This is a genomic window from Ruegeria sp. BB5 (assembly GCF_056539405.1).
On sequence record NZ_JBQFUX010000014.1, the window covers coordinates 1 to 45,867 of the forward strand.

General features: G+C 56.0%; 28 protein-coding genes, 1 pseudogene and 1 riboswitch. Of the genes and pseudogenes, 16 read left to right on the forward strand and 13 right to left on the reverse strand.

Translation table 11 applies throughout. The features are described from left to right. The 4 genes from ACR0DL_RS20635 to ACR0DL_RS20650 all read left to right on the forward strand — a co-directional run. On the forward strand, positions 1-187 hold a 187-nt coding region (locus ACR0DL_RS20635), incomplete at its 5' end, for a response regulator transcription factor (RefSeq protein ID WP_480691064.1). A gap of 123 nt (positions 188-310) precedes the next feature. Then, entirely contained in the window at positions 311-826 is a 516-nt protein-coding gene (gene thpR, locus ACR0DL_RS20640; RefSeq protein WP_480691066.1) for an RNA 2',3'-cyclic phosphodiesterase, read from the forward strand. 258 nt (positions 827-1,084) lie between these two features. Beyond that, positions 1,085-14,404, forward strand: a complete 13,320-nt coding sequence (locus ACR0DL_RS20645) for a hypothetical protein (RefSeq protein WP_480691068.1) — start codon at positions 1,085-1,087, stop codon at positions 14,402-14,404. An 18-nt stretch (positions 14,405-14,422) separates the two neighbouring features. Beyond that, a complete protein-coding gene (locus ACR0DL_RS20650; protein ID WP_170352065.1) occupies positions 14,423-14,902 on the forward strand; it encodes an invasion associated locus B family protein in 480 nt (159 codons plus the stop codon). Positions 14,903-14,963: 61 nt separating this feature from the next. On the opposite strand, the gene thiC is transcribed toward ACR0DL_RS20650, so the two are convergent. The 5 genes and pseudogenes from thiC to ACR0DL_RS20675 form a co-directional block, all read right to left on the reverse strand. Further along, positions 14,964-16,754, reverse strand: a complete 1,791-nt coding sequence (gene thiC, locus ACR0DL_RS20655; protein ID WP_480691070.1) for a phosphomethylpyrimidine synthase ThiC — start codon at positions 16,752-16,754, stop codon at positions 14,964-14,966. Positions 16,755-16,863: 109 nt separating this feature from the next. After that, a riboswitch (TPP riboswitch) is annotated at positions 16,864-16,983 on the reverse strand. A 742-nt stretch (positions 16,984-17,725) separates the two neighbouring features. Further along, the gene (locus tag ACR0DL_RS20660) at positions 17,726-18,904 is read right to left on the reverse strand and encodes an acyl-CoA dehydrogenase family protein (RefSeq protein WP_480691072.1); all 1,179 of its coding nucleotides are present in this window, start codon (positions 18,902-18,904) and stop codon (positions 17,726-17,728) included. A gap of 192 nt (positions 18,905-19,096) precedes the next feature. Further along, positions 19,097-20,116, reverse strand: coding sequence for an AraC family transcriptional regulator (locus ACR0DL_RS20665; protein WP_480691074.1), 1,020 nt, complete (start codon positions 20,114-20,116; stop codon positions 19,097-19,099). Positions 20,117-20,244: 128 nt separating this feature from the next. After that, positions 20,245-21,030, reverse strand: a pseudogene (locus ACR0DL_RS20670) (acetyl-CoA C-acyltransferase); the annotation flags it as partial. Then, positions 20,976-21,275: an enoyl-CoA hydratase/isomerase family protein gene (locus ACR0DL_RS20675; RefSeq protein WP_480691076.1), complete on the reverse strand. Its 300-nt coding sequence runs from the start codon at positions 21,273-21,275 to the stop codon at positions 20,976-20,978. The gene ACR0DL_RS20675 and the pseudogene ACR0DL_RS20670, both read right to left, overlap by 55 nt. A 1,671-nt stretch (positions 21,276-22,946) precedes the next feature. Here ACR0DL_RS20675 and ACR0DL_RS20680 point away from each other — a divergent pair. From ACR0DL_RS20680 to ACR0DL_RS20710, 7 genes are all read left to right on the forward strand, one after another. Next, positions 22,947-24,509 (forward strand): arylsulfatase, encoded by a 1,563-nt coding sequence (locus ACR0DL_RS20680; RefSeq protein WP_480691078.1) that lies wholly within the window; start codon positions 22,947-22,949, stop codon positions 24,507-24,509. 127 nt (positions 24,510-24,636) lie between these two features. After that, positions 24,637-25,011: a DUF4345 domain-containing protein gene (locus ACR0DL_RS20685; RefSeq protein WP_170362767.1), complete on the forward strand. Its 375-nt coding sequence runs from the start codon at positions 24,637-24,639 to the stop codon at positions 25,009-25,011. Positions 25,012-25,026: 15 nt separating this feature from the next. Beyond that, positions 25,027-25,884 (forward strand): DUF302 domain-containing protein, encoded by an 858-nt coding sequence (locus tag ACR0DL_RS20690; protein WP_170414467.1) that lies wholly within the window; start codon positions 25,027-25,029, stop codon positions 25,882-25,884. 1,149 nt (positions 25,885-27,033) lie between these two features. After that, positions 27,034-27,594, forward strand: a complete 561-nt coding sequence (locus ACR0DL_RS20695; RefSeq protein ID WP_170362787.1) for a TRAP transporter small permease subunit — start codon at positions 27,034-27,036, stop codon at positions 27,592-27,594. Beyond that, the gene (locus ACR0DL_RS20700; RefSeq protein ID WP_170350254.1) at positions 27,591-28,919 is read left to right on the forward strand and encodes a TRAP transporter large permease; all 1,329 of its coding nucleotides are present in this window, start codon (positions 27,591-27,593) and stop codon (positions 28,917-28,919) included. Before ACR0DL_RS20695 ends, ACR0DL_RS20700 begins: the two co-directional genes overlap by 4 nt. A 67-nt stretch (positions 28,920-28,986) precedes the next feature. Next, positions 28,987-30,024, forward strand: coding sequence for a TRAP transporter substrate-binding protein (locus tag ACR0DL_RS20705; protein WP_170377344.1), 1,038 nt, complete (start codon positions 28,987-28,989; stop codon positions 30,022-30,024). A 377-nt stretch (positions 30,025-30,401) separates the two neighbouring features. Further along, the gene (locus ACR0DL_RS20710) at positions 30,402-31,268 is read left to right on the forward strand and encodes an NAD(P)-dependent oxidoreductase (RefSeq protein WP_480691080.1); all 867 of its coding nucleotides are present in this window, start codon (positions 30,402-30,404) and stop codon (positions 31,266-31,268) included. Between the two features lie 216 nt (positions 31,269-31,484). Here ACR0DL_RS20710 and ACR0DL_RS20715 read toward each other — a convergent pair whose 3' ends face one another. Next, positions 31,485-32,441 carry an isopenicillin N synthase family dioxygenase gene (locus tag ACR0DL_RS20715; RefSeq protein ID WP_480691082.1) on the reverse strand — a complete coding sequence of 319 codons (957 nt, stop codon included), beginning with the start codon at positions 32,439-32,441 and terminating at the stop codon, positions 31,485-31,487. A gap of 413 nt (positions 32,442-32,854) precedes the next feature. Here ACR0DL_RS20715 and ACR0DL_RS20720 point away from each other — a divergent pair, with 413 nt between their 5' ends. Beyond that, positions 32,855-33,490: a glutathione S-transferase gene (locus ACR0DL_RS20720; protein ID WP_480691084.1), complete on the forward strand. Its 636-nt coding sequence runs from the start codon at positions 32,855-32,857 to the stop codon at positions 33,488-33,490. A gap of 177 nt (positions 33,491-33,667) precedes the next feature. Here ACR0DL_RS20720 and ACR0DL_RS20725 read toward each other — a convergent pair whose 3' ends face one another. Genes ACR0DL_RS20725 through ACR0DL_RS20750 form a run of 6 tightly spaced genes read right to left on the reverse strand, consistent with a single transcriptional unit; the run spans position 33,668 to position 38,895 of the window. Next, entirely contained in the window at positions 33,668-34,606 is a 939-nt protein-coding gene (locus tag ACR0DL_RS20725) for an HAD hydrolase-like protein (protein WP_170362855.1), read from the reverse strand. Beyond that, complete coding sequence (gene phnE, locus ACR0DL_RS20730; protein ID WP_170352078.1) at positions 34,570-35,385, reverse strand: phosphonate ABC transporter, permease protein PhnE; 816 nt, start codon at positions 35,383-35,385, stop codon at positions 34,570-34,572. Before phnE (ACR0DL_RS20730) ends, ACR0DL_RS20725 begins: the two co-directional genes overlap by 37 nt. Then, positions 35,385-36,200 carry a phosphonate ABC transporter, permease protein PhnE gene (gene phnE, locus ACR0DL_RS20735; protein WP_480691086.1) on the reverse strand — a complete coding sequence of 272 codons (816 nt, stop codon included), beginning with the start codon at positions 36,198-36,200 and terminating at the stop codon, positions 35,385-35,387. The genes phnE (ACR0DL_RS20730) and phnE (ACR0DL_RS20735) overlap by 1 nt, the downstream gene beginning before the upstream one ends. Beyond that, positions 36,197-36,991, reverse strand: coding sequence for a phosphonate ABC transporter ATP-binding protein (phnC, locus tag ACR0DL_RS20740; RefSeq protein WP_170352080.1), 795 nt, complete (start codon positions 36,989-36,991; stop codon positions 36,197-36,199). The genes phnE (ACR0DL_RS20735) and phnC overlap by 4 nt, the downstream gene beginning before the upstream one ends. A gap of 60 nt (positions 36,992-37,051) precedes the next feature. Continuing rightward, entirely contained in the window at positions 37,052-38,026 is a 975-nt protein-coding gene (phnD, locus tag ACR0DL_RS20745; RefSeq protein ID WP_170352081.1) for a phosphate/phosphite/phosphonate ABC transporter substrate-binding protein, read from the reverse strand. Between the two features lie 59 nt (positions 38,027-38,085). Further along, complete coding sequence (locus ACR0DL_RS20750) at positions 38,086-38,895, reverse strand: DeoR/GlpR family DNA-binding transcription regulator (RefSeq protein ID WP_480691088.1); 810 nt, start codon at positions 38,893-38,895, stop codon at positions 38,086-38,088. Between the two features lie 351 nt (positions 38,896-39,246). On the opposite strand from ACR0DL_RS20750, the gene ACR0DL_RS20755 reads away from it, so the two are divergent. From ACR0DL_RS20755 to ACR0DL_RS20770, 4 genes are read left to right on the forward strand one after another with little or no spacing between them, the layout of a single operon-like run. After that, entirely contained in the window at positions 39,247-40,272 is a 1,026-nt protein-coding gene (locus ACR0DL_RS20755) for an ABC transporter substrate-binding protein (protein ID WP_170352083.1), read from the forward strand. Further along, a complete protein-coding gene (locus ACR0DL_RS20760; RefSeq protein WP_480691090.1) occupies positions 40,273-42,489 on the forward strand; it encodes an ABC transporter permease in 2,217 nt (738 codons plus the stop codon). Next, complete coding sequence (locus ACR0DL_RS20765; RefSeq protein ID WP_480691092.1) at positions 42,486-43,556, forward strand: ABC transporter ATP-binding protein; 1,071 nt, start codon at positions 42,486-42,488, stop codon at positions 43,554-43,556. Before ACR0DL_RS20760 ends, ACR0DL_RS20765 begins: the two co-directional genes overlap by 4 nt. Beyond that, positions 43,557-44,123 (forward strand): histidine phosphatase family protein, encoded by a 567-nt coding sequence (locus ACR0DL_RS20770; RefSeq protein ID WP_480691094.1) that lies wholly within the window; start codon positions 43,557-43,559, stop codon positions 44,121-44,123. It begins immediately after the preceding gene. Here the strand turns inward: ACR0DL_RS20770 and ACR0DL_RS20775 are convergent. Then, a complete protein-coding gene (locus tag ACR0DL_RS20775; protein ID WP_480691096.1) occupies positions 44,089-44,919 on the reverse strand; it encodes an inositol monophosphatase family protein in 831 nt (276 codons plus the stop codon). The two genes, ACR0DL_RS20770 and ACR0DL_RS20775, sit on opposite strands and share 35 nt — an antisense overlap. Positions 44,920-45,867 lie beyond the last annotated feature (948 nt).

Here is a 45,867-nt window from a genome sequence, read left to right on the forward strand (position 1 = left end):
TCGTAAGGAGCGCGTCATCCTTGAAGCGTTGGCCAAGGGCCTATCCAATCGTGAACTTTCGAAGGACCTGCAAATCTCGACAAATACCGTCAAGTTTCACCTGTCGAATATCTATGAAAAACTTGGGGTGAAAAACAGAGCACAAGCCATTACCCAGTTCTATTTATCCCGGATCGCCCGAGAATAAGTCGGCTCGGGCCAGTCATTCATCAATTCCGGGCTTTCATGCAGATCGCGCAAAGACCTGACATCGCGGGCATGAACGGTTAACTTTACCTGCGTTCAACAATAGACACAGCAAGAGGGTCAATTGCGTTCCTTCGTCGCCATATCACTCAACCATGAGGCGAAGGTGGCTCTTGCGCCGCTACAACGCGCGTTACCCGCGGGCAGACCGGTGCCACCTGAGAACCTGCATCTGACGCTGGCATTTCTGGATGATCAGCCCGAACAGGTATTGGAGGCTTTGCATGACGAGCTTTTGGCGCTTTCCTCTGCACCTTTTCACATCACGTTTTTGGGCATCGAGTGTTTCGGGCGTGCATTGGCAATTGGGGTTAAGGACAGCGCGCCACTTGTTGCGCTGCATCGCAAGATACAGATCGCAACACGGCGTGCCGGAATTGTGTTGCCCCGCCGACGTTTTCGCCCACATGTAACGATCGCGCGGCTTAAACACGAACGTCATCAGGCGGCTCACATTCCCCACGATTGCACGGTGAATACGTTGCCAGAGATGCTTGTGACCGGCTTTACCCTATACAAATCCACTCTTCGTCCGGAAGGCGCCCGTCATGTCGCCTTGGCACATTTCACGTTTTTATAGGGCTGCTGTCTCACCTTAGGTGGTTTACCTGTTCAAACCGTGTGACAGCCTATTGGCGCATTAAAAATGTTGCATTTAGGCAATACGGTTCACGAAACTGTTAATAGTTGAATTTTAGGAAATTAATCTCCTTTAGCTTGCGCGTATTCTGCCCGAAATGGTGATGGGGAAATGCCGAATTGCAGGTAACTGTTTTTCGGAACTGTACCCGATTGCCATGTGTTCTGACTATGCCGGTTGCGAGGTTCGAGGGTGACAATGAAATCAAATCTGCTGCTCGCGATTTCATTTTTTGTTTTGATTTCAAACCCATTGCTTGCTGCGCCAACAGCCGCTTCCAAAGTTGGCGACACAGTCACCAACCCTGTGACTGGTCTGGATACGACCGTAAGCGCGCTAATTGTGGATCCGGCCTCGACGCCAACAGCGGGTACAACCGCTTTTGTGGAAACGGCTGACGGATATGTTTTTCTCGTTAAAAGTGCGGGCGACACAATCTATAATTCGGACAATCCACCGCTTGCATTTGATATTGTCTCCATTAGCGGAACAACGGCGCAGATCAGCAATTCCGGGGCGACCGGTACATCCAGCCTGTCGACGCAATTGACGCTGTCCCAGTACAACAGCAACTTCAACAGCTCGGGCACTCCGGGTACCGTCACACCGCCAGTGAATGTCTCTGGGCCCAACGGAGTAAATCAAGTTGTATACGGACAGAATGGCAGCAACGGACGGGACGGCGCCTTGGTCGTTCCGCCAAGATCGGGCGGAGATGGTGATGATGGCCCAACGCAGACAAAATCTCTGTCCAGCGATGTCAACGCCACCAGCAACGTCGGCTGGGAGATCGGCAGCGTCGGGGGCGACGGCGGCAACGGGGGCGACTCGTATCTGAGTTTCTGGGATGGGCGCGACGGCGGTGATGGCGGCAAAGGTGGCACAGTCACCGCAACGCAAAACTCCAGCAGCACAATCCAAACATCAGGCTCCGATAATGACGGCATATTTGCATTTAGCCGTAGCGGTGAAGCGGGTAATGGCGGCAGCGGTTTCGCGGCACCGGGCGGTGGTACCGGCGGGCATTCAGCCGATGGGGGCAATGTCACAGTCAACCAGAGCGGGTCGATTTCAACGACCGGAGACTCGGCCGATGGCATCTATGCTCTGAGTGTATCGAACAATGGCGGCAATGGTGGCTCGCAATGGGGGTTGGTCGGCGCATCAGGTGACGGCGGCTATGGTGGCAGTGGTGGCACGGTCACCGTCAACACAACATCAAGCGGCAGCATTTTGACGACAGGAGATTACGCCAACGGGATTTATGCCCAGTCCATCGGCGGGTCCGGTGGCTCGGCCGGTACCAGTGGCAACTTGCTGGTTTCATTGATCGGTGGCGCAGATAATGGCGGCAATGGCGGCGCGGTTTCGGTCTCGCATGGCGGGGCAATTGAGACGCAAGGGGATTTCGCGCGCGGAATCGTCGCCCAATCCATTGGAGGCGGTGGCGGTTCGGGGGGCACTGCAGGGGGGCTGGTTGCATTGTCTCTGGGCGGGGTCGGATCAAACGGCGGTAGCGGAGACACTGTGAGCGTCACAGTCCAGGGCAGCGGCAGCATTCTGACGTCAGGCGAAGGCTCTGACGGGGTTATGGCTCAGTCCATCGGTGGCAGCGGTGGCACGGGCGCGAATTCCTATGGTTTGGTAGCCATTGGTGGCACCGGGTCGCGGGGTGGCACGGGCGCAGCAGTCAGCGTCAGCAATTACGGGAGCATCGTAACGGGCGGCGACGGCGCGCGCGGCATCATCGCGCAATCCATCGGCGGTGGCGGCGGGGACGGCGGATCGTCTGGCGGCATGGTTTCGGTCGGCGGCAATGGTAATGGCGGTGGCAGCGGTTCGACCGTGACGATCGTGAACGACGGCATCATTACCACGACCGGAGACGACGCAATGGGCATTCTGGCCCAATCCATCGGCGGCGGTGGCGGCAACGGTGGCTCGTCCGGGTCTGTTGGTGCATTTGTCGGCGTGGCCATCGGTGGTGATGGCGGTGCCGGTGGCACCGGCGGGGACGTTGATGTGACCCTTTCCAACACCGACGGTAGCCAGCCTTCGGCGATCCAAACCTCTGGCGACCGCTCGTCAGGTGTGTTTGCCCAATCCGTAGGTGGCGGTGGCGGTAATGGCGGCGGTGCTGTTTCGGTGGCCGTCGGGGCCTTTGGTGCGGCATCGGTTTCGGTCGGCGGATCGGCAGGTAATGGTGGTGACGGTGGCGACGTCACGCTAAGCGGCAGCGGCTCAGCTTCGGTGCAAACCGGAGGAGAGGATTCCGTCGGTGTCATGCTGCAATCGGTTGGCGGTGGCGGCGGCAACGGTGGCTATGCTGTCTCGGTTGCGGTGTCCGGCGGCCCGGTTTCTGGATCTTTGGCAGTTGGTGTCGGCGGTGATGGCGGCACGGGTGGCAAAGGCGGAGACGTAACGGTCGGCCAGTTCAATGGCAGCGGGGTTGCGACGGTCGCAGGGTTCGAGGGCACAGTTGTCACCACAGGAAATCGTTCGACCGGGATGCTTTTCCAATCCGTTGGTGGCGGTGGCGGCAATGGTGGTCTGGCGGTTGCAGCAACCGGCGGTGCTTCGGCACTGTTTTCCGGCAATGTTTCCGTCGGGATCGGCGGGCAGGCGGGCAGCGCCGGCAATGGTGGGACCGTTCAAGTCTATACCAATGCGGACGTTACCACGACGGGCACGAACTCCAGCGCGATCATCGCGCAATCCGTCGGCGGCGGCGGTGGCAATGGCGGCGGCAGCATCGCCGCCGGGGTCAGTGCCAGTGGTGTTGCTGCGATTGGCATCAATGTCGGCGTCGGCGGTGACGGTGGCGGTGCCGGAACCGGAGGCGATGTGACTCTGGTCGCGGGCGGCACGTCGATTGAGACCAGCGGCGCGTTTTCCAGCGGCGTTGTGGCGCAATCCGTCGGTGGCGGTGGCGGCAATGGCGGCTATGCCATCGGTGCGAGCGCCGATATCGGCGGCGCTGCGGCGGGGTCGGTCAGCGTTGGTCTTGGTGGTAAATCCGGCGGTGGCGGGGCAGGGGGGAACGTAACGGCCACTGTCGACGCCAATGTCACCACACGCGGAGACGATTCCGGTGCTGTGGTTGTGCAATCCATCGGTGGCGGCGGAGGCAATGGTGGTTTCAGCGTCGCGGCGGGTCTGGCCGCCGGGGGTGCCGGTGCCGGAACCATCGGTGTGGGCCTTGGCGGTGACGGCGGCAGTGGTGGCGTTGGCGGAACTGTCACGGGCGTTCGCGTCAATGGGGACGTTCGAACCGAAGGCTTGCGGTCCACAGGTGTAGTGGTTCAATCCATTGGTGGTGGCGGTGGCAATGGTGGCTTTAACGTCACCGCAGGAGTCGCCGCTGCGGGTGCTGGTGCCGGGTCAATCGGCGTCGGGCTGGGCGGAAACGGTGCGACCGGCGGCGACGGCGGCGTGGTCGAGGCTCAGGTTGCTGGGAATGTCACAACTCTGTCCAACAATTCAAGTGGTGTTGTGTTCCAATCCATTGGCGGCGGCGGCGGTAATGGCGGGTTCAACGTCACGGCCGGGATCGCGGGGGCTGGCGCGGGTGGCGGTGCCGTCACAGTTGGCCTTGGCGGCGGTGGCTCGGGCGGCGGGATTGGAAAATCGGTCACTGGCACAGTCTCAGGCACAGTCAGCACAGGCGGCGCGGATTCGACTGCGGTTCTGGCACAGTCTGTCGGCGGCGGCGGTGGCAACGGCGGGTTCAACGTCAGCGCCTCGCTCGCAGGTGCAGGGGTTGGCAGCGGCGCTGTCAGCGTCGGCCTGGGCGGCGATGGCGGCAGTGGTGCAGTGGGTGGAACGGTCAACCTGACCACGACGAATTCTATTGTGACCGCCGGAGACCGGTCGTCTGGCGTTGTTGCACAATCCATCGGCGGCGGTGGCGGCAATGGGGGCTTCAATATCTCTGGTACTGGCGCGGGCGCGGGTGTCGGCTCTGGCGCGGTTAGCGTTGGGCTGGGTGGCACGGGCGATGGTGGCGGTGATGGTGGTGCAGTCACGTTGACCTCAAACGGAACGATCCTGACGCAGGGCGATTCAGCCACAGCCTTTCTGGCGCAATCGATTGGCGGCGGCGGCGGCAACGGCGGCTTTAACGTCAGTGCGGCGGTTCAGGGATCGGGCACAGCGGGGGGCGGAGTATCCGTTGGCCTGGGCGGCGACGGCGCAGGGGGCGGAGATGGCAACACCGTCATAGCCACATCCAACAATGCAGTGGAAACACGCGGTGACCAGTCCTCGGGCGTTGTGGCGCAATCGATTGGCGGTGGCGGCGGCAATGGCGGGTTCAATGTTGCTCCGGTCCTGTCGGGCGCGGGCACGGCCAGCGGCGCGGTCAGCGTCGGGCTTGGCGGGTCGGGTGATACCGGCGGGCAGGGCGGCGACGTCACCTTGACCTCGAACGGAACCATTCTGACAGACGGGTTTGCCTCAAGTGGATTCGTCGCGCAGTCCATCGGCGGTGGCGGCGGCAATGGTGGGTTCAATGTGTCCCCCACAGTCTCGGGTGCAGGTACGGGCGCGGGCTCAGTCTCGGTTGGGCTGGGCGGTTCGGGTGCGGGTGGGGGTGACGGTAGCCAGGTTACCGCCAGCACAACGGCAAATGTGGTCACCAAGGGCGACGCCTCGGTTGGTATTCTGGCACAATCTGTCGGCGGCGGCGGTGGCAATGGTGGTTTTAACGTATCGCCAGCTTTGGCGGGCGCAGGCACCGGGTCAGGAGCGATCAGCGTTGGTCTGGGCGGATCGGGTGGCAGCGGTGGCACGGGCGGCATCGTGGGTCTGACCGTCGCTAACGATGTACAGACGGAAGGCGCGCAGTCCAGCGCAGTTGTTGCGCAATCCATTGGCGGCGGCGGCGGCAATGGCGGGTTCAATGTCTCGGCATCCGTGGGCGGTGCAGGTACAGGCTCCGGCGCGGCGGCTGTAGGTTTGGGTGGCCGCGGGACAGGTGGCGGTGATGCCTCGGCTGTTACGGCAAATGTCACGGGCAATCTGATTACGTTGGGTGACACTTCGACAGGATTGCTAGCGCAGTCCGTCGGCGGCGGCGGCGGTAATGGGGGCCTGAACGTCTCGGTCGCGGTTGCTGCGGCAGGCACGGGATCGGGCGGTGCCTCGGTGGGTCTCGGCGGCGCGTCCGGTACGGGCGGTGACGGCGGCACCGCCGAAGCCTCGCTAACCGGTGATGTATCGACCCAAGGGAGCGAGTCCGGCGGCGTCATCGTCCAAAGCCTTGGCGGCGGCGGTGGCAATGGCGGTATGAATGTCTCCGCCACAGTCACGGTTGCCGGAACCGGCAGCGGTGGTGCCTCGGTCGGGCTTGGCGGCAGCGGTGGCGATGGTGGCAACGCCAACACGGCGAGCGGGACGGTTGTTGGAAACGTCACCACGGCTGGCGATAATTCAGGCGGCGTTCTGGTGCAATCCGCGGCAGGCGGCGGCGGTAACGGAGGACTGAATGTCTCGGCCGCCGTGAACTTTTCGGGTACTGGCGGTGGTGCTGTTGGCGTTGGCATTGGCGGGTCCGGCGGGGATGGTGGCAATTCAAGTTCAGCCACCGGCTCGGTCACCGGTGATGTCACCACGGGCGGCGAAAACGCAACCGGTGTTCTGGTGCAATCCGTCGGTGGCGGCGGTGGCAATGGCGGCGTCAACATCTCGGGCGCGCTCAGCATTGCGCGGACAGGTTCCGGCGCGGCGGGGATCGGTGTTGGTGGTTTTGGCGGCAGCGGAGGCACCAGCGGCGTGGTCGACAACACCTTTGTGGGCAATGTCAGCACCTCGGGCGCGCGCTCGGCTGGCGTCATGGCGCAAAGCCTGGGCGGTGGCGGTGGTAATGGGGCCACGAATATTTCCGGCGCGATTTCTCTGGCCAGCAATTTCTCGGGCGGTCTTGGGATCGGCGTTGGCGGATTCGGCGGAGACGGCGGCACAGCGGACAACGTCACCCAGCAAGTCACCGGCAATGTCACCACGGCTGGCGATGACTCAGTCGGTATTCTGACACAAAGCCTTGGCGGGGGCGGTGGTAACGGCGGCACCAATATCTCGGCGGCCTTGTCCTTGTCCCGCTCGACCAATGCGGCCGTAGGCATTGGCGTCGGCGGGTTCGGCGGTGGCGGCGCGGATGCCGGTGCGCTGGTTCAATCGACCGTTACAGGCGGGGTTCTGACTGCTGGCGATCGCAGCACGGCCATTCTGACACAAAGCCTTGGCGGCGGTGGCGGCAATGGCGGCACGAACATCTCGGCCACGCTGGGTATCACCCAGCAAAACGGCGGTTCGGTCAGCCTGGGCGTGGGCGGATTCGGCGGCGGGGCTGGCAATGCTGGCGACGTTATCAGCACCCTGCGTTCCAATACGGACAGTAGTGGTGCAACTTCGGTGGTCACGACGGGCGTCGACAGCATCGGTGTGATGGCGCAATCCGTTGGCGGAGGCGGCGGTAATGGCGGTCTGAATGTTTCGGGCGCGGTGAACCTGACGGGCAAATCCGGTGCAGCGGTCGCATTGGGCCTTGGCGGCTTTGGTGGCGGTGGCGGTGATGCCGGTACGGTAACGCTGGACGTTCAAAGCGATGTAGTGACCGCAGGCGACGGGGCGCATGGTATCTTCGCCCAAAGCCTTGGCGGCGGTGGCGGTACCGGCGGTGTGAATATCTCGGGCTCATTGGCGCTGACCAAACCGTCGGGGTCTGACACGATCTTTTCCGTTGCAGCGGGCGTGGGTGGATTTGGTGGATCAGGCGGCGATGCAAGTGATGTCGACCTGGATTACACCGGCAACGTGCAGGCGGTGCCGATGGTGCTGCAATCCGACGGCACTTTCGCAGTCGATGAAAACAAAGGCGCCAGCGGAATTATCGCGCAATCGCTGGGCGGCGGCGGGGGTCATGGCGGCACCAATGTCTCTGGCGGAATCGCGATCAGCGGAAAACCAGGGGCGGGGCAAACGGATAGCAGCAAATCCTATGCAGTCGTTGTCGGGGTCGGCGGCTTTGGCGGGGGTGGGGGCAATGCCGGGAACGTCGACGTAAACATTGGCTCCGGCAGCACGATCATGGCGCATGGCACCGGCCAATCCGGTCTGCTAGCTCAATCCGTTGGCGGTGGCGGTGGCAATGGCGGTATGAACGTGTCGGGCGGGATCGTGTCCGACAGCTCGCTGATCGTAGGTGTTGGGGGGTTTGCAGGAAACGGCGGTCAGGCGGGCGATGTCACAGTCACGTCGCAAGCGGATATCACGGTCACGACGGACCCGGACGATATTTCGATCCCTGACACCACAACTTTCGAAGACAAGCTGCGCGATTTTCTGGGGGATACGATCGTAGATCAGACCGAAGAGCTGGCCTCGACCTATGGGTTGGAGCGTCTGTTCATCGATATGGGGGTCTTCAACGAAGAAAAGCCGGATACCGATGGCTCGGCCGGTTTGATGGCGCAATCCATCGGCGGCGGCGGTGGAAATGGCGGCCTGAACGTGTCGGGCGGGATTGCGCTGAGCAAGGATGGCAAGATCCCCTCGGTCACATTTGGTGTCGGTGGTTTCGGCGGCAATGGCAATGTCTCGGGCGATGTGACCGTGGATCATGCCGGATCGGTTGCCGTTGCGGGCAATTGGAAGCACGGCGTTCTGGCCCAGTCCATCGCGGGCGGCGGCGGTAACGGCGCGCTGAATGTGACCGGGCAGCTGAACTATGGCGATTCCAACAATTCCGACGGCAAAACCGACCTGAGCATCGTTGGTGGTCTGGGCGGTCATGGCGGCACCGGCGCAGATGCGGGCAACGTCGTTGTTACGCAAACCGGCAATATATCGACCAATGGCTATCACGCGCGTGGCATTTTTGCCCAAAGCATCGGCGGCGGTGGCGGCACTGGCGGGATCAACGCGACCTTTGTCGGCACCAAGGACAGTTCACCCATTGCCATGGGCATCGGCGGCTTTGGTGGCGGCGGTGGTGACGCTGGGGACGTGACCGTCATGAGTGGAACCGCCCTAGCGGCAGCAGGCACCATCACGACAGACGGTGTCGGCGCACACGGGATCGAGGCGTCCAGCATTGGCGGCGGTGGCGGTGACGCCGGGGTCAACGCGGTTGTGGGTATCAGCAAGACCAACGGCAGTCAGAGCAACGGCGGCACGGGCGATTCAACCGACCGCAAGACACCAACCAACACGGGTGTGGATGACTCGGTAATTGCCAATTACAACAACGTGCTGGATGAGCTTGAAGGCAAAGTGAATCCAGCGGATTCTTCTGGCAACAAAACCGGCATGTCGGCTGTGGTTGCCATTGGCGGCGATGCCGGAACCGCTGGGGATGGTGGGACGGTCGATATTGACCATTACGGCGATATTCTTACGAAACAAGACAGTAGCCACGGGGTATTCGGCCAATCCATTGGTGGTGGCGGCGGTAACGCAGCCCTGAACCTGGCCTTTGCCTATGAACTTGCCTCGGACCAAACCAACAAGGGTTTTGGCCTGGCCGTTGGCGGCGGGACAGGTCAGGGCGGCATCGGTGGGACAGTCGACGTGCGCAATACCGGCGACATCACAACGCTCGGTGCGGATTCCCATGGGCTGTTCGCGCAATCCGTTGGTGGCGGTGGCGGCAACGCGGGCTATAACTCGGCCTCGACCTCGGTGGATGGCGGCAACGTCAACATTCAGATCGGCCGGACCGGCGGTACCGGCGGCAGTGGCGGTGATGTTTATGCCAGCTCGGACGGTATCATCAGCACTGCGGGCGACCGATCTTACGGGTTCTTTGCCCAATCTATTGGCAACGGCGGCGGCAATTCTTCGTCAACCTCGGTCAGCATTGGCACGCCAAAGACCGGCGACAGCAAGGGTAACAAGGCCAGCGTGTCGGTCGGTTTGGCGGGCGGCACTGGTGGTGCGGCAGGTAACGTGACCTCTGTGGTCGCGGGCACCGTGGTCACCCAGGGCGACGATGCCCATGCGGTGTTCGCGCAATCCGTGGGCGGCGGTGGCGGTAATGGCGGCAAGGCCAGCAACTCGGCCGGCGGCGGCATTTCGGCATCACTGTCCATCGGTGGCACCGGCGGCTCTGGCGGCGTAGGTGGCACGGTCGATGTCACCAGTACCGCACGGATCGCAACGCTGGGGGAACGCTCAATCGGGTTGCTGGCGCAATCGGTGGGCGGTGCAGGTGGCACCGGCGGTATGGTGCAGGCGGGTCAGGGAAACCTTGATACGATTAAATCCTTCGTTAACCCATCAACCGTGGGGACGGCAGCCTCGATCAACATCGGAGGCACTGGCGGGGACGGCATGACGTCGGACATTGTGACCGTTGTGAATGACGGCATGATCACCACGGCGGGCACGATGGCGCACGGCATCTATGCGCAATCCGTCGGCGGCGGAGGCGGCATGGGTGGCCTGGTGGAAAACCGCATCATCAACCTGCGCAAAGAGATCGGCAACACAGCGACAATTTCGATTGGCGGCAATGGCGGCACCGGTGCGATGTCTGCGGCAGTGTCGGTCACTAACCGCGATGTCATCGCAACAACAGGTGACAAGTCTATCGGTATTTATGCGCAATCCGTTGGCGGTGGCGGAGGCGACGCGCAACAGGTGCGCAACATCATCTTGGGCCGATCCTCGGAAGGATCAACGACAAACGCCATTCTGATCGGCGGAACTGGTGGCACTGGCGGCGCGGGCAGCACGGTAACCGTCGTCAACGAAGCCGATGCCACGATCCTGACCGATGGTACGGAAAGTCACGGGATCTTTGCCCAGTCCATCGGTGGCGGCGGCGGCAATGGCGGCTCGACCATCTCGGTTGACGGGCGCTATGGCGGGGCCGAGGCCACTACGCGGCGGGCGCTGCAATTTGGTCTGGGCGGATCAGGCGGTACGGGTGGCACGGGCGGCAATGTCGCGGTGACCAATGCCGGTACGATCGTGACAACGGGTGCCGGTGCGCATGGTATCTTTGCCCAATCCGTCGGCGGCGGCGGTGGCAATGGCGGCAGCTCAATCACGGGGACATTGCGGCTAAAGACCGGGGACAGCAGCTCTCCGACCGCGCAGCTGAATATCGGCGGATCGGGCGGCAGCGGCAATGTTGCCGGCAACGTGGTCGTCACCAACACCGGAGACGTTCAAGTGGATGGCACAGGCGCCTACGGCATCTTTGCACAATCTGTCGGTGGCGGCGGCGGCAATGGCGGTCTGGCCGTTGCGATGGATGTGAACGACCTTAAGAACACAATGACGGGCAAATCCTATTCGAAGATCGCCATTGGCGGATCAGGCGGATCGGGTTCTGATGGAGGAGACGTCACGGTCAACCACACTGGCACAATTGTTGTGAATGCCGAAAACGGGTTTGGCATCTATGCCCAATCCGTTGGCGGCGGCGGCGGCAACGCGGGTTATTCGGTGTCGTCCCCGCTGGTCTCGGTGCTGGATTACACAATCTCGCAGGCGCTGGGGGCTCGGGAGGGATCCACCGGTTCGGTGGGCACTGTAACTGTCAATTCGACCGGAGATATTCTGGTCAATGGCGTGGGCAGCGAAGCGGTCTTTGTCCAATCGGTGAATGGCGGCGGCGGCAATACTGATGCCTCTGTCGATTTCACCACCACGACCGCTGGCGCGACCGGCTCGGTCGTCAGCAGCGATATCGCCCTTGGTGGCGACGACGTGTCGGGTATGGCGGGCAACCAGATCACGCAGGCCCATAACGGCAACATTGCCACCACAAGCGATCGCTCGACCGGCCTGATGCTTCAGAGTGTCGGTGGCGGCGGCGGTACATCCGCGACCACGGTGGATGTTCAAGACGGTGACGCTATCGACATCACCGCACGTCTGGGTGCGATTGACACGGACGACGCTGGTGGCGGAGACGTGGACGGAAGCCGGACCGGTGATGTTGGCACCGATGGCGCGTTCTCGTCCGCCGGAGCGGCGCAATCCATCGGCGGCGGCGGCGGTAAGCTTGTGCTGAACAGCAATACGGATGGCGAAGCCGGGATCCAAAAGGCCGTGTCTGTGATCCTGGGCTCTGATCCCAGCTTCAACAACGATGGCGGCGATATCGACCTTTTGCTGGACGGCAACGTGTTCACAAGTGGTGACCGATCCTTTGGCCAAAGCGTTCAGAGTATCGGTGCCGGTGGGGGCGAAGTTGTCATCTCGGGTCTGGGGCGTGCGGATGTAACGCTGGGCGCGCAAGACGATTCAACCGGTGACGGTGGTGATGTCGGCTTTGCAAATATCGGGGACATGACTACCAGTGGAACTGGATCGCACGGGTTCGTTATCCAAAGTATCGGTGGCGGCGGCGGTCTCGTTTCAACCGATATGGAGGCCAGCCGGATCACGGTAAACCTGTCTGCTGCAAATGGCGGTGATGGTGGCGATATCGGATTCTCGCAATCCGGCAACATCGTCACGACGGGCGAAAATGCGATTGGTGTTGTGGCGCAATCGCTTGGCGGCGGCGGTGGCATGGTGGACTCGGTCTATCGCGGGGCTGCCGGTGGTGCGGGCTCTGGTGGCGCCATCGACATGACGCTTGATGGTAACATCCTGTCAGTGGGCGAGGGCGGCATCGGCGTCTTGGCACAATCCGAGGGGCGCGATGGCGCAGACGCGATCACACTTGGCTTTGACGGCGTCGTCATGGGCGGCACTGGTGAGGCGGGGTCAGTCGCATCAATCGTTGTGGACGGCGGCACCGACAATGTGCTGACCCTTTCTAAAGATACCCTGTTGATCGCCGGCAACGATCAATTGGTGAATGGAGGCGACGGCAACGAACAAATCTCTCTTGCGGGTACGGCCCTTGGCAACATGGATCTTGGCGCAGGCACCAACGGCTTTACCGTCGAAGACGGCGCGGACTTCTATGCGTTGGATACGGTCAATCTGGGTGCTGACGGCTTCATGCAGGTGAACGGTGATTTTGTACTGGGGGCCAATCTGGGTCTGGACGGAGATTTGACGGCGACGGTTGCGGCCAGTGACTTTACCTTCAGCGGCAATGTCAGCCAGACATTGAACCTGACCGGAAGCCTGGCCTTTGGAGCAACGGCAACGTCAACCTTCGACGTGTATTTCCTGACCTCTGGGGCACCTGGTGGCAACAGCGACCTGGTTAATGCCACCGGTAATGCCACCATGGGCGGTACGCTGGTGCCACTGCTGAATACGCTGGAAAGGGCCTTGCCGCTTGTCATCATCAATCCTGATGGAACCGCCGCAGACGCGGGCACGCTGATCGAAGACACTGTGGTGCTGGATTATTCCATCGGCCTGAACGGCTCCACCTCTGACGGCAGTTCGGTCGACCTGGTGATCACGCCGGATTATTCGACCCCCGGCATGAACGCCAATCAGGCGGCCATCGGGGATTACATCAACCAAGTTCTGAACGGGCAGGGATCGGCTGCCCAAGGCCAACTGTTCGCCTTGATCGGCAACATGCAGTCCGAGGCCGATGTCATCGCCGCAATCGAAAGCCTGTCGACTGCCGACTATGCCGCCGATGCCGTGGATGCGCTTTATGGCACCCGGGTATTTGCGGACACGCTGCACAATTGCGAACGGTTTACCGATTACCAGTTCGGGGATGACCCGCGCAATTGTGTTTGGTTCTCAGGCGGGCGGTCTTTTTATGACCGCGATCAGACCGGCATGTACGAAGAGCTGGACATCAACGACACCAACCTGTCGGCTGGTGTCCGTCTGCCGGTTGGGGATGAGCTATTCGCCGGGTTCGCGGTAGGCTATGACGAGATGAGCCTCCGGAACGGATCGAATTACAATGCAACGGGTGATCGGTTCAATCTGGGTGCCTCGCTGACCAAATACACCGGCGCTTGGGAGTTTGCAGCCCAGCTGTCGGCCGGTTGGTCAGACTATGATACGCTCAGCGCGGGCGGGATCAGTGGTGTGTTGCCCAACGGTCAAATCGTAAGCACCGTTGGTGTCAGCGAGATCAAGCACAAGATGAACCATCAGAACCTGCGTCTCAGCCTTGCTTATGACCACAGGTTCGCGGGCGGCAGTTCCTATCTGCGCCCTGAGGTAGCCGTTGATGCCACACGTCTGGCAACCGAAAGCAATGGCGATGCAACCCTGGCGGGGGTCGTTCTGCAAGACGATAGCGAGATGATCTATTCGTTCACGCCTTCGCTGGAAATCGGAACCGAGCAAACCCTGAGTGCCTCGCAGAAGCTTCGCGCAAGTTTTCAGGTTGGTGCCATTGTCTCGTCGGATGATACCGTATCGGTCACCGCCGGGTTCAACGGAGCGAGCACCGCTGACGGTGGGTTTTCAAACACCAGCTTTGTCGGCGACGCGCATGGCTTGGTCTCGGCCCGGTTGGGGCTGTTTGCGCTGGATGACAGCAGCTTTGTCAATCTGAGCCTCGATCATTTGTTCGGAGACTCAACCAGGGCCCTACAGGTAGGTCTTGGCCTTGGACTACAATTCTAATCGATGAGGGACAGCAGGATGAAAACTTGGATAAGCGCTTTGGGGGTCACATTGGGATTGGCAACTCCCCTTGCTGCGCAGGAAGGCGCAGCGCCGCCATGGTCGGTCAATTGCAGCAATCGGGCCGTTGGGTCCGAGTTGATCTGCGAAATGACCCAAAGCATCGTTTTGACCGAAAACAACCAAAGGCTTACGTCCATCGCATTTATAAAGGCTGCAGGTAAGGACGAGACTGAGACCGTGCTGACCCTGCCATTCGGTCTTTTGTTCTCGGAAGGGCTGGTTGCAAAGGTGGATGATGCCGAGGTCGCCCGTCTGGAGTTCCTGACATGCGAGGCACAAGGTTGTTTTGCCCGTTCGCCAGTTTCCCAGGAATGGATGTCTGCGATGCGGGCAGGTAATCAATTGCAGATCGACGCTAAAAACAGGGTCGGAGAGCCAATTTCATTTGGCTTCGATTTGACTGGGTTCAGCAAAGTATCCGATCTATTGCCCTGAGAGTAGTTTCCCTTCAATGCAAGAGCGTGCGGAGCCGAAAGGATCGGCTCCGCCGCGGTGTTTAGTCTTTCACGGGCATGTAAAGGTCGCCGCCTTCACGGAATTTGGCGGCCATCGCCTCCATCCCCTCTTTCTGCGCTTCAGTTCGAATGTCGTGGCTGATCCGCATCGAGCAGAATTTCGGCCCGCACATGGAACAGAAATGCGCCACCTTATGCGCTTGTTTGGGCAAGGTTTGGTCGTGGAATTCCCGCGCCGTTTCCGGGTCCAGCGACAGGTTGAACTGATCTTCCCAGCGGAACTCGAACCTGGCGCGGGACAGCGCATCGTCACGACGTTGCGCGCCCGGCAGACCTTTGGCCAAATCAGCGGCGTGAGCGGCGATCTTATAAGTAATAACCCCAGTTTTCACATCATCCCGGTCCGGCAGCCCCAGATGTTCTTTAGGCGTGACATAGCAGAGCATCGCACAACCAAACCAGCCAATCATCGCAGCACCAATGCCGCTGGTGATGTGGTCATAGCCCGGCGCGATATCGGTGGTCAGGGGGCCAAGCGTGTAAAAGGGCGCCTCGTGGCAACACTCCAATTGCTTGTCCATGTTTTCTTTGATCTTGTGCATGGCTACGTGTCCGGGGCCTTCGATCATCACCTGACAATCCTTGGCCCACGCGATTTTGGTCAGCTCACCCAGCGTCTCAAGCTCGGCAAATTGTGCCTCGTCATTAGCGTCGGCGATAGAGCCGGGACGCAGACCGTCGCCTAGGCTGAACGACACATCATAGGCCCGGCAGATGTCGCAGATTTCGTCGAAATGCTCATAGAGGAAGCTTTCCTTGTGGTGATGCAAGCACCACTTGGCCATGATCGACCCACCGCGCGACACAATACCGGTAACCCGTTTTACCGTCATCGGCACCATATGCAGGCGCACGCCTGCGTGGATGGTGAAATAGTCGACACCTTGTTCGGCCTGTTCGATCAGCGTGTCACGGAACACTTCCCATGTCAGGTCTTCGGCAATGCCGTTGACCTTTTCCAGCGCTTGATACAACGGCACGGTGCCAATCGGCACCGGGCTGTTGCGGATGATCCATTCACGGGTGTTGTGGATGTTGCGGCCGGTCGACAGGTCCATGACGGTATCAGCACCCCAACGGATCGACCAGACCATTTTATCGACCTCTTCTTCCATCGAAGAGGTCACAGCCGAGGTACCCATATTTGCGTTGATCTTGACCAGGAAATTACGCCCGATGATCATCGGTTCGCTTTCAGGGTGGTTGATATTCGCAGGGATAATGGCGCGACCAGCGGCGACCTCGTCCCGCACGAATTCCGGGGTCACATAGTCAGGGATGTTTGCACCCCAATCATTGCCTTCGCGCTGTTCAACGACAGCCTCGCGCAATTGGTTTTCGCGGATGGCGATGAATTCCATTTCCGGTGTGATGATGCCAGCGCGGGCATAGGCCAGCTGCGTCACAGCTTTTCCATCCTTGGCGCGCAGGGGGCGCGGGCGCACAGGGAACTCGGGCGTTAGCCGATCACCTTCGACAAAACCGTTGTCTTCCGGTTTGATCTCACGTCCATCATATTCTTCGACATCTGCTCGAGCCTCAATCCACTTGCGACGCAGCGGCGCCAGACCTTGCCGAATGTCCGTCATCACCTGCGGATCGGTATACGGCCCCGAACTGTCATACACGGGCAAGGGTGGCTCCCCCGCCGTGGGGTGGACCGAAATTTCACGCATTGGCACGCGCACATCCGGGTGCAATGTACCGTTTACATAGATCTTGCGCGATGCGGGCAGTTCACCGGCGGTGATTTTGGGGTTGGGGACGTTCATGTTGGTGCTCCTCAAGCAGTTCAACTTAAAAAGACACCAGATGAGTTTTGGCTTGGGGAAACGAGAAGGCAGACAGCCCCCTGTTCGGAGTGCGCTTGCCCGGTTTTGTGGCCTGCGCGCCCTAGCTTCCTACGCCAGTATCAACTGGGTCAGGTTCAAAGGGTCGCGTCGCCGGGCATTGCCCCGTCAGCCTCTCAGTCCCCTTGGTGGGACTCCCCTGCGTACAGGTGGTTTAGCTTGAGGTTCACGGCTTAAACAAGCACCAAAATTCATTTGTTTCAGATTTTCTCGAACGGCCGGGACCTTCCGTTCGGTGCAGCACGTCACCAGAAATACGGTCGCTATCTGATGTGCGGGCCGACCTATTCGACAGATACTCCACATATCGACGGTAAGTTAAACGCTGTTATTTCACATAAGACGTATTATAGGAAGATTGCCTCATTTGAAGGAGAATTGTCGGAGTACGTAAATAATGGGACTGAATTATTGAGACTCGTCTTCCCCATAATTCAACGACTTAAGATTTTCATGCATTTTGGTGGATTTCGCTGACTTGGACTTATCAAGCTTGTCTCAGACTGCAGCAATACGATCGTCGACTGCAACGCGCATTGGGAACTTCCGAGAGCGGACACAACTCGCAGACCGACAGCTTCACAGCGTAAGGTTTTGTGCTGAACAATGTTGAGCGACTAAGTGCCCTGCCCTGATCACTTCCGGCCCTTACCGGGCTTTAGTCGGTCGTTCAGCATTCTGCAGTGCGGCTCGACATTGCGGACATTCGCTGCACGTGCGCAATCAGAAGATGGGTGAATTTACAGTTTGCGGACAAAGGGTGAATTCGCTGCGTTTGCACCAAGGTCTGCAATATCGAGTAACCGGCCGCATATGCGCGGCTGGTCTTTCAGTTTTACCGATCTCTGAGGAGATTTTCTGGTCGGCTCTGCTTCGTCGGTGGGGGGGGACGTTCAGCTGGTTTCACCAAATCCTTTCGGTACTGGCAGGTCAGGCAAGCTTGCCGCACGTTTCTGCAAGGCCCGCCCGATGACCACGCGGCTGATTTCCGTCGTCCCGTCCACGATCCGCAGCATTTGTGCAAGACGGGACAAACGATCCAGACCATAAGGCTGCAACAGCCCCATGCCGCCCAGCACTTGCGTGCAGGTATTTGCAGCCTTCACTGCGGCATCTGGCACAAACCGTTTGGCATGGGCGGCCATCAGTGGGCCCTCGGGCGTGCCAAGGGCTTTTGCCGCCTTGCGGTACAGCAGTTTCGAGGCTTCAAGATCGGTCGCAACTTCGCCCAGCATCCACTGGATCCCGTCCAGATCGAGGTTCTTGCCACCGAACATCTTGCGGTTCTTGGAATAGGACAGCGCCGTATCTAATGCAGCTTGCATCAATCCACAGCATCCTGACGCAATCGAAACGCGGGCAATATCGATCGCCATGAGTGAACCTTGCAGGCCCTGACCAATGGGCAGGATGATATTGTCTTCGCTCACCATGACTTTGTCCATGTACATCTCGGCCAGAGGCAGGAAGTTGTAGGACGGGGTGTCGTAGAGCGGACCAAAGCTGAGGCCCGGAGTGTCGGCCGGGATGGCAATCATCGCCATATCCTTGTGGCCGGGCTCATTGCTGGTCTTGACCACCGTGAAATAGATTTCAGCCTCGGTCGCCAGGCTGACCCATGCCTTCGCACCGCTGATCGTCCATGTGCCGTCATCATTGATCACGGCCCGCGAATACATGTTTGTGGCATCCGATCCGGATTGCGGTTCGGTCAGTGCAAAGTTCGCCAGTTTGCGGCCCGAAGTCAGGTCTCGCGCCCATTTTTCCTTGAAGGCATCTGTGCCATAGCCGCAGCCCGCGAAGGTGCAGATGTTATGCATCGACAGGGCAAAGGCATAAGCGCCATCTCCGAGCCCCAGTTGTTCGTAGACCTGAATGCCCTCTGAAAGTGGCAAGCCCTGGCCGCCAAACTCTTCGGGGGCGTACAGCCCAGTCAGACCAGCGGCCCCGGCCTTGTCCGACGCATCACGGGGCCATGTCTTCGTGGCGTTCCAGGCGTCCACATTTGGCAGGATGACCTGCTCGGCGTGGTCGCGTGCAGCCTGGAGTATGGTGGCGAGTTTGTCTGACATTGGTGGATCCTTTCAAGGGCGATTGTTCTCAGATGACGCCACAACCCGGCAATCGTGGATGGCCGGACTGATGAGCTATGAAGGCGAAACTTCAGCTGAAAATGTTTCTCTGCGGCAAGACTTAGCGAGCCAGCCCGTTAAGCTCTATCTCGTGCGCTGACAGATAATTGTCCAAAAGTGACAAATGGCCGCTTATGTTTGTGATTTGCGGTATGAGCTGGGCGTGCTTCCGGTCCAGCGTTGAAAGGCCCGGTGGAAATTGGCCGCCGACGAAAATCCGACATCATGTGCGATGGCTTCAACGCTTTTGCACCCCGCCTGAAGATCACGGATTGCGATGTCGCGCCGCAGGGCATCCTTTATGGCCTGAAACGACGTGCCATCCGCGTGTAGCCTGCGGATCAGGGTGCGCGGGGTCATGTGCATTGCGGATGCTGTCTGTGTTAAGGTCGCCGAATCCCAACCTGTCTGACCCAGATACGTGCGCACCCGCAGCGATTGGGTGTGTTCGCGGGAAGAGGTAAAAATCCAGTCTCGTGGCGCGTTTTGCAAAAACCGGTCAAGATCAGCTGTGCTTCGAGTCTGCACAGGGCCCATTACATTCGGATCAAACGCGATGGCGGTGGCGGGTTGGCCAAACCGCAGCGGTGCAGGAAAGATAATCGCGTAATCCTGATCAAAGTCCGGGCGATCAAACGCGAAATCAACGGCCTTAACCGGAACCTCATGCCCTGCCAGCCAAGACATGAGCCCGTGGGCAAGTTTGAGGATCAGCATATGTCCAAACCGCTGAAGCGGCACTTCGCCTTGTGGTTTCAGGGTAAGTACCAACGCGTTGTCGGCGTCCTCCAGATCAAACTGATAATCATCCAGCAACAAGTTCCAGAACGTTGAAAACCGGTAGAGCGCCGATGCAAGAGACGTGGCTTCCCTGACAGTGGTCAGAAGATGTTTTAGGGCCCTCGGCCGGATGGGTCTGCTCCAAAGCCCCATCATCTCATCACCGGTCTCAACTGCTGCAAGTTGATAGAGGCAAACGATCTGATCCAGCGTGACGCGACCATTCGGCGAGCGCGTATCCGCGTTCAGACCGGACCGGCTAAGCAGCGACGCCATTTGCGCCTCTGGGCATAGGGCACGTAGCGCCGCCAGCCAGTCATCGACAAACTGGCTGGAAACCGTGGAAAGGATCGTTGGCGTGACATTGGTCATAACGCCTCAGGAGGTATCACCAATTCCGGTCGACATGAAATGCAGGCTTGCAGATGGCGGCTTTCGCAGATGACAGAATGTCAATGAATCAACCAGATAACGCTCTGCTTGAACTCATTTCAGTGTGGTCAGGCGACTTCGAACAGTGCTGCGGCGCCCATGCCTCCGCCGACACACATGGAGGTCACCACGTATTTCACGCCACGACGCCTCCCCTCAATCAGAGCATGCCCGACTTGTCTCGCACCTGTCATGCCGTAGGGGTGGCCAATCGATATCGCACCGCTGTTCACGTTGTAGATTTCGGGATCAATCCCAAGATGGTCGCGGCAATAGAGAACCTGGCAGGCAAAGGCTTCGTTAAGCTCCCAAAGGCCGATGTCTTCGATGCGAAGACCTGCATTCTTAAGCAGCTTTGGAATGGCATAGATTGGGCCGACCCCCATCTCTTCCGGTGCGTTTCCTGCAACAGCCATGCCGCGATAGATACCTAGCGGTGTGAGGCCCTGCTGCTCAGCCACTTTGCCTTCCATGAGCACACAAGCCGAGGCCCCGTCAGAGAGTTGGCTTGCGTTTCCGGCAGTAATCACGCCTCCTTCGACAACCGGGTTCAATGCCCCAAGTGTTTCAGCCGTCGTGCCCGGCCGGTTGCCTTCGTCTATTGACAAGGTCACCTCGTCCAGGGTTTCCTCTCCGGTTTCGCGGTTCTTGACCCGCTTTATCGCAGTGATCGGAACGATCTCGTCATCAAAGGCGCCAGCGGCCTGAGCCCGGGCGGTCCGACCTTGAGAAAGTGCAGCGTATTCATCCTGGGCGTCACGACTGATCCCATAGGTCCGCGCCACATTTTCCGCCGTCATCAGCATCGGCATATAGGCATGTTCAGATTGGTCGAAAACGTTTGGATCATTTGCGTTGCCGCTTCCAGCCCGGCAATCCTTGGCAGCCTTTGGGTGCCCCCGGCGCCTGGCAGCAGCCCCAGCTTGATCTCGGGCAGCCCCATCAATGCATCCGGCGTGGCGACACGGTAATCACAGGCAAGTGCGATCTCCAGCGCACCACCCATCGCGGGACCTGCTATCGCAGCGATAATGGGTTTCTTGCTGGTTTTAATCGTTACACAAATGTCTGGCAGGTCCGGCTTGTCCCAACCAGCCATATGTACCCGTCAAAAACGCAAACAACGCCAACAGGTAAAGGGCAGCGAATACGATGGTGGTTATTCTACAAACCAAGTCGAGTTTTACACAGAGCGAGTCAGTGCTGCGCAACCGTACTCAGCTACGCACCAAACTGGTCACAGAGCGCCTTCGTCGCCAAGGAACTCGATACCAGCTGTCGCGCCATCACTGTAAGCAATACAATTCCAAGGAGCACGGTCCTCACCAACGCCGACGGTTACTTGTGTTCCCGCCTCGCTAAACGCAGACGACATCACCACGACTTGCGAATTGTTCGTCGTATTGGCGACATCTCGCAGACATGCCTGCTGGGCAGGAGTCAGTTCTGAGGACGCAGTAGAGCTGCCAGTATCTTCACATGCTGCAACGGTTAGAGACCCAATTAGTACAGCTGTGGGGGTCATAAATCTCTTCATTCTTGTTCCCTCGTTGGTTCTGCCTAACATTTGGTCAAAGATGTTCTACAAAATCAACTATTCGATTGTGTCGACATTTCTGCGCAATTGCGGGCGCTAAACGGGAATGATCTTTTTCGATGGCAAGAGTCTTTCGGGCAGCAGGTCCATTCAAGCTTCCGTTTTGGGCACGATGCATGCCGTAGCTGAAGCACTCTAGAATGACGATAACGCGGGACTAAGCCGCCTCTTACACGGCCGTCAATTTAAGCCGGAAAACCTCGTCTCATGATCAGAGCTTTTTGCATTTACTAACTTTCTGAACGGTGTTGTGAATTTTGGCGTAAAATCACAAGCCGTTTTGCGGAATATCTGTATATCGGCTGTGTTCCTGCGCGGGCTTAAAGTCCCGAACAGACAAATAGACTGGTCTGTCCCATGACCAGACTATCCCCGCGTTGCCAATCATCCCAGATTAGGGTGACGCGGGGAACTTTAAATCCAAGCGGCGGTCCTTGCCGTATTAAGCTTAACCCAATCCAATAGTGATTTGTGAGGGGGTAACGAGTTACGGCCTCGCCATTGTGCGGGGCCTTTTTTGTTGAAGGTAAAAAAGGCCAGCTTCACAATGCGGATCCACTCACACACTTGCATTGCGAAGCTGGCAAACAACTCTCCTACAGGGGGATGGTTAGTAGGAGGTGGCAGCACAATTATGGGACTGTGCAAGGCGAAATAACTACAGAATGATAGGATGCGCTAGGCGTTCATCGGTATAGGTTGGGTATCCGAAAGTATAGTTACACTCGACCAAGCTTAATCTGCAGTGCCAGCTTCGAAACACCCTCTCCGCACGGTGCAAAAAAGCTATACACCAGAACTTTCGGAAGGAGATGCCCGCCGGAGACGGCGGCATAGATAGGATATCTGACGTATTTTAAGAAAACTGGAAGCGCCCAAAGCAGCTAGATACCCATTTTTTTTCGGTTTTTCCGAGAGTTTACTACTGATGGCTTGGCCTAACTCACAATTCTGGCTCTTTTAGTAGGCGCCAAACTTGACACAAAAGTAAGGTCTGTATTGGGCTTGAACCCGTTGTTCGCTAAATCGCGACGAGTGTATGTTTGCAGACTTTGCGGCCGAAGATGTTTTAACACAAAATATGTTTGGCCTGAAAAGTTAACGAATTAAACTGTTCCTCCAAGCCGATGTTTTTCCTATCGTTGGTGAGAAATTGCGTGTCGGGAGGTCTTAATGAACAAGCTTATCTCAGTAGCGGGTGCGGTCTGCTTTGCTTTAACAGGAGCTTGGGCCGACGAGCATACCCCGCCCAACATTCTTGTCATCATGGCAGATGACGTGGGTTGGGCGAGCGTCGGCGTTTACCATGGGGGTGTCAAAAGCATCGAGACGCCGAACTTGGATCGCCTCTCGTCTGAAGGTGCTCGTCTCACGGATTATTATGCCGAGCCAAGTTGTACTGCCGGCCGATCAGCTTTCATGACCGGACAGTTACCTATTCGGACTGGCATGCACACGGTAGGGTTGCCGGGGGATCCGATAGGGTTAAACCCAGATGATCCGACGCTTCCGATGTTCTTGAAAAAGTTGGGATACACGACGGGCCAGTTCGGTAAAAACCACTTGGGCGATCTCAACGAGTTCCTACCGACTACAAAAGGTTTCGACGAGTATTGGGGCTGGCTCTATCACTTGAATGCCATGGAATATACGTCTGATCCGGATTGGCCAGACGATCCAGAATTCAACGCGCAATTCGCGCCGCGCAACATCATTCATTCTTTTGCTACAGACGAGGAGGACGAAACAGTCGATCCGCGTTTTGGAAAAGTCGGGAAGCAGCGCATCATTGATGACGGACCTGCGCCGCCGGAACGCCAAAAGACTTTGGATGACGAAGTGACATCTTACACGAAGGACTTCATTTCTCGTGCAGTTGAGTCGGACACTCCGTTTTTTGTCTGGATGGCTCCAGCCCGTGCACACGTCTGGACCCACCTCAGCCCCGAATACGAAGCTATGTTGGGCAATGGGCGCGGACTTCAGGATGTTGTCATGAAGGAGTTGGACAACAACGTTGGTAACGTTCTCAGCCACCTTGAAGATCTGGGAGTCGCCGATAATACCATAGTGATGTTCACCGCCGACAATGGCCCGGAAACACTAACGTGGCCCGACGGTGGTACGACTCCTTTTCATGGGGAAAAGGGTACTACCTGGGAAGGTGGATTTAGGGTTCCTGCGATTATTCGCTGGCCGGGCAAAATTCCTGAAGGACAGGTTTTGAACGGTATATTCAGCGGCATGGACTGGATGCCAACACTTGTTGCTGCGGCTGGAGGTCCCTCAGACCTGAGAGAAAAACTTCTAAAGGGCTATGAAGGCTACAAAGTGCACCTCGATGGTTACAACCAGCTATCTTACCTGACAGGTGAGGATGAAGAGAGCAATCGACGCGAGCTGATTTACTATCAGGGTACGGACCTCCAAGCAGTACGCTACAACGATTGGAAAGCGCACTTTGTCGTTCAAAACCACGGCTGGTCAGGCCCGAAGGAAGAATTGGTCGCCCCGTTACTCTTCAACCTTCGCCGCGATCCTTACGAGAAAGCTGCGGAGGAAAGCGGGATGTACGTCCGCTGGATGGGTGAGAAAATGTGGGCATTCGGCCCGGCCGCCCGACTAGTGCAGGCACATCTCGCTACCTTCGAGGAGTTCCCTCCGCGCGGGAAGCCGGTCGCCAATCAAGACCATGTTGAAGAACAGACATCAACCGAAGGCGGCATCTCTCAGTAGAGGAAGCGAGGCAACCAATACGCCTTTCTCACTGCGGCGTGGGCATCCGGCTCGGATCATCGGATGCCCCAGAAAACCGATTAGGAATTTTGCAAAAAAGCGAAACCTCTACGAGAAGGAGTCCTCCATGAGTGCTAGATTAGTCCTTCTGCTTGCTGCCGTTGGCCTCGTGCCAATCGCGTTATCATACGGTCTGATACCCGGCAGTTCGATCCCAGCTTTGCTGGGATTTCCGGTGGAAGGGACCAACCAAACCCACGTGTTCCGCGCGATTATGGGTCTTTACCTGGCAAACGCGTTGTTTTGGTTGGCGGCCGCTTCGAAACCAGAATTACAACGCCCCGCGCTGTGGGTGCTTTTTTTGTTTATGTCGGGACTGGCCGTTGGACGCATGCTAAGCATTCTTATCGATGGAGTTCCAAACGGGTTACTTCTATTTTATCTTGCGGCCGAGATAGCTTTTGCAGCTCTGGCGGCGGTTTCCCTGAGAAAAGTACAATGAAACAGGAAGTGTAAAGTGCTGAGGTTTTTCTTTGTTCTCTCGATGATTACAACTGCGTCGGTTTCGACATCCGGTCTGGCACAATCGTCATCTGTCCAGACTGCGGTGGACAAAAATTTTTTAGAACTTGAGACTGCCGTTGACGAGGCGGGGCCTACTCCAATCGCATCGATAGACCACTCGCGTCTGGCTAAAGCCGAAGGCGTAGAAATGCCCGCGTCTCGTGTGCTCATTTTCTCTGATCCTGAGATAAACACACCCATTCTGAAAGAGACCGTGCGAGCAGGTTTGGACCTTCCTTTTCGCGTTCTTTCCTTCGATCAGGATGATCGCCCGCAGATTACCTACACGGACTCCCAGTTTCTCAAAATCCGGCATGGGCTCACGGACGCGTCTTCGGTGCGTGTATTTCAGAGCAAGATGCTCGAAGTTCTAAACGACTTGGATGCAACACCAGCGCCGACCAACGGGTTGTTTGCCGACTATGGCGTCATCGAACTGCGATCTCAGCTCAGCGTACCAGAGGCAGTCGAACGTCTCAGGACAGCTGTGATGGGACAGGACGATACTGTCTGGTTTGGGGAAATCGATTTTGCGACCGAAGCATCCCAACTAGGGGTGGAACTGCCGGATGCAGTTCTCTTACTGTTCGGCGGACCAGCGCCCGGTGGCGTAGCTATGGCGGGCTTTCCGGCAATTGGTTTGGATGCCTTTTGCCAAAAACTTTTGGTTTACGCGAATGAAGAAGGCGGCTCCGTAGTCATTTTCAATGACATCGCTGCCCTCGCGGAGTTGCACTACGGTTTTTCAGCCGAACCTCATCACGGATTGAACAAACGGCTTACCGCAACATTTCGCACGGCAATTGAGTAGCCGCTGTTTGGAAAACGCACTAGAAACCCGTTACCTATTGGCCATCTTTTCGTCGTCTGCTTTGGGGCTCAGTGCAGTCGTTCTCCGCGCGTTAAATGAAGGACTGCTTTTTATTTGTTTGGTTAGAAAATCTCGGATTCTGGAGTCTCAAAAATTGAAAACTCTAAGTAGCTGATTTTATTGGAACCGCAGTCTCACCATTAAGGTGATCCGACAAGAATTGTCGGAGTACGTAAATAATGGGACTGAATTATTGAGACTCGCCTGTTATTGAATTCAACACCTTGAGATTTTTGCGCTTTGAGAGGGTTTCGACGGTTCAAGCGCTTCAATTCGACGTAAAATAGTAAGCCAATGAGCCTCTTCGCAACCTGGAAACCGGCGCAGTGTGTGTTACTTGGGCGTGATTGATCAGCAGAATATCCTGCCTCAGCGTTCGGCCCAGAGCCGACCTCCAGCCGCCAACCGAGATGCTGCGGTCGCAGCTCGCTTTGCCGCCATTCGCTGCACTAGCGAAAAAGGAGGCCTGTCGAACTCTCGAACTGCAGGCACTGCTGCAACTGGTATTATCTGATGAACATTCATTTAGGTAAGGATGGGCCGCGCAGCGATTTGTCGATAGCTATAACTGTTACTCGGCAAGAAGATACAACTTCAATTGCAGGCGCCCCTAGGACGTCACAAAATCACTAAGGACCTTAGGCATCTCATCGGGAAGATTGTTAGCCTCCCCAGGTTCGGTTTCGATCTCAAATAAAGGTCGTATTTGAATGAAATGTTAAGTTACGCTACTTCGCGCCAAATTCTCTGTTTTTGTCGCTCTGAAAGGTTTGTTCTCACACAAAAAAGTGCATCCATCGAAATGAAAAAGTAGCAAGTAAGGGCGACTTGCAACAATAGGTTTGCCATGAAGCTCTAGAACCATCACCTTAATCAGCCAATTATGCCTGGTACCAACTTGACAGCTATCCGACATGTCGCTCTGATGAAGAGGGAAAGTATTGGGGTAGAGCTCAACATGCGTGAATTTTATAGCGGTTTTCCGCGCGAATGCGGGATGTTAGTTCTTAGTCGCTCGGAGAAATTTTCGCTCTACGCTGGCTCACATGACAAATCACATTATGTAAAGGCGGCTTCGTGACAGATGTGATGAAGGCCTATGTCAGATTTGTGGACCGTGCCAACAGGACGATTGGGCGGGTCATCATGTATGGCATTTTTCTTATGATGGCGATCCTGCTGTATTCCTCTGTGTCCAAGACCTTCTTTGTACCCTCGCTCTGGACCCTTGAAATGGCACAGTTTGCCATGGTCGCTTACTACATCCTTGGCGGTCCTTATGCGATGCAGATGGGTGCGAATGTCCGGATGGACCTGCTGTATGGAGAATGGACAGACCGCCGAAAAAGCCAGGTTGACGTGCTGACGGTGCTTTTTCTGATCGTGTATCTGGCCTTTCTATTGTGGGGAGGTTGGGACAGTTTGATGTACTCGTTCCAATATGGCGGCGAGAGGTCCTCGTCCGCGTGGCGCCCCTATATCTGGCCCATCAAAACGATCATGGTGGTTGGCATTCTGCTGATGCTGTTGCAGTCAATCTCGGAACTGTTCAAAGACATCTTGCGGTTGCGAGGACATGATATGGGTCCGAAAGATGATGAGCCGGTGCATATGGCCCCCGAAGACCTTGAAGGGGGACACCGCGGGTGAGCTATGAATTGATAGCCGCGCTCATGTTCTCGACCATGATGCTGATGCTGTTAACCGGGCAGCGTGTATTCGGGGCTATCGGGTTCGTAGCAGTGATTGCCGCCTTTTTCCTGTGGGGCGACAGGGGGGGCTATGATCTGGGGTTTGCGGCAGCGATCAAGGTCATGCGCTGGTACCCCCTGCTTACGCTGCCGATGTTCATTTTCATGGGATACGTTTTGTCGGAATCCCGGATCGCGGATGACCTGTATCGTATGTTCCATGTCTGGATGGGCGGTCTTTCCGGCGGGCTGGCTATAGGCACAATCGGTCTGATGGTTCTGATCTCAGCCATGAACGGATTGTCCGTTGCAGGTATGGCGATTGGAGCGACAATTGCTCTGCCCGAATTGCTGCGCCGGAACTATGACAAGCGTATGGTGACGGGGGTCATACAGGCCGGTTCATCCTTGGGAATTCTCGTGCCGCCTTCCGTTGTGTTGGTCCTTTACGCCATGATTGCCCGTCAACCGGTCGGACAGCTTTGGCTGGCAGGTGTTATTCCCGGTTTGATGATGGCCACGCTGTTCATCATCTACATCGCCATCCGCTGTCGCCTGAACCCATCGCTCGGCCCTGTGATGAGCGCCGAAGAACGCGCGCAGGTCACCTGGAGCGAAAAACTCCGCCTGCTGGGGGCTGGTCTGCTGCCCATAGGCATCTTTGCGGTGATGATGGTGCCCTTCGTGAATGGCTGGACCTCACTGGTCGAAAGCTCGGCCTTGGGGGCAATCGCGGCCTTGATGGCGGCGGTTCTGAAACGCCGCATGACGTGGCAGGTCTTTGAGACCTCGATCAAACAGACGCTTGGAATTACCTGCATGTTCATGTGGATCATCCTTGCTGCCCTTGCCTTCGGCGCGGTTTTTGACGGGCTGGGCGCGGTCAAGGCGATCGAAAACCTGTTTACGGTGCAGCTGGGCCTGAACCCGTGGATCATCCTGATCCTGATGCAGCTCAGCTTTCTGGTTATGGGTACGTTTCTGGATGACACCGCCATGCTGGTCATCGTCGCTCCGTTATACGTGCCGCTGGTCGGTGCGCTGGGGTTTGATCTGATATGGTACGGTGTCCTCTACACGATCACATGTCAGATCGCCTATATGACTCCGCCTTTTGGGTACAACCTGTTTTTGATGCGGGCCATGGCCCCACCAGAGGTGACGATTGGAGATATTTACAGGTCCATCATACCGTTTGTGGCAGTGATGGCATTGGCTTTGGGATTGGTGATGGCCTTCCCAGACATCGCATTGTGGCTTCCGGGCATCGTCTACGGAAACTGAGCACGTAAAGAACGAGAAACCGGGTTAACCGGATCAAGTTCAATGAAAAGCACAGGAGAGGAAGACCATGACTACAAGACGTAGATTTTTGCGGACCGCCGCTTTGGCCGCGCCCGCGACGCTTGCTGCACCGGCTATAGTAAAGGCGCAGGCCCCCATCAAATGGCGGTTCCAGACCTATGCCGGAGGCGCGTTGGGCGAGCATGTGACCAAGCCTGCAATTGACTACATCAACGCCAATGCCAACGGCGAGCTGGAAATCGAGCTGTTCTTCGCAGATCAGATTGTACCCACGGGCGAGCTGTTCCAAGCGCTTCAGCGCGGAACAATCGACGGGGTTCATTCGGACGATGACTCGATGGCGTCACCGACACCGCTTCGCGTCTTTGGCGGGTACTTCCCCTTCGCGACAAAGCACATTCTCGACGTGCCGGTTTTGTTCAATCAATACGGGTTGGCGGACATTTGGCGCGACGAGTATGCCAAAGTTGGCGTTCAGTGGTTGTCTGCAGCTGGGCAAGACCCGTGCAACTTCAACACAAAGAAGGAAATTACATCGGTTGCTGATCTGGATGGGCTAAAACTCTACACCTTCCCAACCGCTGGTCGGTTCCTCGCCAAGTTTGGCGTCGTGCCGGTGAACATTCCCTACGAAGACGCGGAAGTCGCCGTACAGACCGGAGAGCTTGACGGCATGGCGTGGTCTGGCATTACCGAGGATTACACGGTTGGCTGGGCCGATGTGACGGACTATTTCCTGACCAACAACATATCGGGTGCGTGGATCGGATCTTGGTTTGCAAACCAGGAGCGTTGGGCAGAGCTACCGGATCACCTGAAATCCGTCGTGATGGCAGGTATCGAAGCAGGTCACACCTATCGCAATCAATGGTATTGGGGCGGAGAAGCGGCACTGCGCGCAAATGGCGATAAGCTGGAATTGCGATCAGTGCCAGCGTCCGAATGGGCCGAGGTCGAGAACGCGGCCAAAGAGTTCTGGGAAGAAATTGCCCAGGAAGGCGAAGTGCATGAGAAAATCGTTGGAATTTTCCGAGAATACAACAGTGTGATCAACCAAGCCGGTGCGCCGTACAACTTTGAGTGATACGCTTAGAAGTGGCCTCTGACAGGGGCCACTTCAAATTCCCTTTTTAGTATTGTGGCAGCCAGATTAAATCTCGGAGCATTTTCTAACTGAAGGCGTTGCCAGGCAAGTTGCAATCTGTGTCAGTCAGGCCAGTAGAATTGTCTAAAATGTCGCGCCGAGTTTTCACCACTCGGCGAGAGTGAGGTAGTTAGTGCCTGACCATCGGTCAATGGTGATGCGACTGTGAAGCACCCGTTTCCCAAAAGACCTGTTCAGAAAACCTTAGTATAGCGAGCCGTTTTCCAAGTACGGTGATCTGATTGGTCGCCCGTTGGCACTTCGGCGAGACAAAACCGCGCCGTTGTTTGCAATTGGTTATTAGGGAGGAGTTCAGCATGACGGACATTTCAGTAATAGGTCTTGGGTCCATGGGTACAGCGCTTGCGCGAGCTCAAATGAAAGCAGGCCGATCTGTAACTGTTTGGAATAGGACACCCGAGAAAGCTAGCGCTCTTGGTTCCGAAGGAGCAACTGTGGCGGCCACTGTTTCTGAGGCGATATCTGCCAGTCCTGTAACGATTACCTGCGTAAAATCGCACCCGCAGACAATAGAAATCTTGTCCAATGCGGCTAATTCGCTGCCCAACAAGACCATAATCGAACTCTCAACTGGAGGCGCAGAGGATGCTGAAGACTTAGCGCAACTCGTGGAAAACGCTGGCGCCTCGTGGATGGTTGGCATCATCAATGCTTATCCGCATATGATCGGAGATAAGGATACCGTACTGTCGGTCGTTGGAACCGAAGAACAGTGGAAGATCCACGGTCCAATCATTAGAAATTTGGGCGGAAGCTCTGTCCATGTGGGTGACCAAGCCGGAATGCTGGCTGCACTCTTTGCGGGACTTTTTACGGTTCGCCAAGGTTTCATGTGGGGAATGATTTACGGAGCGCTGGCAGCGAAGAAAGCAGGTATCCCTATGCAAACCTTCTCAGATCTTGTGCCCATATCTATGGGAATGATGAAACCCTATTACGACTATTTTGCTGCGACAGCGCCTCAAGCCACCTATGACAACCCACCAGCTTCGATGAGTACTTACGCCGCAGCTTTGGAAGATGTTCTCGCTAGTTTTGAGGCTCTTGGCGCCCGGGATGAATTGCCCCGACTGTTTGTTGAGATGGCGCAATTGGGTATGGATCAAGGGCTTGAAGACAAGGCTCTCACTGCGATTATAGACGTCCTTGCGCAAAAGCAATAAGTTATCACAACGATAGAGCAAACCGCGATTTCTGCTTTGGGCTCAAGGCGGCCATCAGAGCCAATGCAGCATCCGGGCGGCAGACGTTACTCACATGTACCGAAACGGCCCATTGAGGACTTTGATCCGAAGCCGCATAGCTGCGTCGCGGCAACTGCAATGCGGACGTTCGTTTCATATCGGTCAGTGAAATGTCACTGCCAACGCAGCGTGCTTTTAGGTATCCGAATGGCCAACCTGATGTGCGTCGTAGCTTGCTTCCAGTTCTCCTCTCAAAAACTGTCCAAACTTCAGGGGGTCGAATCTCGCAGTCCCTGTCCCAGGGAGCGGCGCGATTTCAGCGGAGACATGTGGGTCGAAGAAGAACGGTACGGAATAGCGCTGTTGTCCGGTCGCATTGATGACCCGGTGCGGGGTGGACAACAACTTTCCGTTGGAGAGTCGGTGCAGCATATCGCCTACATTGACCACGAAGGCATTGTCGATAGGCGGTGCATCCACCCAATGACCCTCAGGCGTCTGGACTTGCAAACCACCAACATTGTCCTGTGCGAGCAATGTCAGACATCCAAAGTCCTTGTGGGGTGCAGATCCGTAAAGATCACCCAAAGCCTGTGGCGGTTGTGGTGGATAGTGGAGTAGGCGCAGCCAAATCGTTGGCGTCTGGAATGCCCTGAGGATCGAACGATCCGCGGCGCCAATAGCGTCAAGGGCAAGACCCATGAGTTTGTAACCCAGTTTTGTCATCGCGTCGGCATAAGCCTCGCAGGCTTCTCGGAAACCTTCCAGAGCGGGCCATTGATTTGGTCCGGACAGATAGACGGCAGGGTCGACCTCTGCATCCTCGCGCATCATCATGAACGATGCGGACTGATTGGGTTTAGTCACCTTGGCCAGGTCAGAGTTCACGTCCGTAGAGGTGTTGATCGCGATGTAGCCACGATGACATTTATTTAGTGCAATTGCCTGTTTTTCGATCTCCGGCAGTGCATGAAATTCCGTCGAGGCGGCAAACACGGCAGCGCGCAAGTCAGGATCAACGCCGTGATTAACAACATAGCCAAATCCGGTTTTTCCATAGGCTTCGGCGAATTCCAAGGCGAGGTTGGACGTATCCTCTCCATTGATCAGCGGTGCAAGATCAAGCACCGGGATTTCAGTGAATTCAGTCATCTGAGGTCTCCAAAATTGTTTTATTGGCTAATTCACAAATGGAAGACCAGCTATCCGGCAAAACGTTTTCGGCGATGAGCGCTGTGGCGCTCTAAGACAACAAGATGGAGAAACTTGGGCATATGCTGCAAGCTATGACAGACTAATTCTTCGATCAATCCATAACCACCGCGACCGGCCCAGGGCCAATTTCTAAGATCTCGGGGAGATTCGCGTTGCAACTTCACAAGACAAGTCACTTGTACTCAATTCCGCATTTTCTCGTTCTGAATCTCCAAACCAGACGGCTACTGAGGCCGATGTTTGTGAAGCAATGGCCCATCCGATAGTATCAGACAGCGTTCAAGCAGAAGTACCAGTTGGGAAACGACGGGAGGTTTAACCACGCTGGTAGATTGGAGATATATCTTCGTATGGCTCAATACCCTATCTTATGGTCGTTCCGTCGCTGCCCATACGCCATAAGGGCCCGTCTCGCATTGGCGAGTTCACGAGTCACAGTCGAGCTGCGCGAGATTCTTTTGCAGGACAAACCTGAGGCTTTCTTACAAACATCCCCGTCCGGAACAGTGCCCGCGCTTCGACTTCCAGACAAAGTAATAGATGAAAGCCTGGAAATCATGATTTGGGCGCTTCAACAAAATGATCCGCAGCGACTTTTGGATATGCCTCAAGAAGGTTGGGGCCTAATCGCGGCAAATGATGGCCCATTCAAGGATGCATTAGATCACACAAAATACGTCGTGCGGTATCCGGATTTAGACGTCCAAAAGGAGCGCAGGAAAGCGGCGAGCTACTTGCTCAACCTCGACGAGCGGTTAGTCGGGAGGGCCTGGCTTTTTGGAGATCGCCCCACTCTCGCCGATTTGGCGCTTCTACCATTTGTTCGCCAGTTTGCGCATATAGACCGGGCGTGGTTTGACGCACAGGAGTGGCCGAATTTAGTGGCGTGGCTGGATCAATTCCTGGACAGTGAAGTATTTTTGCTGGTGATGCGAAAGTACATAACTTGGTCAGAAGGCGATGCTCCGATTTGGTTCAACGGCTGAGCCGACACGTCGCATCACAGCCCAACCCAGACTTTAGACCAGGGGTCGCTTTGCCGCGAGGGGGCTAAGCTGCCGTTGGTGCACAGCGCAGTATTTCCATGGTCAGCATGTTCGAAATGCGGGCTTGCAGGACATTCGATTTGAACAGGATACTTATCGAAAACAAATGCTCTAAACTCAAGGCCGGCCTACTACAAAGTTTGGCACTATCCCCGCCTTCTTGATCGCTGCTTCAACATCATGCCCTGCGAAGAATCCATATCCTGAAATGAGTGCCGAATCTATGCCAACGCTGGATGCGCCCAGAATGTCTGTGTGTAGGCTGTCGCCAACCATCAGAACCCGGGACCTGTCGATGTGCCCGAGACGTTGAAAAGCAAGATCATAGATGTTGGTGAAAGGCTTTCCAAAGAACTGAGGAACAACACCTGTCCGGTCTGCCAGCCGGTGCGCGAAAAGACCGGGCTCTTTTGAAAACCCGTACTCGCGGGGCGCGACGATATCAGGGTTGCCGACCATTACCGGGCGAGGCCGTTCAAGCAAGGCCGTCTCTAGCATAGCTTGACGCGATTCAGTCCAAACCGCTGATCCTATCATTAGAAACCCGTCAACGGTTTCGTAGGGCTTCGGGTCATCCTCGAGGTAGGATAGTTTCAGCCCTTCCAAATCGCGAAGACCGGCGCTGGGGGTCGCCATCAAGCCCCAATGCAATCCACTTTGACCGTTTACTTCTGATAGCAACGTGGCCCGGCTGGTGATCACGTCTCGGGGCGCGAAGTCATAACCAAGCCTAGAATATTTTTCCAACAGAGTTGTGTGAGGAAACCCAGCAGCATTTGAAACGACCAAAACACGTTTGCCGGCGGCTTTCAGCGACCTGACTCGATCCGGTGTATCCGGGATTGCCGTGTCACCTATATTAAGAACCCCGAAGGCGTCGAGGAGGAATACATCGAACTCATGAGCTATGTCATCAAGCGTTTCAACCTGACGATATGTCACTTCAGTAGGTCTGGCTTCCGGAAGGCGATGTCGTACAGCTTCATAGGCATCGAAAGCCTCCTGCGCAGAGAAGCCGGTCAAATGATCGCCCCTCGAACTTTTGCCGAGACCCATTCGCTGATCAAAACCGCGACGAGAATTACAATCAGGATCAGGCTGACCTGTGGCCAAGCCAGAACGTTGAGCGAAGCTGACAGTTGCAATCCAATACCTCCGGCACCAACCAGACCCAGAACCGTGGACTCGCGGATATTGATGTCCCAACGAAAAACGGCAATGCCTGCAAAAGCGGGCAGTATCTGTGGAACAATCCCGTAAGCCATGACCTGCCAGCGCGACGCACCGGTCGCCGTGATCGCTTCGACCTGAGTGTGATCAATTTCCTCTATGGCTTCATACAGAAGCTTTGCGCAGAACCCGATTGAACGGATGGCAATTGCAATAACACCTGCAAAGACGCCTGGGCCAATAATTGCGATCAATAGAAGCGCCCAGATCAGCGAGTTGATAGAGCGGGTCGAGACAATGATCAACAAAGCTATGGGTCGAATGAACAATGTCGACGGTGTGGTGTTGCGCGCGGCCAAGAAGGCAACCGGCACGGCCATGCACAAGGCGATGATTGTACCTAGGGTGGCGATGTTCAGCGTATCCCAAATCGGGCGGCCCAGTTGTGTGATGTAATCCCATTTGGGAGGCGTTGCGCGGGTCCAGATATCGTTGGCAATGCGGGGGGCATCCCAAACGAAAAACCAGGTCGTCGATTCCGAGATGAACTGCCAGCAATAAACAAAGACAGCCACACCCAAAAGCCAGCCAAACCAGCGAACAAGACTTTGACCCGTCGTCCGTCTGCGCCAGATTTGCGTATCGTTTTGTTCAAGAACAGGCACTACTGAACCCTCGCGCGGATAATTCCCGAAAGGTATTCAAGTGCCATGACGATCCCGATGATCAGGATGAGAATGGCCGCCGCTGTGTCGTACTCATATCGATCGAACGCAGTGTTCAACGTCGCGCCAATCCCGCCGGCACCGACCAGACCAAGAATTGCACTTTCTCGGAAATTGATGTCGATCCTGTACATGGAAAGGCCCACAAGTCGCGGCATAACCTGTGGCTGAACGCCATAGTTGATCCATTGCGGCCAACGCGCACCAGAAGCCTTGATCGCCTCGGCCTGAACCCTGTCCATCGCTTCGATGTCTTCGGCCAAAAGTTTTGAGAGAAATCCGATGGTGGCGAAGGAAAGGGTCAGAAATCCGGCCAGCGGACCAAAACCGAAGATAGCCACCAGCAAAATGGCCACGATGATTTCTTGCAAGGCTCGACTGATGGCAACAATGCCCCGGCAAATCATGTAGACTGGTAAAGGGGCGATATTTCGTGCTGCGCCCAACCCTATTGGGATCGAGATCAAGATACCCACGACCGACGCAGCCACGGTCATAATGATACTCTCCAGAAGACCGCTCCAAATGTCTGACCACCGCGAAACGAAGTCCGGGCTGGTAAACGCAAGTACAAATGCCCACCCCCTATCCAATCCTTCATAGACCCGGCCCCAATCGACATCGATGGTCATGAAGGCCGCGATCAGGTAGGCGAAAAAGCCCAGGATCAATACCCAGCGGAGCAAAGGGTGTTTTACAAAGGCCGGTTTACGCCAGCCTTTTCCCAGCATGTCGTCTAACTCTCGATGGCTCATTCTGCAGCCTCAACATCTTCATCTTCGTCCACTTTTTCGATGGTCGCTTCCCAGTCTTCCTCCCCATAAATCTCGGTCAGCTTTTCGGGGGTAAGGCCTGTTGGAAGACCATCATAAACGATTTCGCCAAAGCGGAGGCCCACGACGCGAGGAACGAACATCTGGGCAAGTGCCACGTCATGGATATTGATGATCGCCGCCAATCCGCGCTCCTGACACAGCTCGGTTATTAGTCGCATGATCTGACGGCTGGTTTTCGGGTCGAGCGATGCTGTTGGCTCGTCGACCAGCAGCAATTTTGGGTTTTGAATCAGGGCGCGGCAGATGCCGACCCTTTGGCGTTGCCCCCCTGACAACTCGTCGGCGCGTTTGTCAGCCATGTGTAACAACCCCACCCGATCAAGCAGGCGGAAAGCCTCGTCAACGTCCGACTGCGGATATCGCCGTAGGAAGCTGCGCCAGAATCCCACATATCCCAGCCGTCCCGACAATACGTTTTCCATCACTGTGAGGCGTTCGACCAAGGCATATTCCTGAAAGATCATGCCCATTTCGCGGCGCGCTTTACGTAGAGCGCCCGACCCGAGTTTGGTCAGGTCCACATCATCCAAAAGGACGCCGCCGCTTGTGGGTTCGACCAAGCGGTTAATACAGCGGATCATGGTCGACTTGCCTGCACCCGAGGGTCCGATCAACGCAAGCACCTGTCCTTTGGGCACCTCAAGATCGATGGCCTTTAGCGCCTGATCTCCGGTCTTGTATGTTTTCGTCAGCTTTTGAAGACGCAGCATAAAATGCCCCAGATTAGGTTGAATAACGGGCCCTTTCGGGCCCGCAGTATTGGCCAAGGCTCACTGGCAGGCGTAGGAGACGCCATTTGCTGCGTCAATTTTACGAATGACATCCCAGAATTCCTGATAGGTCATTTCAAGAAACTGGCCTTCGTTCGACTTCGAGAATTCAGCTTCAAGTGTCGTGCCCTCCCAGTCAAAATTGAAGAAAGCATTGCGGATTTTCTCCTGCAGCTCGGGCTTCAGGTTGTAAACGGTGCCAAATCCTGTAGTCGGGAAAGTCTGCGATTTATAGATCGTAACAACGTCGTCTTCGTTGATTACATCACGCAAGATCATCCGTGATTTTACCGAATTGGCAATCGAAGCCGCCAGGTAATCCTTGTTGGCCACGCCCAAGATCGAGTTGTCATGCTTGCCCGAATAGACAGGTTCGAAATCGCGTTCCGGCAGAAGATCAAAGTCACTCTTCAGGATTGCCGAGGGCGCTTTGAAACCTGAGTTGGATGTGGGGGACGTAAAGGCCAGTTGCTTGCCTTTGATGTCCTCAACCTTTTCGATGCCCGAACCAGGAAAGGTAATAATCTCCATCTCATAGCCAAAATTACCGTCTTTCGATGCCATGATCGTGAATGGCCGGAACCCGGCGCAGTTTACAGCCAGTGGGTTGGAACCGGTGTTGAAGCCCGCAATATGCAGACGCCCTGAACGCATCGCTTCGATCTGAGCTGCGTTGTTCTGAACCGGGAAAAAGACGACGTCCTTGCCGGTTTCCGCCTTCAAATGCTCAAGAAAGTCTGACCATGCGGTTTTGTAAACGGCCGGGTCTTCGACTGGTGTATATGCAAAAATCAAGGTGTCTGGATCAATTTGCTCGGAGGCATCTGTTGGAATATCCGCGATCAAATCCCCATCGGCGTCACAAAATCGCTCATCCAGGTCACCGCGTGGACAATCCTGCGCCGAAGCTGTCCCCGACAGCGACAGTAGCGCAATTGCGGAAGCCCCAACCAATAGTTTGATGTCAATCTTCATGTTTTCCTCCCAGTTAAGTGCGGCTTTTATCAGCCGCTGTTAGTCATTCCTTTTCGTTCTTAACCGGCGACGAGAATATCGACCTCGGCACCATCTATTACATTGAGCAGTTCCCCGGTTGGTTTTGTGTCGGTGACTATGGAATCCAACTCGGCAAGATCGCCTACCTGAGCCAGACCCTTGCGACCAAATTTCCCGGAATCGATAAGAAGGTGGCGTTTCGCAGCACGCGTCAGCATCATCCTCTTGATCGCAGCAAAGCCCCTTACCGTCTCTGACGGGCCTTCTACTGAGAAACCCGAAGAACCGATCATGCACCTGTCAACGTTGAAACGAGACAGGAATTCCAGTGTCTCGGTTCCGATCGTTGCAGATTCAGCTGCCAGGTATTCTCCGGGGCACAGCAAGACCTGGGCAGTACCATGGCCAAGGGTCATCGCTACGGGGATTGAATTCGTGATCACCGTGCAATGGATATCGAGAAATGCCAGCGCGCGTGCCATCTCGACAGTCGTCGAGCCGGAATCGACCATGACCGTTTCGCCGTCCTGAACAAGCCCCGCTGCGCTGATACCTATCCGCTCGCGCTCTTCGATCTGTGCGCCGGTCCGTTCTTCCAGACTTGGGTAATGCCCTTGCACTGGGGCTGATGCCCCACCGTGCGCACGCGCGATCAGGCCTTCATTGGACAGGGCTTCGAAATCCCGGCGCACGGTCTCATTCGAAACGTTGAAACGCTGTGCCAACTCGTTGATGCGAACGTGCGGGCGCAGTTTCAATTCCAGCAGGATTTGCTGGCGTCTGTCGGACTTTTTTACCCGACCAGGACTTTTTTCAGGTTTCTTACCGCGCGTATCGGTTTTGGACATTCAACGACTCGAATATTGTCAAAGCTCAATTTTGTGGGGTTTCGGGCATTTTGCAATATTTTTTGTTGCATAATCCTCATTTCGTAGTGAAAATTCACATGACATCAAGGATTTCAGGGGGCAGAGCAATATACGCGGGCTGATCAATTTCAAAAAGAAAGGCCGGGCGCATCATTGGTTTTCTCTTGGTGAAGTTGGTGGTTGTAAAAGTATCCGGGCGCATTTTCCAAAGGTTTTGACAGATAATTAGGAAGCCTCAATGATCTAAGAAAAATTTCGTAAGGCTGCATGAGGAAGGGCAAAATAGATCCGGGAAACCCGGACGAATTAAACCCTAAGGGAGGAAAAATAATGAAGAAATTGACATCCACTGCCGTGGGATCACTGATTGCCTTGACCGCGTCTTTGTCCGCAGCGCATGCCGATAAGCTGACTTTCTATTGCTCAGCTCAAGAGGATTGGTGTCAACTGATGGCACGTAGTTTCGAAGATGCAACTGGCATCGACGTTAACATGACCCGAAAGTCCTCGGGCGAGACATTTGCGCAAATCCGTGCCGAAAGCTCGAACCCGAAAGGTGACGTTTGGTGGGGTGGTACGGGCGACCCTCATCTGCAGGCCGCCGAAGAAGGCCTGACGATGGAATACATGTCCCCAATGCGCGACCAGCTTCATGATTGGGCGATATCTCAGGCTGAAAGTGCTGGCAACAAGACGATCGGCATCTATTCAGGCGCGCTTGGGTATGGCTACAATGCCGACCTTGTCGCTGCAAACAACCTGCCCGAACCTGCCTGCTGGAAGGATCTTTTGAAGCCCGAATACAAAGGACACGTTCAGATGGCGAACCCGAACTCGTCGGGTACGGCCTATACGACGCTGGCCTCAATGGTGCAGATCTTCGGCGAGGATGAAGGCTTTGAGTTCATGAAGGGCCTGCACTCGAATATCAACCAGTACACCAAGTCTGGCTCGGCGCCGATCAAGGCCGCCGGTCGTGGCGAGAACACGATTGGTATCGTCTTCATGCATGACGCCGTAAAGCAGGCCGTTTCGGGGTTCCCGATCAAAGTCGTCGCGCCATGCGAAGGCACCGGTTACGAAATTGGGTCAATGTCGATTATAGACGGGGCTCGTAACGAAGAAGAAGCGAAGAAGTTCTATGACTGGGCCCTGTCGCCCGAAGCTCAGAACCTTGCTCTTCAAGTTAACGCGTTTCAGGTGCCATCGAACAAGGGCGCGGAAACTTCGGATAGCGCGCCTGACATGAGTCAGATCAAGCTGATCGACTATGACTTCAAAAAATATGGCTCCTCAGACGAACGGAAGCGTCTGTTGCAGAAATGGGATGAAGAGGTTTCGGTTCTGCCGCAGTAAATGGCTGACACTACATCAAAAACGACCCATCCGGTCCTGATCTTCTGGATCATCGCCGGGTGGGTCGGATTCTGCCTGCTGCCCTGGTACATGGTCGACGGCGGCCTGTGGTCGTTCGGGTGGCTCGTGGACGGCTACCCGTTCGATGAGGATTATGCCCCCGCTGCGTTTTTGATTGGACAAGGTGAGAAGCTGTGGCTCGCTCCGCTCCTTATCGCCCTCGCCCTGCCGCTTTTGGTGTTGAAGCGTACCAAATCTGATCCGCTTTACGCCCGTATGCTGATACTGTCCGGCGCGCTGGGGTTCAGCTGGCTGATCGCTCAGGGGTTCAGCATCGGTATCAGAGGCTTCAACTTCGATTGGTTGGATGCGTTGTTTGGTGAGCTTGGCGACCGTCAGTTCGGAATGGGCTATGGCGCGATGATCTGCGCATCAAGCTTTCTGTTCCTGCTCACTCAAGGTATCGCGGCGAGGGGTGCAATTAATGGTGATGTCTTCGTCGTAAGCGCTATTGGCGGTGTGATTACCATCGTCACAGCTTTTGTCTTCTTCCCCATCGCCAAGATGCTTTTCGCTGCGTTCATCACCGAAGACGGCGCTTATTCCATTGCGGTTTTCTTCTCGAAGTTCTTCGACGACCGGTTGTGGGGATTGGGGTGTTTACAAGGTGCGCGATGCGGTGCTGCGTGGAATTCACTGTTCCTGGCCATCCTTGTTGGCGTCATCACCACGGGTCTGGGTCTGTGCTTCGCGTTGGTCGTGACGCGCTCGGGTTTCCGCTACAAACGCGCGTTACGGGCATTGACCGTTCTCCCGATAATCACTCCACCGTTCGTAATCGGCCTAGCGCTCATCCTTCTTTTTGGATTGTCCGGCTCTGTCACCCGGTTCTTTGCCGAATTACTCGGCACACAGCCGACGCGGTGGCTTTACGGAATGCCAGGCATCCTGATCGCGCAGACACTCGCGTTCACGCCAATTGCGTTTCTCGTGCTGATCGGCGTGGTTGAAGGCGTTTCTCCCTCGATGGAGGAAGCGGCCCAGACCCTGCGGGCCAGCAGATGGCAGACGTTCAAGACGGTTTCCTTGCCCCTGATGCGGCCTGGTCTTGCCAATGCCTTTCTTCTGGGTTTCATCGAAAGCATGGCCGACTTCGGCAACCCGCTTGTATTGGGTGGGAATTTCGACGTGCTGTCGACCGAGATATTCTTCGCCATCGTCGGCGCTCAATACGATCAAGGCCGTGCTGCGGTTCTGGCAATGGTGCTGCTGTTCTTTACCCTTTCCGCCTTTTACGCGCAGCGTGTCTGGCTGGGAAAGAAGAGCTACACTACCGTCACCGGCAAGGGTGATGCGGGGGTGCATCCTCTAATGCCAACGGGCCTATCGGTTCCGGTTCTGCTCATCGCTTTGGGGTGGGCGCTGTTCACCATTGTTGTCTATGCAATGATCATCTACGGCAGTGTGGTTGAGTTGTGGGGAGTCGATAATTCGCTGACGATCAAGCACTACATCACTGCATTCTCAGTCCGCTTCGAAGAAGAGGGTATACGCTGGACCGGAGCCGCTTGGGACAGTTTCTGGACCACAATAACCATCGCGGCCATAGCAGCGCCATTGACTGCCGCTGTTGGGCTAGTAACTGCCTATCTGCTGACCAGGCAAAGCTTTGCAGGCAAGAACGCCTTTGAGTTTGGAACAATGTTGTCCTTCGCCATCCCCGGCACGGTAATTGGCGTTAGCTACATCCTTGCTTTCAACGTTCCGCCAATCGAAATCACCGGCACAGGTGTCATCCTCGTTGTCAGCTTCATCTTCCGCAATATGCCAGTTGGTGTTCGCGCTGGCATCGCGAGCATGTCACAGCTTGACCGCAGCCTTGATGAATCCTCGCTGACCCTTGGCGCAAACTCGTGGCAGACGTTCCGGAATGTCATCCTGCCGCTGTTGCGCCCTGCGATACTTGCTGCACTTGTCTACAGTTTTGTTCGTGCCATGACGGCAATCTCAGCCGTCATCTTTCTGGTCAGCGCAGAGTATGACATGGCAACCAGCTATATCATCGGTCGGGTCGAGAATAACGACTATGGCCTTGCTATCGCTTATTCGACGACGCTGATCTTCGTGATGCTCGCGACGGTCGGCTTATTGCAACTTCTCGTTGGCCGGGTTCAGATTGGTCGACGCACCCAGCACGGAACGGAGACATCGCCATGACCGACACCAAAATCGGTTCCAAGGCCGCCCCGGTACGGTTTGAGAACGTGTCGAAAGTGTTCGGCAAGGATGTGGTCGCCGTCGATAACATCAACCTTCACGTAGACGCAGGAAAGCTCGTTACGCTGCTTGGCCCGTCAGGCTGCGGAAAAACAACGACACTGCGCATGATTGCAGGGTTGGAGATGGCAAGTTCGGGCAAGATCCTGATCGGTGATCGGGACGTGACCAAACTGCCAGCCACCGACCGTGATGTATCTATGGTGTTTCAGTCATACGCGTTGTTCCCTCATATGAGCGTGTTGGAGAATGTGAAGTATGGCCTCACATTCTCGGGCTTTGCGAAGGACGAGGCCCGCAGTCGCGCCTTGCATGGTTTGGAGCTAGTTGGCCTTCAGGGGTTCGACAACCGCCTTCCCTCAGAGTTATCGGGCGGCCAGCAGCAGCGTGTCGCCGTCGCGCGCGCATTGGTTCTTGAGCCGCAAGTGCTGTTGTTCGACGAGCCGCTATCCAACCTCGACGCCAAGCTTCGCCGTCAAGTTCGTGAAGATATTCGGGCAATTCAGCAAGACCTTGGCTTAACAGTTGTTTACGTTACCCATGATCAGGAAGAGGCACTGGCAGTCTCGGATGAGATAGTTGTTATGCGTAACGCAGCGATCGCTCAAATAGGCACTCCGCGCCAGCTTTACGATGCGCCGAATGACCGGTTTGTCGCCGATTTCATAGGTGAGGCAAACCTTCTGAGCTGCCAAATCGTAAGTATTGATGGCGATATGGCAACCATCGAAGTCGAAGGCTACCGCCACACGCTGCCACGCCGCGGTCTGTCCGAAGGACCGGCAACCATCGCCGTGCGACCCTCACGTTTGGTGATCGGTTCAGATCAAGGTATTCCAGCCTCAGTGGCCAAGGCGACCTATGTTGGCGTTCGGATGGAATACACATTGAAAGGTGCATTCGGTCAGGTTTTTGCCGTTCAAGATGATGTCGATGCACCGCTAGAACCCGGCACTGAAATCATGATGGGTTTTGCTGACAAAGGGCCCGTGCTTTTGCCTGACTAAATGCCGAATCTCACGATCATAACACACCCCGAGGCCTCTATCGATCCGGTCATTCCGATAACAGAGTGGTGCTTGAGTGCGACGGGCCGCAAACGGGCTGCTGAATTTGCATCCAATGAAGTCTTATCGAAAGTCACACAAATTTGGACCAGTGGCGAGCGAAAGGCCCGCGAAACAGGCGAGATTCTTGCTGCATCCCGAACGCTACCTGTAAATTACCACTTGGGTCTTGGTGAGAACGACCGCAGCGGCACCGGTTATTTGCCTCGGGTCGAATTCGAGGCAGCAGCTGATGCTTTCTTTGCTCAACCGGAAACGCGCTATCGCGGTTGGGAAACAGCTGTCGAGGCGCAGATTCGTATTTATCGGACAGTCACCGAGATTGTCCGGATGCATGGCGCCGGAGATATTGCAATCGTGACACACGGCGCGGTCGGCACATTGCTGTGGTGCGCACTCTCGGATTGTTCGATAGACCGCAAGTACGATCAGCCCTCACAAGGCCATTTCTGGCAGGCAGATCTATTGACACTCAAACCCTATTCGGGCTGGGTTTCGTTGGCATAGACCCCTCGTCGTTCCAAGCGTTCTCTGCGATTTCAACCAAGGTCTCGAACACATCTGGTGTACCCACGATTACGCGCCCACCTTCGCGGATCATCACATCGGCGTTCTGATCCTCAACAATGCCACCCGCTTCCGAGACCAGCAATTGCCCAGCCAGACAATCCCAGGCATTCATGTGTTCTTCCATGTATCCCAAGAGTCGCCCAGCAGCGACGTAGGCCAATGATAGCGCTCCGCTGGCGTTTCTGTGAAACATAGCCCCGTACTCGATTAGGTTCTCGACAATAGGTAAAATATGCCGGGTCTCAATCCGGTTCGAATATCCCACGGCGACTGTTCCGTCCCGCAGCGCCACCCCTGACGCGACGCGCATTGGAGATCCGTTAAGCGTCGCACCTTCTCCGCGCATCGCTACAAAGGTCTCATCCACATTTGGATCACGTATCACACCGATCTCAGTATGCCCTTCCGTGACGCCAGCCAGAACAATAGTCCATGCAGGTATGCCGTTGACGAAATTTGTTGTCCCATCAATTGGGTCAATCACCCAGTCAAAACCGCTCTTACCAACAGTAGCGCCGTGCTCTTCACCGAAAATTCCATCATTGGGCAACGCTTCTGCAATCCTCTGACGAATAAAGGTTTCAACATTCTTATCCGCCTCGCTAACCCAGTCCTGAGCGCCTTTTTGATCAACGACAAGATTACCCCGGTCCGCGAAGTACTCTTCGGCAATTGCCCCAGCCTCCTCACAAACTTCGATGGCAAAATCTCTGCGTTTTGAAAGTCGAGACATGGGAGGTCCTTTTCCGATTAAAGAGCTGCCACGCAACATTGCAAGCTAATCGAATGCCTAGCAATCAAAGAGTCATTTCGTTTGTATTCGAGAGCCATTTCCATGCTGCAAACATAAAAGGTTTAGTGTTGATGATCTCTTCCGCAAACAACCAGCAAGTCAGTTATTCGCTAGTTTTAGTAAGCATTTGGGTTAAAAGCCGACTTACGATGGTGCAGCTTAGATTCTGAAATGTTCACAATTTGAATGGCGGCTTTCTTGCAAGCACCCTCATTGGTTCGCACTCGCTGCGAAAGTCCGTTTTCCGCCCTGTGTTTTCAAAACCACTTTGCCGGGAACCGCAGTAATAGCCGATCAAGTTCATTGTTCTGCTCCGGTTCGAGCTCGGATCTTAGTTCTTGCATCAAAGGTGCCCTGCCCCAACGCTTCTCGTATACGCCTTTGATAGAAAACAGGTTTGTTCGGCGTTTTAGAATGGTTGCGATCAAACCGTGAGTTTTTCGGCGTACGGCGATCGAAGAAGCGCGGTAAGGCCGTTCCATTGAGGTGATGCTGCGAGGGTTTGGTTGTGCCGGGTACGCGACACTAGAAAAGAGGTCCATAGGCGCGCGGCCGAGCCGGATTGATCTCATCAGAACATTGGCGAACGCCATGGTGAAGTCTCGGAATTCGCTTTTGTTCTCGGCACTTGATCGCTCCTACAAGCTCTCCTCAAGTGCCAATTCCAAGTAAATAACCTCATTTCAGGCTATCTGCACATTATGGTTGTCGCGCAATGTCGTTGCAGCGAGAGTGATCAGGATGGGAATAGAAGATTGCGCCTGCACTGTATCAGTCATCGTAAACTCTCTTGTCTCATGTGCCAGTGAGGAGTTATCCTGCCACTTCAAGTCGACTTGAGGTCAACCATGAAACTTCTTGATATTGGCGTCCTGTCCAAAAGGAGCG

What these genes read in the sequence shown, in the direction of transcription:
- thiC (WP_480691070.1), bottom strand. Translation starts at nt 16,754, where the DNA reads ATGAACGTCCCCAACCCCAAAATCACCGCCGGTGAACTGCCCGCATCG.
- ACR0DL_RS20705 (WP_170377344.1), top strand. Translation starts at nt 28,987, where the DNA reads ATGACTACAAGACGTAGATTTTTGCGGACCGCCGCTTTGGCCGCGCCC.
- ACR0DL_RS20660 (WP_480691072.1), bottom strand. Translation starts at nt 18,904, where the DNA reads ATGTCAGACAAACTCGCCACCATACTCCAGGCTGCACGCGACCACGCC.
- ACR0DL_RS20725 (WP_170362855.1), bottom strand. Translation starts at nt 34,606, where the DNA reads ATGGGTCTCGGCAAAAGTTCGAGGGGCGATCATTTGACCGGCTTCTCT.
- ACR0DL_RS20680 (WP_480691078.1), top strand. Translation starts at nt 22,947, where the DNA reads ATGAACAAGCTTATCTCAGTAGCGGGTGCGGTCTGCTTTGCTTTAACA.
- ACR0DL_RS20775 (WP_480691096.1), bottom strand. Translation starts at nt 44,919, where the DNA reads ATGTCTCGACTTTCAAAACGCAGAGATTTTGCCATCGAAGTTTGTGAG.
- ACR0DL_RS20760 (WP_480691090.1), top strand. Translation starts at nt 40,273, where the DNA reads ATGGCTGACACTACATCAAAAACGACCCATCCGGTCCTGATCTTCTGG.
- ACR0DL_RS20750 (WP_480691088.1), bottom strand. Translation starts at nt 38,895, where the DNA reads ATGTCCAAAACCGATACGCGCGGTAAGAAACCTGAAAAAAGTCCTGGT.
- ACR0DL_RS20695 (WP_170362787.1), top strand. Translation starts at nt 27,034, where the DNA reads ATGAAGGCCTATGTCAGATTTGTGGACCGTGCCAACAGGACGATTGGG.
- ACR0DL_RS20645 (WP_480691068.1), top strand. Translation starts at nt 1,085, where the DNA reads ATGAAATCAAATCTGCTGCTCGCGATTTCATTTTTTGTTTTGATTTCA.
- ACR0DL_RS20710 (WP_480691080.1), top strand. Translation starts at nt 30,402, where the DNA reads ATGACGGACATTTCAGTAATAGGTCTTGGGTCCATGGGTACAGCGCTT.
- phnD (WP_170352081.1), bottom strand. Translation starts at nt 38,026, where the DNA reads ATGAAGATTGACATCAAACTATTGGTTGGGGCTTCCGCAATTGCGCTA.
- ACR0DL_RS20650 (WP_170352065.1), top strand. Translation starts at nt 14,423, where the DNA reads ATGAAAACTTGGATAAGCGCTTTGGGGGTCACATTGGGATTGGCAACT.
- ACR0DL_RS20675 (WP_480691076.1), bottom strand. Translation starts at nt 21,275, where the DNA reads ATGGCTGGTTGGGACAAGCCGGACCTGCCAGACATTTGTGTAACGATT.
- ACR0DL_RS20685 (WP_170362767.1), top strand. Translation starts at nt 24,637, where the DNA reads ATGAGTGCTAGATTAGTCCTTCTGCTTGCTGCCGTTGGCCTCGTGCCA.
- ACR0DL_RS20715 (WP_480691082.1), bottom strand. Translation starts at nt 32,441, where the DNA reads ATGACTGAATTCACTGAAATCCCGGTGCTTGATCTTGCACCGCTGATC.
- ACR0DL_RS20755 (WP_170352083.1), top strand. Translation starts at nt 39,247, where the DNA reads ATGAAGAAATTGACATCCACTGCCGTGGGATCACTGATTGCCTTGACC.
- ACR0DL_RS20770 (WP_480691094.1), top strand. Translation starts at nt 43,557, where the DNA reads ATGCCGAATCTCACGATCATAACACACCCCGAGGCCTCTATCGATCCG.
- phnC (WP_170352080.1), bottom strand. Translation starts at nt 36,991, where the DNA reads ATGCTGCGTCTTCAAAAGCTGACGAAAACATACAAGACCGGAGATCAG.
- ACR0DL_RS20765 (WP_480691092.1), top strand. Translation starts at nt 42,486, where the DNA reads ATGACCGACACCAAAATCGGTTCCAAGGCCGCCCCGGTACGGTTTGAG.
- phnE (WP_480691086.1), bottom strand. Translation starts at nt 36,200, where the DNA reads ATGAGCCATCGAGAGTTAGACGACATGCTGGGAAAAGGCTGGCGTAAA.
- ACR0DL_RS20665 (WP_480691074.1), bottom strand. Translation starts at nt 20,116, where the DNA reads ATGACCAATGTCACGCCAACGATCCTTTCCACGGTTTCCAGCCAGTTT.
- ACR0DL_RS20720 (WP_480691084.1), top strand. Translation starts at nt 32,855, where the DNA reads ATGGCTCAATACCCTATCTTATGGTCGTTCCGTCGCTGCCCATACGCC.